58 protein-coding genes, 4 tRNA genes and 1 pseudogene (2 of these 63 only partly in view) are annotated in these 57,467 nt (G+C 38.0%); 14 read left to right on the top strand and 49 right to left on the bottom strand.

Annotated features, from left to right (window positions below; all coding sequences use genetic code 11):
• The 3 genes from N0B48_RS16950 to N0B48_RS16940 all read left to right on the top strand — a co-directional run.
• Window positions 1-953, top strand: the 3' portion of a protein-coding gene (locus N0B48_RS16950) for a TIGR03364 family FAD-dependent oxidoreductase (protein ID WP_259840083.1). It extends 202 nt beyond the left edge of the window; the window shows 953 of its 1,155 coding nt (coding positions 203-1,155); its start codon lies beyond the left edge, outside the window; its stop codon occupies window positions 951-953.
• A 6-nt stretch (window positions 954-959) separates the two neighbouring features.
• Window positions 960-1,628: an HAD-IA family hydrolase gene (locus tag N0B48_RS16945; RefSeq protein WP_259840081.1), complete on the top strand. Its 669-nt coding sequence runs from the start codon at window positions 960-962 to the stop codon at window positions 1,626-1,628.
• A 271-nt stretch (window positions 1,629-1,899) separates the two neighbouring features.
• Window positions 1,900-3,753 (top strand): LamG-like jellyroll fold domain-containing protein, encoded by a 1,854-nt coding sequence (locus N0B48_RS16940; RefSeq protein ID WP_259840080.1) that lies wholly within the window; start codon window positions 1,900-1,902, stop codon window positions 3,751-3,753.
• 224 nt (window positions 3,754-3,977) lie between these two features.
• Here N0B48_RS16940 and N0B48_RS16935 read toward each other — a convergent pair whose 3' ends face one another.
• The 7 genes from N0B48_RS16935 to N0B48_RS16905 all read right to left on the bottom strand — a co-directional run bounded on the left by N0B48_RS16935 (window position 3,978) and on the right by N0B48_RS16905 (window position 7,459).
• Window positions 3,978-4,463 carry a GNAT family N-acetyltransferase gene (locus tag N0B48_RS16935; protein WP_259840079.1) on the bottom strand — a complete coding sequence of 162 codons (486 nt, stop codon included), beginning with the start codon at window positions 4,461-4,463 and terminating at the stop codon, window positions 3,978-3,980.
• 483 nt (window positions 4,464-4,946) lie between these two features.
• Entirely contained in the window at window positions 4,947-6,365 is a 1,419-nt protein-coding gene (locus N0B48_RS16930; RefSeq protein ID WP_259840077.1) for an aminotransferase-like domain-containing protein, read from the bottom strand.
• A 42-nt stretch (window positions 6,366-6,407) separates the two neighbouring features.
• The gene (locus N0B48_RS16925) at window positions 6,408-6,773 is read right to left on the bottom strand and encodes a hypothetical protein (RefSeq protein WP_259840076.1); all 366 of its coding nucleotides are present in this window, start codon (window positions 6,771-6,773) and stop codon (window positions 6,408-6,410) included.
• A gap of 172 nt (window positions 6,774-6,945) precedes the next feature.
• Window positions 6,946-7,030 (bottom strand) — tRNA-Leu (locus N0B48_RS16920).
• 178 nt (window positions 7,031-7,208) lie between these two features.
• Window positions 7,209-7,292: transfer RNA gene (locus N0B48_RS16915), tRNA-Leu, on the bottom strand.
• Window positions 7,293-7,297: 5 nt separating this feature from the next.
• Window positions 7,298-7,373: transfer RNA gene (locus N0B48_RS16910), tRNA-Gly, on the bottom strand.
• A 4-nt stretch (window positions 7,374-7,377) separates the two neighbouring features.
• A tRNA-Leu gene (locus N0B48_RS16905) sits at window positions 7,378-7,459 on the bottom strand.
• A gap of 170 nt (window positions 7,460-7,629) precedes the next feature.
• Between N0B48_RS16905 and N0B48_RS16900 the strand changes: the two genes are divergently transcribed.
• The 3 genes from N0B48_RS16900 to N0B48_RS16890 all read left to right on the top strand — a co-directional run bounded on the left by N0B48_RS16900 (window position 7,630) and on the right by N0B48_RS16890 (window position 9,599).
• On the top strand, window positions 7,630-8,007 hold the full coding sequence (locus N0B48_RS16900; protein ID WP_034724756.1) for a DUF3127 domain-containing protein: 378 nt from the start codon (window positions 7,630-7,632) through the stop codon (window positions 8,005-8,007).
• A 61-nt stretch (window positions 8,008-8,068) separates the two neighbouring features.
• Window positions 8,069-8,722 carry a leucyl/phenylalanyl-tRNA--protein transferase gene (gene aat / locus N0B48_RS16895; protein ID WP_259840075.1) on the top strand — a complete coding sequence of 218 codons (654 nt, stop codon included), beginning with the start codon at window positions 8,069-8,071 and terminating at the stop codon, window positions 8,720-8,722.
• Window positions 8,709-9,599: a DMT family transporter gene (locus tag N0B48_RS16890; protein ID WP_259840073.1), complete on the top strand. Its 891-nt coding sequence runs from the start codon at window positions 8,709-8,711 to the stop codon at window positions 9,597-9,599. Before aat ends, N0B48_RS16890 begins: the two co-directional genes overlap by 14 nt.
• A 723-nt stretch (window positions 9,600-10,322) precedes the next feature.
• Here N0B48_RS16890 and N0B48_RS16885 read toward each other — a convergent pair.
• The 8 genes from N0B48_RS16885 to N0B48_RS16850 all read right to left on the bottom strand — a co-directional run bounded on the left by N0B48_RS16885 (window position 10,323) and on the right by N0B48_RS16850 (window position 19,623).
• Window positions 10,323-11,705, bottom strand: a complete 1,383-nt coding sequence (locus N0B48_RS16885; protein ID WP_259840071.1) for a tetratricopeptide repeat protein — start codon at window positions 11,703-11,705, stop codon at window positions 10,323-10,325.
• 208 nt (window positions 11,706-11,913) lie between these two features.
• Entirely contained in the window at window positions 11,914-12,885 is a 972-nt protein-coding gene (locus N0B48_RS16880; RefSeq protein WP_259840069.1) for a quinone oxidoreductase family protein, read from the bottom strand.
• Window positions 12,886-12,962: 77 nt separating this feature from the next.
• Window positions 12,963-13,550: a Crp/Fnr family transcriptional regulator gene (locus N0B48_RS16875; RefSeq protein WP_259840067.1), complete on the bottom strand. Its 588-nt coding sequence runs from the start codon at window positions 13,548-13,550 to the stop codon at window positions 12,963-12,965.
• A gap of 48 nt (window positions 13,551-13,598) precedes the next feature.
• Window positions 13,599-14,981 carry a phosphoglucosamine mutase gene (glmM, locus tag N0B48_RS16870; RefSeq protein WP_259840065.1) on the bottom strand — a complete coding sequence of 461 codons (1,383 nt, stop codon included), beginning with the start codon at window positions 14,979-14,981 and terminating at the stop codon, window positions 13,599-13,601.
• Between the two features lie 61 nt (window positions 14,982-15,042).
• Complete coding sequence (locus N0B48_RS16865) at window positions 15,043-16,071, bottom strand: DUF4421 family protein (protein ID WP_259840062.1); 1,029 nt, start codon at window positions 16,069-16,071, stop codon at window positions 15,043-15,045.
• A 220-nt stretch (window positions 16,072-16,291) separates the two neighbouring features.
• Window positions 16,292-18,325, bottom strand: coding sequence for a ferrous iron transport protein B (gene feoB, locus N0B48_RS16860; RefSeq protein WP_259840060.1), 2,034 nt, complete (start codon window positions 18,323-18,325; stop codon window positions 16,292-16,294).
• Window positions 18,325-18,579 carry a FeoA family protein gene (locus tag N0B48_RS16855; RefSeq protein WP_034724538.1) on the bottom strand — a complete coding sequence of 85 codons (255 nt, stop codon included), beginning with the start codon at window positions 18,577-18,579 and terminating at the stop codon, window positions 18,325-18,327. Before N0B48_RS16855 ends, feoB begins: the two co-directional genes overlap by 1 nt.
• Window positions 18,580-18,714: 135 nt before the next feature.
• Window positions 18,715-19,623 (bottom strand): GLPGLI family protein, encoded by a 909-nt coding sequence (locus N0B48_RS16850; RefSeq protein WP_259840057.1) that lies wholly within the window; start codon window positions 19,621-19,623, stop codon window positions 18,715-18,717.
• Between the two features lie 247 nt (window positions 19,624-19,870).
• Between N0B48_RS16850 and N0B48_RS16845 the strand changes: the two genes are divergently transcribed.
• A complete protein-coding gene (locus N0B48_RS16845) occupies window positions 19,871-20,368 on the top strand; it encodes a DinB family protein (protein WP_259840056.1) in 498 nt (165 codons plus the stop codon).
• A 76-nt stretch (window positions 20,369-20,444) separates the two neighbouring features.
• Here N0B48_RS16845 and N0B48_RS16840 read toward each other — a convergent pair whose 3' ends face one another.
• Window positions 20,445-23,123: a carboxypeptidase-like regulatory domain-containing protein gene (locus N0B48_RS16840; protein WP_259840054.1), complete on the bottom strand. Its 2,679-nt coding sequence runs from the start codon at window positions 23,121-23,123 to the stop codon at window positions 20,445-20,447.
• 494 nt (window positions 23,124-23,617) lie between these two features.
• On the opposite strand from N0B48_RS16840, the gene N0B48_RS16835 reads away from it, so the two are divergent.
• Window positions 23,618-24,499, top strand: a complete 882-nt coding sequence (locus tag N0B48_RS16835) for a cupin-like domain-containing protein (RefSeq protein ID WP_259840052.1) — start codon at window positions 23,618-23,620, stop codon at window positions 24,497-24,499.
• 34 nt (window positions 24,500-24,533) lie between these two features.
• On the opposite strand, the gene N0B48_RS16830 is transcribed toward N0B48_RS16835, so the two are convergent.
• From N0B48_RS16830 to N0B48_RS16745, 18 genes are all read right to left on the bottom strand, one after another.
• Window positions 24,534-24,944 carry a hypothetical protein gene (locus N0B48_RS16830; RefSeq protein ID WP_259840050.1) on the bottom strand — a complete coding sequence of 137 codons (411 nt, stop codon included), beginning with the start codon at window positions 24,942-24,944 and terminating at the stop codon, window positions 24,534-24,536.
• Window positions 24,934-25,215, bottom strand: coding sequence for a hypothetical protein (locus tag N0B48_RS16825; protein WP_047455914.1), 282 nt, complete (start codon window positions 25,213-25,215; stop codon window positions 24,934-24,936). The genes N0B48_RS16830 and N0B48_RS16825 overlap by 11 nt, the downstream gene beginning before the upstream one ends.
• Before the next feature lie 533 nt (window positions 25,216-25,748).
• Window positions 25,749-27,473, bottom strand: a complete 1,725-nt coding sequence (locus N0B48_RS16820; protein ID WP_259840048.1) for a M14 family metallopeptidase — start codon at window positions 27,471-27,473, stop codon at window positions 25,749-25,751.
• Window positions 27,474-27,629: 156 nt separating this feature from the next.
• Window positions 27,630-28,385 (bottom strand): metallophosphoesterase family protein, encoded by a 756-nt coding sequence (locus N0B48_RS16815; protein WP_259840046.1) that lies wholly within the window; start codon window positions 28,383-28,385, stop codon window positions 27,630-27,632.
• Complete coding sequence (locus N0B48_RS16810; protein ID WP_259840045.1) at window positions 28,386-28,928, bottom strand: RNA 2'-phosphotransferase; 543 nt, start codon at window positions 28,926-28,928, stop codon at window positions 28,386-28,388. It lies immediately after the preceding gene.
• An 11-nt stretch (window positions 28,929-28,939) separates the two neighbouring features.
• Window positions 28,940-29,905: an ADP-ribosylglycohydrolase family protein gene (locus N0B48_RS16805; protein WP_259840044.1), complete on the bottom strand. Its 966-nt coding sequence runs from the start codon at window positions 29,903-29,905 to the stop codon at window positions 28,940-28,942.
• Entirely contained in the window at window positions 29,905-30,591 is a 687-nt protein-coding gene (locus N0B48_RS16800; RefSeq protein WP_259840043.1) for an SIR2 family NAD-dependent protein deacylase, read from the bottom strand. Before N0B48_RS16800 ends, N0B48_RS16805 begins: the two co-directional genes overlap by 1 nt.
• A gap of 4 nt (window positions 30,592-30,595) precedes the next feature.
• On the bottom strand, window positions 30,596-31,102 hold the full coding sequence (locus tag N0B48_RS16795) for an O-acetyl-ADP-ribose deacetylase (protein ID WP_259840042.1): 507 nt from the start codon (window positions 31,100-31,102) through the stop codon (window positions 30,596-30,598).
• A gap of 5 nt (window positions 31,103-31,107) precedes the next feature.
• Window positions 31,108-31,749, bottom strand: a complete 642-nt coding sequence (locus N0B48_RS16790; protein ID WP_259840041.1) for a DUF4291 domain-containing protein — start codon at window positions 31,747-31,749, stop codon at window positions 31,108-31,110.
• A gap of 79 nt (window positions 31,750-31,828) precedes the next feature.
• Window positions 31,829-32,302, bottom strand: coding sequence for a macro domain-containing protein (locus N0B48_RS16785; RefSeq protein ID WP_259840040.1), 474 nt, complete (start codon window positions 32,300-32,302; stop codon window positions 31,829-31,831).
• A complete protein-coding gene (locus N0B48_RS16780) occupies window positions 32,299-32,715 on the bottom strand; it encodes an ADP-ribosylation/crystallin J1 (protein WP_259840039.1) in 417 nt (138 codons plus the stop codon). The genes N0B48_RS16785 and N0B48_RS16780 overlap by 4 nt, the downstream gene beginning before the upstream one ends.
• A gap of 11 nt (window positions 32,716-32,726) precedes the next feature.
• Window positions 32,727-33,323, bottom strand: a complete 597-nt coding sequence (locus N0B48_RS16775; protein ID WP_259840038.1) for a DUF4291 domain-containing protein — start codon at window positions 33,321-33,323, stop codon at window positions 32,727-32,729.
• Between the two features lie 52 nt (window positions 33,324-33,375).
• On the bottom strand, window positions 33,376-34,446 hold the full coding sequence (locus N0B48_RS16770) for an adenylosuccinate synthetase (RefSeq protein WP_259840037.1): 1,071 nt from the start codon (window positions 34,444-34,446) through the stop codon (window positions 33,376-33,378).
• Window positions 34,447-34,449: 3 nt separating this feature from the next.
• On the bottom strand, window positions 34,450-35,304 hold the full coding sequence (locus N0B48_RS16765) for a hypothetical protein (protein WP_259840036.1): 855 nt from the start codon (window positions 35,302-35,304) through the stop codon (window positions 34,450-34,452).
• A 2-nt stretch (window positions 35,305-35,306) separates the two neighbouring features.
• Window positions 35,307-35,642: a hypothetical protein gene (locus N0B48_RS16760; RefSeq protein ID WP_047455903.1), complete on the bottom strand. Its 336-nt coding sequence runs from the start codon at window positions 35,640-35,642 to the stop codon at window positions 35,307-35,309.
• Window positions 35,643-35,713: 71 nt separating this feature from the next.
• Window positions 35,714-36,262: a prolyl hydroxylase family protein gene (locus N0B48_RS16755; protein WP_259840033.1), complete on the bottom strand. Its 549-nt coding sequence runs from the start codon at window positions 36,260-36,262 to the stop codon at window positions 35,714-35,716.
• Between the two features lie 30 nt (window positions 36,263-36,292).
• Entirely contained in the window at window positions 36,293-36,835 is a 543-nt protein-coding gene (gene ybiA, locus N0B48_RS16750) for a riboflavin biosynthesis intermediates N-glycosidase (RefSeq protein WP_259840032.1), read from the bottom strand.
• 265 nt (window positions 36,836-37,100) lie between these two features.
• Window positions 37,101-37,778 carry an NUDIX hydrolase gene (locus tag N0B48_RS16745; protein ID WP_259840030.1) on the bottom strand — a complete coding sequence of 226 codons (678 nt, stop codon included), beginning with the start codon at window positions 37,776-37,778 and terminating at the stop codon, window positions 37,101-37,103.
• Window positions 37,779-37,899: 121 nt separating this feature from the next.
• Between N0B48_RS16745 and N0B48_RS16740 the strand changes: the two genes are divergently transcribed.
• Together N0B48_RS16740 and N0B48_RS16735 are read left to right on the top strand one after the other, a co-directional pair.
• On the top strand, window positions 37,900-38,532 hold the full coding sequence (locus tag N0B48_RS16740) for a DUF1579 domain-containing protein (protein WP_259840028.1): 633 nt from the start codon (window positions 37,900-37,902) through the stop codon (window positions 38,530-38,532).
• 98 nt (window positions 38,533-38,630) lie between these two features.
• Window positions 38,631-38,840: a hypothetical protein gene (locus tag N0B48_RS16735; RefSeq protein WP_034724485.1), complete on the top strand. Its 210-nt coding sequence runs from the start codon at window positions 38,631-38,633 to the stop codon at window positions 38,838-38,840.
• 39 nt (window positions 38,841-38,879) lie between these two features.
• Here the strand turns inward: N0B48_RS16735 and lepA are convergent, their stop codons facing one another.
• The 5 genes from lepA to N0B48_RS16710 form a co-directional block, all read right to left on the bottom strand.
• A complete protein-coding gene (lepA, locus tag N0B48_RS16730; RefSeq protein ID WP_259840027.1) occupies window positions 38,880-40,676 on the bottom strand; it encodes a translation elongation factor 4 in 1,797 nt (598 codons plus the stop codon).
• A 79-nt stretch (window positions 40,677-40,755) separates the two neighbouring features.
• Window positions 40,756-41,772 (bottom strand): hypothetical protein, encoded by a 1,017-nt coding sequence (locus N0B48_RS16725; RefSeq protein WP_259840025.1) that lies wholly within the window; start codon window positions 41,770-41,772, stop codon window positions 40,756-40,758.
• 100 nt (window positions 41,773-41,872) lie between these two features.
• Window positions 41,873-42,394, bottom strand: coding sequence for a hypothetical protein (locus N0B48_RS16720; protein WP_259840023.1), 522 nt, complete (start codon window positions 42,392-42,394; stop codon window positions 41,873-41,875).
• A 5-nt stretch (window positions 42,395-42,399) separates the two neighbouring features.
• On the bottom strand, window positions 42,400-42,933 hold the full coding sequence (locus N0B48_RS16715; RefSeq protein ID WP_259840022.1) for a hypothetical protein: 534 nt from the start codon (window positions 42,931-42,933) through the stop codon (window positions 42,400-42,402).
• Between the two features lie 19 nt (window positions 42,934-42,952).
• Window positions 42,953-43,504 carry an RNA polymerase sigma factor gene (locus N0B48_RS16710; RefSeq protein ID WP_034724476.1) on the bottom strand — a complete coding sequence of 184 codons (552 nt, stop codon included), beginning with the start codon at window positions 43,502-43,504 and terminating at the stop codon, window positions 42,953-42,955.
• A gap of 555 nt (window positions 43,505-44,059) precedes the next feature.
• Between N0B48_RS16710 and N0B48_RS16705 the strand changes: the two genes are divergently transcribed.
• The 4 genes from N0B48_RS16705 to porW all read left to right on the top strand — a co-directional run bounded on the left by N0B48_RS16705 (window position 44,060) and on the right by porW (window position 48,548).
• Window positions 44,060-44,809 (top strand): Rossmann-like and DUF2520 domain-containing protein, encoded by a 750-nt coding sequence (locus N0B48_RS16705; protein ID WP_259840020.1) that lies wholly within the window; start codon window positions 44,060-44,062, stop codon window positions 44,807-44,809.
• On the top strand, window positions 44,799-45,317 hold the full coding sequence (locus N0B48_RS16700) for a KdsC family phosphatase (RefSeq protein ID WP_259840019.1): 519 nt from the start codon (window positions 44,799-44,801) through the stop codon (window positions 45,315-45,317). The genes N0B48_RS16705 and N0B48_RS16700 overlap by 11 nt, the downstream gene beginning before the upstream one ends.
• A gap of 8 nt (window positions 45,318-45,325) precedes the next feature.
• The gene (locus N0B48_RS16695; protein ID WP_259840018.1) at window positions 45,326-45,880 is read left to right on the top strand and encodes a Maf family protein; all 555 of its coding nucleotides are present in this window, start codon (window positions 45,326-45,328) and stop codon (window positions 45,878-45,880) included.
• 85 nt (window positions 45,881-45,965) lie between these two features.
• The gene (porW, locus tag N0B48_RS16690; RefSeq protein WP_259840017.1) at window positions 45,966-48,548 is read left to right on the top strand and encodes a type IX secretion system periplasmic lipoprotein PorW/SprE; all 2,583 of its coding nucleotides are present in this window, start codon (window positions 45,966-45,968) and stop codon (window positions 48,546-48,548) included.
• Between the two features lie 239 nt (window positions 48,549-48,787).
• On the opposite strand, the gene tsaB is transcribed toward porW, so the two are convergent.
• The 10 genes and pseudogenes from tsaB to rpiB form a co-directional block, all read right to left on the bottom strand.
• A complete protein-coding gene (gene tsaB, locus N0B48_RS16685; RefSeq protein WP_259840016.1) occupies window positions 48,788-49,468 on the bottom strand; it encodes a tRNA (adenosine(37)-N6)-threonylcarbamoyltransferase complex dimerization subunit type 1 TsaB in 681 nt (226 codons plus the stop codon).
• 66 nt (window positions 49,469-49,534) lie between these two features.
• Window positions 49,535-49,975, bottom strand: a complete 441-nt coding sequence (locus N0B48_RS16680) for a nuclear transport factor 2 family protein (RefSeq protein ID WP_259840015.1) — start codon at window positions 49,973-49,975, stop codon at window positions 49,535-49,537.
• 1 nt (window position 49,976) lies between these two features.
• Complete coding sequence (locus N0B48_RS16675; protein ID WP_259840014.1) at window positions 49,977-50,726, bottom strand: SDR family NAD(P)-dependent oxidoreductase; 750 nt, start codon at window positions 50,724-50,726, stop codon at window positions 49,977-49,979.
• A gap of 138 nt (window positions 50,727-50,864) precedes the next feature.
• Window positions 50,865-51,236: a YraN family protein gene (locus N0B48_RS16670; protein ID WP_259840013.1), complete on the bottom strand. Its 372-nt coding sequence runs from the start codon at window positions 51,234-51,236 to the stop codon at window positions 50,865-50,867.
• 51 nt (window positions 51,237-51,287) lie between these two features.
• A complete protein-coding gene (locus N0B48_RS16665; protein WP_259840012.1) occupies window positions 51,288-52,217 on the bottom strand; it encodes a S66 peptidase family protein in 930 nt (309 codons plus the stop codon).
• Window positions 52,214-52,912 (bottom strand): LysE family translocator, encoded by a 699-nt coding sequence (locus N0B48_RS16660; RefSeq protein ID WP_259840011.1) that lies wholly within the window; start codon window positions 52,910-52,912, stop codon window positions 52,214-52,216. Before N0B48_RS16660 ends, N0B48_RS16665 begins: the two co-directional genes overlap by 4 nt.
• Window positions 52,913-52,977: 65 nt before the next feature.
• Window positions 52,978-55,131, bottom strand: coding sequence for a ribonuclease R (rnr, locus tag N0B48_RS16655; RefSeq protein WP_259840010.1), 2,154 nt, complete (start codon window positions 55,129-55,131; stop codon window positions 52,978-52,980).
• 22 nt (window positions 55,132-55,153) lie between these two features.
• Window positions 55,154-56,128: a thrombospondin type 3 repeat-containing protein gene (locus N0B48_RS22940; RefSeq protein ID WP_371830622.1), complete on the bottom strand. Its 975-nt coding sequence runs from the start codon at window positions 56,126-56,128 to the stop codon at window positions 55,154-55,156.
• Window positions 56,129-56,759: 631 nt separating this feature from the next.
• Window positions 56,760-56,924 (bottom strand): annotated as a pseudogene (locus N0B48_RS22935) (thrombospondin type 3 repeat-containing protein); the annotation flags it as partial.
• Between the two features lie 303 nt (window positions 56,925-57,227).
• Window positions 57,228-57,467 carry the 3' portion of a ribose 5-phosphate isomerase B gene (rpiB, locus tag N0B48_RS16640; RefSeq protein ID WP_034724458.1) on the bottom strand. The gene runs 195 nt beyond the window's last position, so the window shows 240 of its 435 coding nt (coding positions 196-435); its start codon lies beyond the right edge, outside the window; its stop codon occupies window positions 57,228-57,230.

The following is a 57,467-nucleotide window of genomic DNA, read 5'->3' as shown; positions in this document are numbered from 1 at the left end:
CTATTTATAATGAACTTCACACCCAGGCAGATCTTACCATAAGAAAAAACGGTTCTGTATATATCGCTTCGAATGATGAAGAAATTCAGCTCATCGAAGAACTGTATGAGATCAACAAGAACAATGATTATGAATCTGTTCTGTTATCAAAAAACGACTGTATCAAGAAATTTGACGGTCTCCGTTCGGATTACTGTAAAGGGGGACTCTTTTTCCCGCAGGAACTGTCGGTGGATTCTGCCGATATGATCGTTAAACTTCACAAACTATTACAGGAAAAACTGGGACTTCAGATCTTCTATAATACTATGGTTATTGAAACTGGAGAAAACGGACAGAACTGCACGGCAATAACGTCAGACAGAACGGAATTCACAGCATCAAAAATTATCATTTGTAGTGGACATGAATTTAAAACATTATATCCTAAGTTATTCGATGAAAGCGACATTGAAGTAAGCAAGCTACAGATGCTGCAGACAAAACCTCAGGGTATTTATTCTCTTCCCGGAAATATCTTGACGGGACTTTCCATCAGAAGGTACGAATCCTTCAGCGAATGCGCTTCTTATCAGAAAATCAAATCGTTAGAAGATCCAAAATCTTTTGAAAAAAAGTTTGGTGTTCATATTTTATTCAAACAGGCACTGGACGGATCTATCATTCTGGGAGACTCTCATGAATATGCTGATGCTAAAAACGCTGATGATCTTGGGTATGATCTGAATATGGAAATTGACGAGTTCATGATTCACGAAGCTAAAAAAATTATTGACCTTCCTACCTATGAAATTCAGAGGAGATGGTTTGGGGTGTATGCCCAGTGCAAAACAAAAGATATTTTCGAGCACAACCCTTCTCCGAATGTTCACATTGTGACCGCTATCGGAGGAAAAGGAATGACAGGAAGCGGGGGCTTTTCCAAATTTAATATAGATAAAATTTACGCATAAATTTCAATGAAGAATATAGAATTACTGGTTCTGGATATGGCCGGAACAACGATTGACGAAGACAATGTAGTGTACAAAACTTTAACGCAGGCTGTGAATAATCACGGTTATCATGTGACTTTAGAAAAGGTGCTTTCAAGCTGCGCCGGCATGGAAAAGCTGGAAGCGATCACCAGTTTACTGAAGGAAATCGAGGGCAATGAAGAAGATGCTGCCGTTATTTTCCAGAACTTTTCAGAACAGTTAAAAGAAGCTTACCACAAACTTGAAGTGAAGCCTATCAACGGGACCGAAAACTTTCTTTTAAAGATGAAAGCTCAGCATAAAAAAGTGGTTCTCAACACCGGTTATACTTCCGAGATTGCCCATCAGCTTTTGGATAAATTACAATGGAAAGAAAATATCCATTTCGATGCACTGATCACTGCTGACGATGTTTCAGAAAGCCGCCCAAGCCCTGACATGATCAATCTTGCGATGAAAAAATTCAATATCACTGAACCGGAAAAGGTTTTAAAAGCTGGTGATTCTGTGATTGATATTGAAGAAGGGAAAAATGCAGGCTGCGGACTGACTATCGCTGTTCTTTCAGGAGCACAAAGCAGAACAGAGCTGGAAAAGGCACATCCTGATTATATTTTTAATACGATTTCTGAGGCTGAAGATATACTTTAAACTCTTCTTTCAAATCATACTTACTTTTTTCAGCCTCATTTTTAAGACTTAAACACTAATGGCACTAATAGATTCACTAATGTTCACAGATAAACTCATTGTGTCATTCGTGAAAAAGATGGGTGCCATTTGTGTTTAAAAACATAATCGTTTAGTTATCAATTTATTAACTTTAAATTTACACATGTTTACAAATAGTAAATTAATTTTACAATAGTTAAAAATAAAATTACTATTTGTAAACATTTCTTTTTCAAAACCCTTTATCCCCATGAAAACAAAACTATTCTCAATGGCCGTTCTTATGAGCTGTTTCTTTCAAGCTCAGACCAAGAAAGTTCTATTTATCGGTATTGACGGATGCCGTGCAGACGTGATGATGTCCAGCAACATTCCGAACATCCAAAACCTTGTCAATCAATCCATTTACTCCCTTGATGGTCTGTGCGCCGCCATAACCTTGAGCGGAAATGGCTGGAGCACCATGCTTACCGGTGTATGGCATACGAAGCACAACGTTCAGGACAACAATTTCACCAGCCCGAACTATGCAAACTATCATGATTTTTTAACAAGAGCAGAAACTTATAACCCTAATTTAAGAACAATGTCTCTGGTTAACTGGGCGCCTATCAATGATAAGATCGTACAAAATGCCGATGTACAAAGCAATTTAGGTTCAGATCTTGCGGTAAAAAATGCAGCCGTGAATGCTATGCAGAATGATAATCCCGATATTCTTTTTGTAGATTTTGACGATGTAGACCATGCCGGACATTCTTATGGATTCGCTGGTACAGTTCCTCAGTATGTTTCTTCAATTCAAACTACCGATGCTTATATCGGAGAGATCGTCAATGCTATGAAAAACAGACCAACCTACAACAATGAAGAATGGCTGGTGGTATTAACGACAGATCATGGGGCTGTACAAAGCGGCCATGGTGGTGGAAACCTTTCGGAACGAAATATCTTTAATATCTATTCCAATCCTGGATTTACTCCTCAGCAGATCAGTAAAACGATTCTGGAGTCCAATAAAACTTTTAATCAGCTTAGCTTTCCGGCTGGTACGTATGCAAAACCGGCTAACCAGACTCCTTTTAATTTCGGAGCCACTCAGGATTTTACGATTGAATTCTGGGTAAAACCAAATGCAGCCTATTCAAGCGATCCCGTGATGGTCAGTAATAAAAACTGGGCGAATGGAAAGAATAAAGGTTTTGTCATCTCCGGAAGCTCAGGACAAAATTTCAAAATGAATATCGGTGACGGAACCAACAGAATTGACATGACTGGAGGAAAAGTAGAAACAGGAAAATGGAAACATATTGCCGTAAGTTTCGACAGAGATGGACTTGTAACGATGTATGAAGATGGTGTTCCTGTGACTTTTGCTAAAATGAATACCATTGGAAATATAGATTCAGGTCTTCCATTTACCATCAATCAAGACGGGACAAATGTATATGGTGAGAATCTTGCAGCATCCTATAAAGACATCAGAATCTGGAAATCTGCTCTTCCGAATGATGTGATCGTCAATTGGGCGAATCAGGATATTACGTCTTCGCATCCTTATTATGCTCAACTACTGGCAGACTGGAAATGCAACGGAACTTCAGGAAACACGCTGACCGATTCAAGTCCGAATGCCAACCATCTTGCAGTAACAGGATCTCCTGCTTATGCTGCAGGGACTACCAATATATTTAAAATTCATGATTACTCCTCAACAACAAGAGAAACGGATCATTTCCCTACCGTTCTGAACTGGATGTGTATTCCGGTACAGCCATCATGGGGAATCGATGGGGTGAATCGTATTCCGGTATGTGCTAACGGTGCTTTGGCTGTGAAGGATACCAAAACAAAAACTGATGATTTCAAGCTTTATCCAAATCCTGCTTCAGAAAGCATCAGTATCCAGTATCAGTCTGAAGATAAAGAGATTAAATCAGAAATCATTGACGCCAAAGGATCCGTGATTTCAACAAAAAATTTAAAGCCTTCGAACGGTTTGTTTAACGAAACATTAAACATCCAGAGCCTATCTGCGGGAGTGTATTTCATCAAGATCACGGGAAGTACAAAGTCGCTGACGAAGACTTTCATTAAGAAATAAGAGGAGATTGGAAGCTGGAAGAGGAGGATGGAAGTTACCGTTGGACATTCAATTTCAACAGTTTCCATAAAAAGTGATTAAAATCCACTGCAATTTTGGCTTTAGGCTAAGATAACTTCCATCTTCGAACTTCAGGCTTCCTAACTATAACAACGCATTAGATTTAATTTTTTTGATATTAGAACAAGGATATTCCAATCCGAGTTCTAATATCTTTTTTTTGCTTAATCATTGATTTCCAGCAGCATTTGGGTATCACACCGGTCATAGGCAGAATCTGAAATCGGCATATGTTTGAAGCCTAACTTTTCATACAGTTTGATCGCAGGAACCAACACGGAATTCGTTTCCAGAAAAATGCTTTGTGCTTTCAATTCTCTTGCTTTATCCACTAAAGCCCGTCCTACCAGATAACCTATTTTCTTGCCTTGTGCTTTAGGGCTTACTGCCATCTTGGAAAGTTCAAATCGAAGCGGCTCATCGGAAAGTTTCACCAATGCACAGGTTCCTACAGCTTCATTATCCAAAAGCGCAAAGACGATATGTCCTCCTTTTTCTATAATATGTTCTACCGGATTGTCCAGCAGTTTATAATCGCCAGCTTCCATGGTAAAAAATGTTTTGATCCATTCTTCATTTAATGTTTTAAAAGCTTCTTTGTATTGAGGTTCGTAGTTGATAATGGTTACTTCATTATTCATTTCATTCATCGCTATAGGGTTTAATTGATATTACTATTTATATTTCCAAGGTTTCACTCAGAATCAGAGTCTCACTAAAAATCGCTGATTTTTTAAACTTAAGTCCACTTTTTATGCTCAGTACATTGAATTTAAAAAATAACTAAAGTGTTTAAAATCTTTTTTGCCTTTTGTGGTTTATATTTTTTTTCACCACAGATTTTCACAGAGATTATGGATCTTTTTTTGAAACATTAAGATCTGTGAAGGAGGTAAGAAGAATTAAGAAAAAATCTAAAGATTTTTTTAAGCTGCAATCCTCAAAACGAAGCTCCCTTAATGATCTTAAAAACTTAATTCCACTTAATGGTTTAAATCATATCAATAAAAATCTCTGATTTTTTTAAATCTTAAGTGTTCTTTTTATGCTCAATATATTGAACTTAAAAAATAACTAAAGTGTTTAAAATCTTTTGTGACTTTTGTGGTTTATAATGACCCAGTTACCGAAAATTAAATTCTTTTTTTTACCATTTTTGCTAATTTCTCCAGATCGCTTTCTACTCTGTCTGTCCATTCCAGGGCATAGTTCAGACGCATACAATTCTGGTATTGATTGTACTGCGAAAACATTCTTCCCGGAGCAAAATTGATTTTCTGACTCATCGCTTCATCAAATAAATCTTCCGTACATATTTTTTTGTCCAGCTCCAGCCATAGCATAAAGCCTCCTTTTGGTTCTGAGATTTTGGTGTTATCGGGAAAATATTCTGTTACCGACTTCTGAATCTGGAGATAATTTGCGTATAATTTTTTTCTGAAGGTTCTCAAATGATGGTCATACCTTCCGTGTTCCAGGAAATCTGCAATCACATCCGGATATATGGACGGGCTGCATACCGTCTGCACCAGTTTCTGCCGGATCACCTGTTCTTTAAATTTTCCGGGAGCCACCCAACCTACCCGATACCCGGGAGCAAGCGTCTTGGAAACCGATCCTATCCACATCACAAGCCCTGATTCATCATAGAATTTACACGGTTTTGGTCTCTCTGCTCCAAAATACAGGTTTCCGTAAATATCGTCCTCAATAAGGGGAACATTATAGTATGTGATCAGCTTTACCAGCTCTTTTTTGTTCTCATCCGGCATCTGAAAGCCTAACGGATTGTTGAAATTCGTCACAAAACAACATGCGGAAAGTGTAGGCAGTACTTTTTTCAAAGCATCAAGATCAACTCCGTAAATAGGATGAGTAGGAATTTCTACCACTTTCAGTCCCAGTTGCTGGATGGCCTGAAGAACGCCGAAATAAACAGGACTTTCCACGGCTACAGAATCTCCCGGTTTCGTTACCGCCATCAGACAGGTGTAGACCGCATTCATCGCTCCTGAGGTGATCACCAGGTCATCTTCCGAGATCTTCCCTTCCAGCACCAGAGCCCATTTGGCAGATTCGCGACGAAGATATTCGTTTCCCTGAACCGGTTCGTAATCTGTTCCGCTGTCAGTCTTTCTGTTGATCACATTGATCATCGATTTCTTCAGCTTGGCTAATGGAAGGAAGCTTTTACCCGGAATACCTAACGCAAACTGGGTAACATCATCGGATCCATCAATGGTTCCGAATACCTTATCGATAAGAACTTCAGCTGTATTTTCTCTTTCCGCTACTTTCATAGGCGCTACTGATGGTAGCGCAAGCTTTCTTTGGGAACTCTGGCTCACAAAATAGCCGTATTTCGGACGTGATTCTACCAACGAACGGCTTTCCAGTTCCATGTAGGCCTGTTTCACCGTATTCAGACTGACATTATAAAGTTTCTGAGCACTTCTGAGTGAAGGGAGTCTATCGCCGAATTGCAGGGTATCACTTTTGATCTGCTCAGTGACAGATTTTGCTATTTTAAGGTAGAGAACGTCTTTGGACATGTGATCTGGGTTTTATAGTAAATGTACAAATTTCCTTCAGTTTTATCCAATGTTCAACCAGCCAACCATTCTGCTGATGCTGCTTTTCAGCTGCTCAGGATTACGGAAATTGGCGGTATTGTTTTTTCTAAAATAGCTTTCTGCGAGCAGGGTGAAATTTCTTTTCTCAACATCGGAAAGGCTATCTTCATAGATCTTAAAAGCAATCTCTCCTTTTTCGTTGATCACCAGACTTGCAAATGCCACTACTCGATCTTTCTTTTTGACCAAAAGAAAAGGGACACCGAAATTCTGATTGAGTTTTTTTAGCGTCTGGGTCTGTAGAAAAATATTTTTCAGGGACAGCATATCTGAAATATAGACTTCAGCATAAAGAAGCTGATCGCGGGATTGTCGTAAGGTTTCCATAGTGTTCTGATTTACTTAAGCAAAGTTATGGAGTATACGATTCTGGATACAGATACAGAAGTTACTATTATATTGGATACAGATTGTAAAGATGGAAGATGGAGGGAGGAAGTTATTATTTGGTATAAAACAAAAAACTCTCTGTACATACTATACAGAGAGTTTTTTTGTGTGGTGCGGATGAAGGGACTCGAACCCCCACGCCTCACAGCACCAGATCCTAAGTCTGGCGTGGCTACCAATTACACCACATCCGCTGATTTTTCTTTGTTTAAAGAACCTTTTCCTCTTACGAGACTACAAATATAAAACATTTTGTCTTAAAATAAGAACTAAAAAATATAAATACTAACAAAAAATGAATAAATATATTTCTTACAAACCCTTCTTAAAACTAAAAAACTCTCTGTCGAAAAAATCTACAGAGAGTTTTAGTACCCCGGGCGGGACTTGAACCCGCACGTTCTTACGAACACAGGATTTTAAGTCCTGCGTGTCTACCAGTTCCACCACCAGGGCAGGTGTGGAGCGAAAAACGGGACTCGAACCCGCGACCCCAACCTTGGCAAGGTTGTGCTCTACCAGCTGAGCTATTTTCGCATAGTGCGGATGAAGGGACTCGAACCCCCACGCCTCACGGCACCAGATCCTAAGTCTGGCATGGCTACCAATTACACCACATCCGCTGGTTTGTTTATTTTAAAGAGCTTGCTTCGTTTTTGTGAGTGCAAATATAGGACATTTTCCTTTACCTCCAAACTTTTCAGAAAAAAAAATTAAAATTCTCATATTTTTTTTCTGCCTCACCTATTATTACATTTCATTTTCTTACTTTTACAACGTTAATAATTACAATATGGAATTACAAGGAACGGTAAAGAAACTTTTTGATGCTCAGACATTTGCAAGTGGTTTTCAAAAGAGAGAAATGGTTATTTTAACTCAGGAACAGTATCCACAGCCGATAAACATAGAATTTTTGTCTGATAAGATCAGTTTATTAGATAACCTTAAAGAAGGTGAAACTGTAAAGGTGGGAATCAACATCAGAGGAAGAGAATGGGTTTCTCCTCAGGGCGAAACTAAATATTTCAATTCTATCACAGGATGGAAAATTGAAAAAGTGATGGACAACGGATCTGAGCCAACTCAGGCGTCTCCTTCCCAATCTGCATCTCCTGTTTCCAACGAAAACCCTTTCGCTGGCGACGATGACGACGATTTACCTTTTTAATTAAAAGAAAAAGATCAAATATAAATCCTGCTTGCTCAAGTGGGATTTTTTTTCCAAAATAATGGTCCGACTAGACGAAAATGAGATTTCATTCCCCGATCCTGAACTTTATGACGGTCATGAAGGCCTGATTGCTTTTGGTGGCGATCTGTCCATAGAGCGTATCTGGTTCGCTTATCAGCTGGGAATTTTTCCGTGGTACAATCCCGGGGAGGAAATATTATGGTGGAGTCCCGATCCCAGATTTGTCCTGTATCCTGAGGAACTGAAAGTGTCCAAATCGATGCGAAAGATCCTGAACAGGGATGTTTTTACCTATTCAGAGAATAAAAGCTTCAGGGAAGTCATCCGAAACTGCCAGCAGACGAGCAGAAAAGGGCAATCGGGAACCTGGCTTTCCGACGAACTGATGGAGTCTTTTATCAAGCTCCACGATTATGGTCTTGCCAAAAGTATTGAAGTATGGCAGGATGAAGAATTGGTTGGTGGATTTTACGGCCTTCAGATTGGAAGTGTTTTCTGTGGTGAGAGTATGTTTGCAAAGGTGAGCAATGCCTCTAAAGCCGGCTTTATACATTTTGTAGAAAGCAATAAAGAAATCCTCGATCTCATTGACTGCCAATCTCATACTGAGCACCTGGAAAGCTTAGGTGCGAAAATGATTCCTAAAAAAGAATTTTTAAAAACCTTACACAAAAATAATGAACGCAGATAAAGAAAAATGGATTCTTCTGATTATATTAACTGTTATCTGGGGATCCTCATTTATTTTGATCAAAAAATCGCTTGAACATTTCAGCCCCTATCAGGTAGGTGCGCTTAGGGTTTTGATCGCAGGAATTATTCTGATGCCTATTGCGATTTCCAAGTATAAACTGTTTCCGAAAAAGCATTTAAAATGGCTTATTCTGGCTGCATTCACGGGAAATTTTATCCCTATGTTCCTGTTTCCGATTGCAGAAACGGAAGTGAGTAGCAGTATTGCAGGAATCATCAATTCTATGATGCCGATATTTGTGATCATTGTAGGAGCGCTGGTCTGGAAATTTGAAACCACCAAAAGGCAGATTGTAGGAACGATGATCAGTTTCGCCGGGGTCTGTTTGCTGGCATTCGGTGGGGATGGTGAAGGCGGAAAATTTAAACTGATCCCGATCCTGCTGTTATTACTGGCCACTTTATGTTACGCTTTAAGCACAACAACGGTAAAATCTAAGCTTATGGATGTTTCTTCCACGATTTTATCCGCATTTGTTTTTTCCTTCGTTTTATTTTTCCCTTCTCTTATTGCTTTAACATTCACGGGATTCTTTTCGACATTCAGTTTTAGTGAAGATAATATGCTGGGTCTGATGTTTGTGTGCCTTTTATCCATTTTCGGAACGGGATTGGCCATGACGCTGAATTATCGGTTGCTGAAAGTTTCTACTCCTCTTTTTGCTTCAACAGTAACGCTGCTAATGCCGATCGTTGCTATTGTCTGGGGCTTTCTGGATGGCGAAAAACTGAGTGTATTACAGTTTGTGGGAGCGGGAATCATTATTGGCGGGCTGATCTTCTTAAGGTCTAAATCTGGCGTTGTCAAAAAGTAAATTCGCTTCTATACCGACAAAATATTTGCTTTTAATTCATTTTGACGCAAAGGTTCATTTATGAAGCACTTGATTTTTGAGCAAGGCAAAGACTTCGACTGCGTCGATGATGTAGCTGACGGATATGACACACGCTTAATTGAACAATGAATTGATTCCTTCTTTGCTCTCCTTATACTGGACGGCGTTATAATCGAACTTTGGGTGAAAAAATAATCATTTCAACTTCTATTTCAATTACTTTTAAAAATCTCTCGCAGATCATGCAGATTGCACAGATGTTTGAGTATACTTTTTAATGATTTTAAAATTGATCTCAATTAAAATATAATCTGCGTAATTTGCCTAATTTGAGAGAAAAAATTCAAACCATTAAGACTCTGTTAAGCTTTTAAGAATATTAAGTTTTAGCTTCGCTTAAGACACAATCATTTGACTTTTTCTTAACTCATCTTACCGTCTTCATTGATCTTAATGTTTTAAAAAGCTCCCATTAAAATCTGTTTTATCTGAGAAATCTGTGAGAGATAAAAAAATATAAAGCTTTGAAACTAAAGTGCCCTAAAGAGTTTAAAGAATTAAAAACAAAAATCCCGCATTGCTGCAGGATTTATTTATTTGGATTGTTTTAAAATCTTTAAGAATCTTAAGTATAAGTGAGGCAGATCATTGATCCAAAGACTTTCAGAAACTTCTTTCTTCCATCTCTCCTCTTCCATCTTCCTAAGAATTCTTCTTTTTCACTTTTGCTTTGACCTTCTTCACCTCATCTTTAATGAAAGGATATTTTTTCTGCATATCCGTAGCCAGTGATGAATCTTTGCTCAATGCCTTCTGAAGTGATTCTGTTCCGATTTCCGGCCTTTTCAGGTTGAAATAACAGTTGCTTAGCTGATAATACAGCTCTGCTCTGTCATGTACCTTAATCGCTTTGTCCAGGATAGTCACTGCTTCTTCATATTCTCCAAGAAGCATCAAAACTTCTGAATAGGCATACCAGTTATAAAATCTTGAAGGTTCAGCATCTACCAGCCTTTTCAGGCAGCTAAGGCTTTCTTCAAATTTTCCGGAATCAATGAACAGGAACGCCAGTCTTTTCTGATAGTCAAGATTGGTGTCGTTCAGGTGAGTAGCTTCCTGTGCAAAATGCAACGCTTCTTTCATTCCTCCCATTTCTTCGTACAAATAAGACTGCTCCATCATCGCAAGATAAAACTGCGGGTCTTCTCTCAATGATTTCTGGAACGCATTAAGAGCCATAATCGACTGTTTCTGCGCTTTATAGCATAATCCTATTTTATAAAAAGTAAATGCTTTGGTATATTCGAGCTCAAGCATTTCCTCATATACTGCCACCGCTTTCTGATATTGTCCTAAAGCTTCATAACATGCTGCTTTATTGGCATATACTCCTACAGAGCTTGAATTGATCGCCAACAGGTAGTCATACCCTTTAATGGCTTCTTCAAAATTCTTTCTGTTGAAGTAAAACTGTCCGTATTCAAACCATGCAGTTTCGGAATAAGCAAATTCATCTAAGTATTCATTAAGAAAGGCAATAGCCTCCTCGCTCTTATTCAGGTCGCTGAAGCAGATCATACAGTTTTCAAGCGAATACTCGTCCGTAGGATCTTCTTTCAGGGCTTTTCTGTAGTGCTTAAGAGCGTTAAAGGGATCTCCCAAATTTACATATTCGTCTGCAATAAAGTTGTGAAGGAAGTTCTCTTCTTCCTGCAGTTCTAAGGCTTTTTTGCAGATGTCAATGGCTTTTCTGGGGTTTCCCAGGTTCGAATAATACTTCGCATAGCAGACCATAAAGTCTGTGTTTTCCATCGATGACCCTTTCAGTTCGTCGATGAGTTCTTTTGCGGTATTATAATCTTCCCATTCCAAGAGAATTTCAAGTCTTTTGATCTTGATATCTAATGAATTCGGGTGAAGCTTAAGGCCATAATTAACAGCATTGTCTGCGTAATTAAAATCTCCCAGCTCCAAATAATAAACAATGATATCTTCCAACTCTTCGGTATCGAAGTAGAATTCATCATTATTTTCCATCATTTCCTCGAACTTTTTAACAAGTTCATTTCCAAAATACTCTTCCAATAGTGTCGTCTTTGTCAGTCCGATGTCTGAATATGCTTACAAACCTCGGCAAACTTTATTAATTAATAATAACTTCTGAAACTGAAATTCAAATGTTTATGCAAAGTTGCAACTTTTTTTTGAATTAATTTTTCATAAATTTCTATTTTAAAGATAGGAAAAAAAGAAAACAGATAAAAGGATTGTGGATAAAAAACGCAAATTGTGGTTAAATAGTAAGAACAAGTCTTTTTCCAGCCGGAATTTCAGTGTTCCAGACTGATTCTATATCCTTTATTTCTGCTGTCTGTGTGTCTATTTTAATTTTACCATCTACAGCTGCCTGAAACATTTCAGGAATGATTTCCGTAAACAGCAGATGAGTCTCTTCTTTTGTCCAGCTTCCCAATCCTGATCCTGAAATCTGAATATCTGTTCCCCTCAGAATCTGCGAAGACAACTGAATGGTATCGCCACTCATTCCTCCTACAGAAACCAATCTGGTCTTGTGAGAAAATGTTCCGTTTCCTTTAAGAGCGTACAGCAGCATCTCTATAGAATGCCCCCAGAGATAATCTAAGATAATATCAATGGGTGTTTCGCTGTGAATTGCTTTAATTTTTGCATTAAAATCTTCGTCAGGCTGTTTTAAAGAAATCACTTCATCTGCTCCCAGCGTAAGAAGTGACTGTAAAGATTCTTCATTTCTGCCTGTAGCAATGATTTTTTTGGCTCCGTATAATTTGGCCACCTGAACTGCAATTTTTCCTGTAACACCAGTTGCTCCATTGATCAGAACGGTGTCGCCGGGTTTCATCTCTGCTTTAAACTTAAGTCCCATCGCAGATCCCATTACGGCATTGGGCAGTGCAGCGGCGATAGTGAAGTCCAGTTCTTCCGGTACGGGAATGACAAATCCTTTTTCAGCATTGACTTTCTCAGCTGTTGTTCCTTTTTTACTGAAAAAATATACTTTTTGACCATTGTCAAGATATCCGGCCCCATCTGTTCCGATAATTCTTGGCTGATGTACTTCGCTGCTGACGGAATAATGACTTCCACCCGCGATAGCTCTGTCAAGATTTTTGATCGATGCTGCTTTCACCGATATCTGCACTTCATTTTCCTTAGAGGTTTCCGGATCCGGAAAATCTGCATATTGAGGAATACTTCCTTTTTCAAATACGACTGCTGCTTTCATTATATTAAATTTTTACGCAAAATTAGGATGAGAGCAGTCTGCAGTGCAATAACATTTGTTATCAGTTGTCCTGTTGGTTATTTTTTTAAAGCATCTTCTTTTAAGATCGCGCTTTTGATCCTGCTCAGATGCACGGTAGTAATTCCCAGATAGGAAGCGATATAGTGCTGAGGAATTCTTCTGATGATTTCCGGACGTTCTTTGGCAAGACTGAGATACCGTTGTTTCGGGGTGTCTTTTATGAATGAGAAAAAATGTTTCATGTAATCGAAGATCCTTTCAAAAAGAGAATCCATGAATTGAGTCCTCAGCTCGGGATCTTCGTATACCTCAGCCAAAACAGCATCTGCATCGGTTTTACGGATCTTCCATAGAGTGCAGGCCTCTATGGTTTCAAAAGAGACCATACTTGGCAGGCCTTTCCTGAAACTTTCAAGGGATGAGAACATGGTGTTTTCCATAAAGAACTGGAAGGTCACATCTTTCCCGTCATTGTTGTACCAAGCCCTTACGACTCCTTTTTCAATATAGTAAGCGCTGTCTGAAACCTCATTTTCCTTTAAAAGCAAAGTTTTAGCGGGAACTTCCATGCGCTCAAAGCAGCTTAGAAATTTCCGCCATTTTCCTTTCGGGAAGAGAAATCTGTTTTGTATATGCTCAAACATTTGACAAGAAAAAAGAACGGAGCATTTCTGTTCCGTTCCTGATTTATTTTAAATTAAACTTTTAATTTTAGCGATGATGTCATCTCCAAGTTTATCGGCTTCTTCTTGAGTGTAAGCTTCAGTGTAGATTCTGATAATCGGTTCTGTATTGGATTTTCTAAGGTGTACCCAATTGTTTTCAAAGTCAATTTTAACACCATCTACCGTAGAAACTTCTTCATTCTGATATTCTTTTTCCATTTTGGCTAAAATATCATCTACATTGATCTCCGGAGTCAGTTCTATTTTCTTTTTCCCCATAAAGTAGCTTGGATAGCCTGCTCTTAATTCGGAAACTTTTTTACCTTCTTTAGCCAGATGCGTTAAAAACAATGCAGCTCCAACCAAAGAGTCTCTTCCGTAATGAAGATCAGGATAGATAATTCCTCCATTTCCTTCTCCTCCGATCACGGCATTTTTCTCTTTCATTAAGTTCACGACGTTCACCTCTCCTACAGCACTAGCAAAGTATTCTGAATCGTGGCTTCTGGCAACATCCCTCAAAGCACGGCTTGAAGAAAGGTTTGAAATAGCAGCGCCTTTTTTATGTTTCAATAAATAATCTGCTACGGCAACCAGAGTATATTCTTCTCCGAACATTTCCCCTTTTTCATCAATTAATGCTAATCGGTCAACGTCCGGATCTACAACAATTCCAAGGTCTGCGTTTTCTTTTTTTACCAGTTCGCAGATGTCTCCCAAATGTTCTTTTAGAGGCTCTGGATTGTGTGGAAACTGTCCGTTTGGTTCACAGTATAATTTTACCGTCTCACAGCCTAGTTTGTCCAATAGCATTGGAATAGCAATTCCTCCTGTAGAGTTTACGGCATCAAGAACGATTTTGAATTTCTTCGCTTTAATAGCCTCAACATCTACCATCGGAAGATCTAAAATCTGCTGGATATGAATGTCAAAAGCATCATTTCTTGTTTCATATTTCCCAAGATCATCTACTTCAGCGTAGTTGAAATCTTCATTTTCAGCCAGGGCAAGTACTTTTGCCCCATCGTCTCCGCTGATGAATTCTCCTTTGCCATTTAAGAGCTTAAGAGCGTTCCATTGTTTTGGATTATGAGAAGCAGTAAGGATGATTCCTCCGTCTGCATTGAGTTCAGGGACCATAATTTCCACGGTTGGCGTTGTGGAAAGTCCTAAATCTACTACATTGATTCCTAATCCCTGAAGGGTAGCGGTTACCAGTGAAGAAACCATTTCTCCTGAAATTCTGGCGTCTCTTCCTATCACAAGGGTTAAATTCTTTTTATTCTGCGTATTCTGAAGCCAGGTCCCGAATGCAGAGGCAAATTTCACCACGTCCAGAGGAGTCAGGTTATCATTTACTTTTCCACCGATGGTTCCGCGGATCCCTGAAATAGATTTTATTAACGACATTCTGTTTTTATTTTTTAAGTTGTTTTTTATTCCGGACAAAGATACTTAAAAGACCTTTAAGTTATAAAACAGGAATCTTTTTCTGGATCTTATCATAATTTCTTTCCACCACTTTCGGAGGAGGGAAACGGTACCCTATATAAAGCAGTCCGTACAGGTTATTGTTCTGCACAGCCTGATCACTTTTTTCATTATAGGCAGAGGCATTGACATTGAATTTTCCTCCGAACAGGATCCGGTCTGTATTGTATCCGATATGAAGCCCTGTAGCAAACCTGATGGTTAGGTACTGCGTATTTTCTTTATTAAACTTTGTCCCATCACCACGGATATCCCAACTGCTGGAAAACATGCCGCCTAGTCCCAGTGAGACATTGGGTGAGATATTGACTCTTTTTTTAGCGCCCAGTACCCAGTTATAGAAATAGCCCATATTGGCCCCGAAACTGTATTGAGTCTCCTTACTTTTCTGTTCATTTAAAATATCCCTGAATATAGATAGATCATAATCTACAAAAGGAACCCAGCTTCCCCGGCTTTCCTTCTGCCATTCACCCTGGGTATAAATGCTTTTCAGGGAAAAATCATTCTTCATGACATAGGCTGTAGATCCTCCAAAACTCTGGATTCTAAGATCGGGAAACTGAAGATAGGGGTCTTTTCCTTCTCTCCATTCCGGAAAGAAGTCTTTCATATTCTCCATATAAAAGCCTTTTACATTCTTATAGTAAACGGTCTGGATAAATTTTTTCGGGAAAAAGCGGAATCTGAAGTCCGCATAGGAACTGCTACCTTTAAGATCATTATCATTGTTACCCGGAAGAAAATTCGGTGTAAATGATACGGTGGCACTTATAATCCTGTAATCGATAGAAAAAGAAGCTCTTGTTTTGTTATTGATTGTATAGCTTGTTTCTATAGCCTTATCTTCCGGACCTTCCGTGTAAACATATTTTTCAATATTGGTATCAAGGTTAATCCGGACCATCACCTGATCTGCGTAAGATTTGATTTTGGTCGTATCGATCTGGGCTTTTGCCATAACCGTTATAAGGAAAAATAGAAGGATTGTTGCTGATTTCGGGCTCAAATCGAAAAGGTTTTAGTTTCAGAAAATGAAATTACTACAATTTTTTCAATTATAAGCTTAAAACAGGACTATGAACAGCCGCAATCTTTGTCGCAGCCGGTTCTTTTGGAACTGAACTTTTTCGGCGCAAAATTCTTTCTGAGCACTTTAAATAAAGAGTAGCAGGCAAATGCAACGATCAATACGATAATAACGTACTGAAAAATCAATGAAGTATCCATTATTTTAAAATCTGATATGCTATCAACGACACAAAATATGCCAAACCTGTCATCATCGCTACCTGAAAGCCGGTCCATTTCCAGCTTTTGGTTTCTCTGTAGACTACTGCCAGTGTAGAAACACACTGCATTGCAAACGCGTAGAATAAAAGTACGGAAATTCCGGTTGCAAAACTGAAGACTTTTCCGCCATCAGGTTTTACATCTCTTCTCATTTTATCAATTACTTTTACTTCGGGAGCATCATCTTCAAGGCTGTACAGCGTAGACATGGTTCCCACGAAAACTTCTCTCGCTACAAAACTTGTCAGAATTCCCACACCCATTTTCCAGTCGTAGCCAAGAGGTTCGATAAGAGGTTCAATTCCTTTCCCCATTTTAGCCAGATAAGAATGATCCAGTTCAACGTTTGTCGCTACAAACTGATCAGGCTTCTGTTTGGGGCCGAAATAACTCAGGAACCAGATGATGATACTTACAATAAATATGATTTTTCCTGCTCCTGTAATGAATTCCCAGACCTTTCCCAAAACCATTTTAAAATCGTATCCGAAAAGTGGTTTTTTATAGGTTGGAAGATCCATGACAAGATAGGTTTTCCCTTCATTCTTGATAAATCCTTTAAGAATAGCTGCAGAAAGTAAAGCAACAGCGAACCCTAAAAGGTACATTCCCATCAGCACGAGTGCTTTATATTTAATTCCAAGGAAAGAGCCTTCTGAAATAATCAGCCCGATAATGATACTGTACACGGGAAGCCTTGCGGAACAGGTCATGAAAGGGGTAACCAATATAGTCAATAACCTTTCTCTTACATTCTCAATATTTCTTGTGGAGATCACGGCAGGAATAGCACAGGCTGTCCCTGATACCAATGGAACAATACTTTTTCCATTCAATCCGAACGGTCGTAAAAGCCGGTCCATCAGAAAGACCACTCTCGCCATATATCCTGAGTCTTCCAACAAATAAAGAAAGTATAATAAAATTCCGATCTGAGGGGCAAATACTACAATGCCTCCGATTCCGGGAACAATTCCGTTTGAAATTAATGAGTTGATGGGTCCTGCCGGCAGATGTTCTCCTGTAAAGGCAGCCAGCCATGAGAAGAAACTCTCAATCCAGTTCATTGGATACTCGGCCAGGAAGAATACACTTTGGAAAATAATTAACAGGATCATGAGGAACACGACATAGCCCCAGAATTTGTGAACCAGTACTTTATCCAGTTTTTCGGTTAGAAGCTCCTTGAACTGAGCTTTTTTAGAGATCACATCTGCTAATATTTTATCAACATTCTGATATCTTCTTACGGTTTCCTGCACCTGAAGTCTTTTTGGAACCAGACTTTTAGAATCAGGTTCGTTCATCTGGTCTTTGATGGATCCAATTCTTCCAAGGTCAGTGCCTAAGGAAAGGCTCATCCATGCTTTATATTCGTTGTCGATGCCTTTGTGGGCTGCTAATTTTTGAATAAAGTCTTTATGTTCGTTTGGTGTTTCGAAAGAATTTTTTTCTGCTTTTACAAAACCATCGTTGAGAACAGCTTGTCTGATCTCATCTATTCCCAGCTGCTCTTTGGCATTGGTCTGGATGATTTTGATGCCCAAAGCATCTGAAAATTTTTGAATATCAATGCTGATTCCTCTTCTTTCCGCCTGGTCGATTTGGTTCACCACTAGAATCATCGGAATACCGAGGTCCTGTATCTGCTGAAACAGAAGCAATCCTCTTTTCAGGCTTAGTGCTTCAAGAATATAGATAACGCCTGCATAATTTTTTTGCTCGTCAATAAGAAATTTGGAAAAAATAGCTTCATCTTCGGAGCTTGGATAAACACTGTATGAACCCGGCAGGTCGATCACCTCAACTTCCTCGTTTTTATAGGTGTATTTTCCTGAATGGCTCGCTACGGTAACTCCTGCATAATTTCCGGTTTTCTGCTTTTTGTTGCACAGAGCATTGAAAACCGTAGACTTTCCTACATTGGGATTCCCGACTAAAAGGACCTGCTTTTTCTTATTTTCCTGCATTAATTCAATTCTTCAACAATGATATAATTTCCCTCTTCTTCACGTAGAGCGATTCGGCTTTTTTCCTCTCCAAATTCTACATACATAGGACCATTGAACGGCGCCTGGTACAATATTCTGAAAATTGTTTCCGGCAGAAGCCCCATTTCTATAATCTTGTTAGGCATTTTCAGGTGATCGTTATCATAGCCCAAAATCTTCCCCATTTTGTTTTTAGGGAATGTGCTTAATTTATGTAAGTCCTTCTCTTTCAAAACCTGCTTTTTTGTAAGGGCAAATATACGCTATTTAAATTTAATCTAAATAACGACAGGCATGAAAGAAATCAACCCAAATACATGACTGTATCTGGGTTGATTCAAAAATATAATTTAGTTGATATGAATGTTCTATTTTTTCTTTTTCTCGGGAGTTTGAGAAGAGATTTCTATTGGATTATCATTTGATTTAAAAAAATCTTTAGCAATTTTTTCCTGCTTCTTCATCATCTCGCCAATTGTCACATCTGATCCTGGCATTTTCATACTCATCATTTCCGGTGTAACTCTCTGACGTGTTTCTGCCAGTGGATCCTGTTTAAAGCTTGCATAAGCCTTTTCAAATTTCTCTTTTGTAGTTGGCGTTACATTATGAGATACTCCATATTTTGAATTTATTTTATCTGAATATGTCATTTCCTCATAATTTGCCATCTTTTTATTACCACTTAGTTTCCAGGAATAGTTCTTCTCTGAGTCTTCAATTTTAACAATTAAGCCTGGAAGTCCATAAAATTTGTAAGGTCCATCCTGAAAAGGAATATCCGTACTAAACCACGCGGTCCACTTTCTTCCTCCAAATTCGGTAGTCGCTTTTTGCGTATTATATTCTCCTACTTTTTCTTTTTCTGATAAAATATTCCAGTTGAATTTGACATCATCATCATATCCAAATAGATTCATACCCACTCTGTCGAGATATTGCTCCTTCATTTCCGGATAAGTCTTAACGATTTTATAAGCAAACTTAGGCATCTTGATCAATTTTGTTACATCTTTCCAGCTTTTTGTTTTTTCCATTTCTTCAACTGCAATTTTAATAATTGAGTCCTGAGCCGGAATCGTATAATCCTGATAAATAGATTTCTTACCTGTAATATCCAAAATAGCAACTACTTTATCAAGCTTTGCAGAATCTTTCTTCGGCTTAAAAGTAAGTTCGTAAAAGAAACGGTTTGCTGTTTCTTTTGATTCTTTTGAATCCTGCGCAGATGCCAGGGCAAAAAGAGCAATAAAGAATACAGAAAATAGATTTTTCATTGTGATAATGTTTACTAATTAGTTATCATTTGATGAAATATGTTACAGTTTTTTTTCAAAAATTCATCCGGCGCTTTGTAAATCACTGAATATCAACACCGTACCGGGACTAATTTATTCAGGTTCAATTTTAATGTTCCTGTGATTATAATACTCCACTCACTGAGTCCGTCTTAAAATTATCATTCCGTTAAAACATTTTACGCCCCAAAAGACTTATCTTTAAGTACTTAAAAAACAAAACAGTATGGACACTTTATCACAATTTAAAGACGAGTTTGAAACCGAGTATCAGACGACCAGAAAGTTCTTAGAGGCTTATCCTGAAGGAAAAAACGACTATGCTCCTCATGACAAAAGCATGAAACTAATGCCTCTGGCCACTCACATTTCTGAGATTTTCGGATGGCCGGACACGATACTGAAAACTTCGGAGGTTGATTTTGCCAATGGAGATTTTCAGCCTAAAAATCTTTCTACCAAAGAAGATCTTTTGCAGACACTTGATGAGAATTTTAAATCGGCACAGGAGTCTCTTGGTAATGCTAAAGAAGAAGACCTCAACGAATACTGGGCTTTAAAAAATAACGGTCATGAAGTGGCCAAATGGACGAAGTATGGCTCCATTCGTCACTCGTTGAACCAGATCACGCATCACAGGGCACAGTTGGGTGTTTATTACAGGCTGAACGACATCGCTCTTCCAGGAAGCTACGGTCCTACAGCTGATCAGCAAAGCTTTTAGAAAACAGAATATATCTCAAACAAAAAACCAATCTCGTGCAGAGATTGGTTTTTCTATTTTATGGTTTTCTTTATTATTACTTAAAGTTGAATTTTACGGTAAACATCACCTGGCTTGGACGTAGCTGATATCTTGTAAACGTAATATTTGTGGTATTGATATCATAGGTTTCGAATACTTTTTTGTTCGCAATATTCATCCATTTAAGCTCGAAATCAATTTTCTTTTTAGACCATGTAAACTGATAAGAAACATCGTAGAATCCATTGCGGTATTTCTGATCAGCGGCATTGGTATTGATCTGATCCCAATTAAACCCAATCGTATGATTTTCAACAGGGTAGAAAAACACTCCAAGATTATGTGTAAATCCTGTTCTGATAGCGCTTGAGTTGATCCTTCCTGTACTGGTTTGTTTTGTTCTGGAAATACTTGCATTATAATCTACGCTCATCCAGCTGAAATAGGTATTGTTGAATTTAACACCATAAGACTGGCCATTGTTGTTATTCGTATAAGATTCATTATTTAAAAAAGCATCAGACTTTGCCGTATTGTTGCTGTAGCTTAATGAAGCATTGGTCTTAAATTTCGGAAAATATTTTCCTACTTCGGCATTGTATCCATTATTTAAAATATGGTTATCCTGCTCTATATATTGCATAATGCTGTATCCCGCTTCATTGATTATAGGGTTAGAGATCAGGTTTCTTTTGGCATCAGAAAATCTATAACTCACATTAAAGAATAAATTATTCAATGGATTTCTGTACTCTATTCTTGTTCCTGCGGATTTATTGTTATTCTGAGGAATTGGATTATTGATGTCCATCGCGTTAATTCCGCTTGGTGAAGTCATCAGAAATCCTGAGTAAGCTGTGTTTATTTCTCCAAAATTATTATTGATATTAGCACTCACCGACGCTTTCCAGAAAGAAGCAAAAGAGTACTGTGCAAAGATATTGGGTTCAAAAGTAACTTTATTTACTGTTTTTGAAACATTTCTTAACGGGTCTTCTGCTTTAATGTTATTAGAATTTACAGGAACGTTGGCATACAACATCCAGGATTCGCTCTTATAGTTTAACCCTAAGCTTCCATAAGGTGTTGCCGTGGTATATTTCAGATCATTACTATATTGTGATGGAAGCACTCCTGTTGTTGTAATATTTGACAGGTCTGAAACCAGATCTGTTGTTTTAAAATTAAACCCGACTTCCGGAGTAAATGTCCATCCTTTCGCTGAAAAACTAATATTTGCAGAATGATTGGCTTCTAAAGTTTTAAGTCTTAGATTCTGACGAACAAAATCACTACTTGCTGAAGGTGTAAATCCCGGAATTCCTAAATAAGAAGAAGGGGAAACTTCCAGATTTTGTTTGTCTGTCTGATAACTCACATAAGATAATACATTCACCATCTTTTCTTTCCACGGGATGATCGTACTCAATGAGTTTTGAAATGATGTGGTAGGAGATTCTACCGCCTCATCCGCTTGTCTCAGTTTGCCATTTTTCACGTCTGTTCTGTCAACAATCCCCCGGTCTGCATTCCAATACTGAGAGAAACTTGTTGTATTTTTAAAGAATCCCTTCTTGGCATTTTTTGTAAATATCAATTCTCCTTTTGCTTTATCGGTATAAAAATTATTAAGAATATTGATGTAATTAGAGCTTCCTCCGAAATAATCAGTCTGGCTGTAAGATTCTCTCTCCACTGCATTATTGGTGTAGTTTGCATTGGCTTTAAGCTCCCATTCTTTCTTTTTATCAATGTTGGTCAGATAGTTTGCAGACAGATAATGCACGTTGTTCATTAAATATCTTTTTACCGGAAGACTTGGTGTGCTTGCATTTTCTACATTCAGCCAGTCATTTTGAGAAGCATTAATTCTTCGTCCTTCGAATCTGTTTCCAAAAGCAAGAATATTTCCTTCATTTTCCACCTGTTCACCCATATTATTGGTCTTGTAGTTCACCACCCACTGGCTTTTCTGTCCGAAAAACATTGGAGTAAGCTTAACATTCCATAGCCATGGATCTCCAAAACCGGTTCCCACTTCACCTCTTCCGGTCATGGTAACGGAATTTTTCAGTTTGATATTGATGGCTGCCTGATCAGAAGGTACTTTATCCTGTAATATTTTTACCGGTTGGTGGTTTTCAAGAACCTCCACTTTCTGCACCGCATCTTTTGGAAGCGAGTTATTGATCGTTCCGTAGCCGCCTTCCATAAGGTCTTTCCCATTCACATAGAATTTGTTGATGGCATTTCCCTGATAAAGAATGGTTCCGTCTTTATTGACTTCGATGCCCGGAATTTTTCGCATTACATCGGCAAGTGTCCGGTCATTTTTGTGGTCAAAAGCCTTCAGATCATAGGAAATGGTATCTCCTCTTGCGGTGATCATCTTGGTTTTCAGCTGTACTTCCTTTATTTCTGTAGCTTCAGACTGCATTTTGAAAGTCAGGCTCTGATCGCTGTTGCTGATCTGTTTTGTCAGGGGTTTTTGGTTGAAAGCCTTTACTTTCAGATCTACATTAGATTCTGCGGAAGTAAAGGTAACTTTATATTCCCCTTTAGAATTGGTGATTCCATAAGCCAGAATAGCATCTTTACCCGGTTCTTCTATGGTAACGCTGGCGCTTGCAACAGGGGATCCGTCTTCATCGGTTATTTTTCCTGAAACTGTTTTCTGTGCAAAAGTGAGCACTGTAAAAAAAAGCATCAGAAATAAAGATATCTTTCTTTTCATAATTTATTATTTGCCTAATTAGTTCGTAGCTTATGTTTTTTGTTACACTTTTTATAAAGATGTATTTTAAAGATAAAAGTTAAACGCTTTATCACTACAAACATAGTTATATTTTTCATATCGCCAATCTTTTGGTGGAAATTTTAAAAAAATAGTGTAGACAGAAGGTTATTGAATTAAAGATCAGGGCCCATGCGTTTTAAAAAGAAGTCTGTGAATTTTATTCTTAAAATTCGTTTGGTATATCAATTCTTTAAAATCTTATCATTAAATTTATATCGAATCAATTCATTTTATTTTACTTCTGCGTAACATTTTCCGAAAAAAGATTGTCTTATAATAGGGAATAAGCAAGGAGTTTCAACAAAAGAATAATTTTTAATATTTTTATTTAGTCTAAATAGTTAAAAGTGATTTGAATCATAGATTAAAAAAAACTTAAACACTGATTCATATATATTTATTTAATAATTTTGTAACATAAAATTTATAGAATGGGAATTATTTTAAAGCCTATAGATGTTGTAGATGATATTACTCAGGAAGAGTTTATGGAAAAATATCTAAAGCCCAGAAGGCCCGTTGTCATTAAAAATATGGCAAGAAAATGGCCTGCTTATCAGAAGTGGACTATGGATTATGTAAAGGAAGTGGTAGGTGATGTAGAAGTTCCTCTTTACAATTCTAAAAAAGCCGATCCTGGTGCTCCCATTAATACGCCCACTACAAAAATGATGTTCGGAGATTATATAGATCTTATTCAGAGAGAGCCTACCGATCTTAGAATTTTCTTTTTTGACCCGATCAAACACGCCAATAAATTGATGGACGATTTTATTGCGCCAAAAGAACTTATGGGTGGTTTCTTGGATAAATATCCATCTATGTTTTTTGGTGGGAAAAGCTCAGTAACATTCCTTCATTTCGATATTGATATGGCGCATATATTTCACACGCACTTTAATGGAAGAAAGCACGTGAAACTGTTTGAACATAAATGGAAAGAAAGACTATACAGACTTCCATACGCCACCTATGCACTGGAAGATTATGATATCGACAATCCTGATTTTGAGAAATATCCTGCCTTAGATGGTATAGAGGGAATTGAATGTTTCCTGGAACATGGTGATACGCTTTTTATGCCTACGGGATGGTGGCACTGGATGAAGTATCTGGACGGAAGTTTCTCTATTTCTTTAAGGGCATGGGACAAGTCCTGGGCCGTGAAAGTTCACTCCATCTGGAATCTGACCGTACAGCGTAAGTTTGATGATATTATGAAGTCCAATTTTAAAAATACATACATGGACTGGAAAGAAAAAGCAGCCGTCAAAATCGCAGAATCGGCCCTGAAAAGAGGCTTACCAAAATAAAACAAAAAGACGTTTCAATGAGAAGCGTCTTTTTTTATTGTTGTGTATTGACCAGCAGTTCCTCCATATTTCTCGTGACTTCGTTGCATGAAAAACAGGCTTCTTTTCCGTCCTGTGAAAACCATCTGCACTGAGACCGGATCGGGCAGAAGAACAGCTCCTTTTCTTTATGTGTATCCAGATTCTGAACTTTCTGAGATAAAGAACATTTGGATTCTTCGGCGTTCCATTGGCCGCAGCCTTTTTCAACGCATTTTCCTGTAAACCGGAATCTCTGTTCGAGACTGTTTTGATCCTTATTCAGCTCCAGGAACTCTTCTGTGACGGTGAGCGGTGTTATGAAGTGTACCTTCCCGTCTTTGTCAACCACTCCAAAAAGCTGTGCCCCAACTTTTCCTACATAACTGGGACACCTCTTTTTTGAAGAATTGGAATTAGCCTCCATAGCTTTTTATTTGAACCTGGATGTCTTTCAACTGGCTCTGAATATCAATTCCCGGTTTGAAAATAATGATTCCCCATGGAAACCAGTCTTTAATTTTCAAGGGTCGAACCAATCCTTTGAAGTCTCTGTGAGCTCCGAAAGCCTGGGTATTGTCAATCTTCGAAAGTTCGGAAAGAACTACACTCTGAATTCCTCTGTCGATGTTTTTCAACTGCTCATCTGTAAGATCTACGCCTTCCAGTGAAACGAAAAATTGCTTTTTAGTGGCCATAACTATAGTTTTTATTGGTTTTATAAAGCAAATTTCGGCAGAGTATGTATTAAATTTACAAGGAAAAACACCCTTTATGCACGCGTGAAAAACCTGGAAATTAATCACTGATTGTCAATATATTAATCATATTTTTTTGTTACAAAATCGCAAGGACGCTATTCTTTTTCATCCAATGCGTTGTTAAGGCGCGAGGATTTTACCTGCGATAAAATTTAAAGCTGCTGATATAATACAAAGTTTGGGGAGAATCGATTTTACAACCGTTACAATTTGACATAGGAAAGTGGAGCGTTAAGAAAATAAATGCTGTGAACGTTAAGAAAATTCTACTGTCCGAAGCGCGGGACCGTCCCCGAAACGAAGCAGAAATAGTAACTCCGCGCAAGTTTTAGAATTTTTAGAGAACAGTATTTATTTTTAGCGGAAGTTTCCAGGTCTTGAATTTTTGATTCTTTTGTTTCAAGACAAAAGAATATGATAGGACATGTGGAGTATCATGTTGAATCCAACAGATTTCATCTATAAAAATTTTATAATATTCTGTAAACCGGATACTGTCTGAATGTTTTTTCTTCGAAGTAAGGAGAATTTCTGTAGATCCAGTCCAGCTGGGCTGTTCCGTCATCAGCAAATTTTTTATCTGATGCTTTTTTCGCCTCAAAAGCGTCTTTTAATTTTTTATCGGTCTTCAATAATTCTGAAGCGGTATCTTCAAAAATATAGGCTGAATAATATTCTTTTTGAGCCAGAATTCCATCAAATAAATTCCAGTTAAAAAATGAGTCTAAAGCTTCAGGTTCAAGTGTTTCAATAATATATTTAACACCAGGCTGATCGGTTGGAATTAAATAATCTCCGGCCAAGAAAGTCTGGTTTCTTTTGGCTACTTCCACACTTGTATCGTAATGAAGATAATGTCCTTCGTATGGGTTTTTCACCGTTTTGAAATCTTTGATCTTATAAGACTCAACCGCTGTTGTGCTGTCCTTTTTAAGAGCAGTCATCAGAATTTTATTTCTTTTCAGCTCTTCAATCACACGGTACTGGGATTGTGGAACAACATAATATCTAGGAATCGTGATGTATCCTGTAGGAACGGCTGTCATGAAGAGTTTGATCTTCTTGGTAAAAGGTTTATTTATATCGTAATACAGCCTCGGTTTATCGGAAATTTCACTTGGTTTATAACTTCCCTCGTAGCCTTTGAAATCCATGGTAGAAAACTGTGTAGAATCTATTTTCCAACGGATTCCATATTGCATTCCGGCTTTGTACTGTTTCAAATTGTCGATGCGAAGCTGCTTTACTTTTTTGTAATCATTGTCCAGATTCTGGAGGTTCACCAGCATGTATTTGTACGTTGCATCTACCCTTTTGTCATAAGGCTTCAGCATATGCGTTTCAGGAACCGTTCCCAAAGAATTAAACAGAGAAGTATATCCTGTAGAATATCGCGGAGAATCTTCAAAAGCAGCAAATCCTTCATCAGGGATATCACCATGGATATTTACATAAGGCGTGCTTTCGTAGCCCAACTTCTTCATCGCATCAAGGTTTTTGACCTGATAATCATTGTAAAAGTAAGCGCCCAATGTATTTCCAAGACGTTCTTTAAAGGTAGAAATGTAGGTGAAAGTATATTGGTAATCAGCTCCATTGCTCACATGATTATCTATAAAAACATCCGGCTGCAGCCACTGATAAATACTCTGAAAACTTCTGGCGTTTTTTGAATCTGCTTTAATGAAATCTCTGTTCAGGTCATAGTTCCTGGCATTTCCTCTGAAACCATACTGTTCCGGACCATTTTGATTGGCTCTGGAGAAAGACCCTCTATTCAGCATTCCGCTCACATTATAGGCAGAAATAGCGGCAACAATAAAATTCTGAGGTGTTTTTACCTTTCCGGTAGCAAGATCCCGCATGAGCATCATCGTAGCATCTATTCCATCCGGTTCGCCGGGATGAATTCCGTTGTTCACGAATAAAACAGCTTTATTTTTTCTCAGTTTATCGAGATCTTTTTCAGGGAAAGGATTGTAAATAACAACGTAAATGGGTTTTCCATTGTCATCTTCTCCTTTTTTAAGGTACTGAATGGTGTTGAAATGCTGAGCCAGATCCTGATAATAGGCATTCATTTCATCGTAGGTCACTGTTTGGTTTCCGTTTCCTTTTTCAAAAGGGGTCTGAAATGAGTTTTGAGCTAAAAATAAGGATGTGCTTAGGAAAATTAAGAAGTATTTCAGTTTCATTGAAGCAGTTTTTGAACTTCAAAATTACTTAATATGATTTGGGTGGGAAAGGGAAATGGTGGATTTATTGGGTTGTCCTTTGTGAGGTTGGACGAGGGTTTGGTTATGGATAGAAACCTATAAGGTTGGGGTATGTTGATAAGTTCTGATCTATTTTCATAAGGTTTTATTTCCTATGATATCATTATTTCTGCCCTTTTCATCGGGATATAGGGACGGTAGCGGGTCGCTCTGCCAGAATTCTTTAGTGTTGACATCCATCATTGATAAAGCTCCGGTAAAAGCTGCTCCGGTATCCATATTCCAGATGTTGGCTTTATGGGCAGGATGCTTAATTCCTATGTCTATTGTTGGGGTGTGTCCAATAAATATTTCGTTGTATAAAAGCAGTCTTTTCGGGTAGAGCTCTGAGTTTCTTTCCAATTTTGTATCCATGGCAACTGCTGTTTCCCAAAGAGTTCTGTCCCAACGGTAATTGCTGGAATAGACTTCTTTTTCAGGGCCATGCATAGATGAATATCCTGCATGAATAAACAGACGGTTTTCATCATCCACATAATAACTTTTCATCCTTTGGAAAAACTCAAGATGGCGTTCCAGATCTTCCAGTGAATAGTCATTGTAGCTTTCTACCGTACTTTTACCGCCATTGAACAGCCATACATCAGGGCCTTCTCCCAGTGACAGCCAGTCTTCACACCAGGTATCATGGTTCCCTTTGATGAAGATGCATTCATGCTTTTCTGAAAGCTCTATCAAGAACTGTATGACCTCTGAAGATTCGCTCCAGCCATCAACATAATCCCCGAGAAAAATAAACTGATCTTCTACTGTAACTTCTGCCCGTTCAAAAACCTGTTGTAAGGCTTTAAAACCTCCGTGAATGTCACCGATTACTAATGTTCTTCCCATCTACTTTGAAATATATTTTGCATCCACAAAGTCTGTCAACCAGACCTTATTTGCCGAAAGATAGAAAAGAATTCCGTCTTCATGCATTTCTTTAGTTCTAATCGTCAGAATAACAGGTTTCCCGTGACGCATTCCCACTTTTGTCGCAGTTTCTTTGTCCGCACTTAGATGAACATGCTGTCGGGCTCTTTTTTCAATTCCGTTGTCCAGGATTGAAGAAATATTCGATTCTGCTGTTCCGTGATACAGGAAATCAGGTGGCTGCACCGCTTTCAAGGCCAGATCTACATCAATGGAATGTCCCTGACTGGCTCTGATCCTGGTTTTGTCTTCATTAAAAGCGAAGCGTTTTTTATTATTGGTTTCTACGACTTCTTCCAGCTCTTCAAAACTGAAATGCATTCTGCCTTTTGCTGATTTTGTAATGAGTTCATCCACTTCTGCCCACCCGTTTTCATCCAGCCTCAGCTGAATGGTCTCGGGTTGATGTCTCAGAATAAGGCTCAGAAATTTGCTTATTCTTTTGGTTTGTATTTCGTTCATGGTTTTTGTCTTTAATTCATTAATTTTTTCTGAAGTTTTTCACATAAAACTTCAATATCGCTTTTCCTCACAAGTTCGGTTATCCATTCTTCCGGAATATTTTCAAATCCGTAGTAGATGCCTGCAATTCCACCTGTGATAGCTCCGGTTGTATCTGTATCTTCTCCTAAATTCACTGCTTTTAATACTGCTTCGGCATAGGTTTGAGAGTTGAGAAAACACCAAAGGGAGGCTTCTAAGCTGTGGAGGACATAGCCGGAAGAGCTTATTTCCTCTTCCTGTAATTTATATAGTTGGACCAGATCATATTCTCCTACTTTTAATTCTAAAATCCGATGGAATTTATCCATCTCATTTTGGGAACAAATAGGATTGTGATCTAAAAAATTTCTAACATTTTCCTGCATTGTTCTACACGCATCCCATTTATCTTTTCCTTTCAGAATTTCTAAGGCCAATTCCAAATAAATAAAACAAGCTAAAGCAGAGCGGATGTGTCCATGAGTGATAGAGGAAACATCCTTTATAATATCAAACCGTTTCTCAATAGGGAAATCCGTGATATAAAATAATAATGGCATGATCCGCATTAAAGAACCGTTTCCATTATCAAACTCTGAATTTCCACCACATAAAGTAGGCGACATGCCTTTACTAATTCTGTGAATGGCTTGTGAGGTAGCAATACCAATGTCAAAAACCCTTCCATGAGGAGTCCAGATTTCAGCATTGTACCATTGAAGGAATTTCAGAGCCATATCTTCCAAATTATATCCGCTGCAAAGGCTTTCTGCAAGACACAAAGTTAGAGAACCATCATCACTCCAAGTTCCTGCAGGTTGGTGATGGGTTCCTAATGCTCTCATTTTTGTTACAGGTGAACGTTTCAGCTGTTCACGGCTCCTAAATTCCACCGGAACTCCAAGCGCATCACCGATACACACACCAAAAATTCCGGCTTTGACTGCGTTTTCCATTATGCTAAATTGACAAGTTTATCAAACAGCAATTTCATTCCTTTGGTGGCGGATTCTTTCATCACTACGGCTCTTTGTCCGTATCCGAATCCTGTTTCGTTGGGATTGATGACTACCAGAAGACAATCGTCTTTGATCTCATGGATCAGTCCTGCCGCAGGATATACCTGCAGGGAAGTTCCGATCACCACAAGAATATCTGCTTCTTTTACCTTTTCCTGCGCCGTTTTGTACAAAGGAACATCTTCACCAAACCACACGATAAATGGTCTTAACTGAGCGCCATCTTCTGCTTTATCTCCGATCTTGATGTCTCCTTTTTCCTCATAAACCAGGTTTTTATTGTTGCAGGAGCATGACTTGAACAATTCTCCGTGAATATGAAGAATATTAGTAGATCCCGCTCTTTCATGCAGGTCATCTATATTTTGGGTAATGATCTGAACGTCAAAATGTTTTTCCAGTTCTGCGACCAATTGATGGGCTTCATTGGGTTCAACTTCATGAAGCTGTCTTCTTCTCTGGTTGTAAAACTCCAGCACAAGCTCTCTGTCTTTTCTCCATCCTTCCGGACTTGCTACATCGGTTATATTATGGTTTTCCCAGAGACCATCTCCGTCCCTGAATGTTTTTATTCCACTTTCGGCGCTGATTCCTGCACCGCTTAATATGGTTAGTTTTTTCATTGTTTTAATCTAATAATTTTTTGTAAATCTTTTCATTGTCATCATCAAAGCAGACAAAAATAACTTTCTCAATGCTATCTGACTGAAAATTCTGTACTGTTTCTACGGCAATTTTTCCGGCCAGTTCTTTTGGAAACTTATAAATTCCCGTACTGATATCTGGAAAAGCAATGGTTTTAATCCCCAAACTTTCCGCCAATTGTAAGGAATTTTTATAACAGTCTTCCAGAAGCTTTGAGCTTTTATCTTCTTCTCCATTCCAAACGGGTCCTACGGTATGAATCACATATTTTGCAGGAAGATTTCCCGCTGATGTTACCACAGCCTGTCCGGTCTTACATTTTCCCTGTCTGTTCCGGATCTGGATACATTCTTCAAGGATCTGCTTCCCCCCAGCACGATGAATAGCTCCATCTACTCCACCACCTCCAAGCAGTGATGAATTGGCAGCGTTTATGATAGCGTCTGCGGGTATTTTTGTGATGTCTCCTTTTATTAATTCAGTTTTCATGGTAATTAGTTAAGATCTAGTCTTAACTTTTTATTTAAACTTTCCTGATCGAATAACAGAGGTTTTTCTTCCGGAATAATCAGATTATCCAAATCATCCTTCAATACAAACCGATACTGCTCTTTTACAAAATCTGAGATATCTTCAATTAAAAGGATATCTTCCTGAGCAAAAGAACGGGTAAATCCATTTCTTAAACCAATCTGGATTGCTCTTCTTTCCAGCTTATTCCCAAAAGGATCATGATCCGGGTCCCATTGTAATCGCACAGAGGATTCTTTCACCTGATCCTGCCATTCTTCACGAGAAATTCCTAATCTATCATGATAAGTGGAATAGACTGCATTTTCCAGGTAATTTTTAAAAGCAGACATTTTTAGATGAATCGCCAAAACATATTCTTGGCCCTCTTTAGTTCCCCAGCCGTTTCGATACATCATCCAAAGGAAATTAGGTTTTATCCATGTCATTCTTTCCAGACTAAATTTTCCTCCAAAATATTGATTTTCAAAAGCAAAATCTCCAATTTCCTTTCGGTAAGACTGATAGACAATGATTTTATCTTCATCATATTGAGCCATGATGTGATAGCCTTTTTGAGGCCAATCCTGTAGTTGTTCTTTATATTTTTTTAATTTAAGTTTCATGATATTGTTTCGAACAGCTTTAGCATCTCTTCATTTTTAGTCAAGACCGCAAGAACTACTCTTATAATTTGTTTTTATATTATTCAAAGTCATAAACATATACCTCGATATTATTTCTGACTAATGTTTTTTCAATAATGGGTTCTATCTCGTCCCATTTTCCTCCTGCCAGGCCACATCCAATTCTCGGCATATGTACTTCTGCATTAAGTTTTAAAGCTTCAAAAGTTAGTTTTTCTAAACATTTTTCTACAGCTTCGTATCTGATTGGTGGGATTCCAGTGGAATTGGTTATAATTTTATGCTGACCAATCATATTGCAAACCCAAATATCCTTTTCAACTTGGACCATCTGGATTTCTCCAAGATTAAACTCTTGGCCACTTTTAAACCATTCCCGATACCCTTTCTCTGGCTGTTTCCACCTTTTAGAAATCGCCATTACAAAACCTTTTCCCCAACCTCCTATATCATTACAGATATGAATGATAATCTTATTTCCTTTGTATTGAGGGTTTGTCGCATCTCCTTTTAAATAGTTTATCTCTTTCATTCGTTCTTCAGCTTTGAAACAAGATTATTAATTCCAGTATTTCCAGATCCTTTGAATTCATTTCCCACAAAAACTTTGATCACCTCAACACCTCCAATAATCGCATCATTAAAACCTTCCAGCTCTTCCGACGGAACCCACAATTCATTATGATTTCCGGCACCTACATTCTGCGTTGGGTATTGATTCAAAACTTCTTCAGGGACTTCAAATTTGGTTACAAAGCCGAGATAATTTCCGGCTTCGTCTCTTGTATTCCATTTTTCTGCAATTTCTGAGGCATAGCTTTCATTCAGTACCGGATAGAAAATGGGCTGCCACTCCAATCTTGGGGGAAATTTTTTGTATCTGCTCTCTAAGATCAGAATCATTTCTTTTTCTCCAACCGGTCTGTAAAGAGGTATTGTTTTCATAGTTTCTATTTTTAAATAATCGCTCCTATTTTGTGAGCCAATTCAGCCGATAATGGATACAATTTTTCAATGGGTAATAATTTTTTTGCTTTATCATATGCTCCTGATTTGGTAAAATTTAAGATCTTTTTGACCAAAGGTGTATAATCTTCAATTTTAACGATCCATTCATTATTAAATTCTTCAATCAGATACCGGCTGATGCCTACCTGAATGGAACGGCACTCCAATTTATTCCCTTTAATATTCCTTTCGGGATCCCACTGTACATAAACCTCAGCATTCTCAAAGTCTTTTTCCCAGGTTCCCGGATTAGGATATACCCTTTTTTCAGGAGAAGTTAAAATGGCTTTGTTGAGCGCCCTTTCCCACGCTTCTCTTTTGATATGGATGGCCAGCGTACATTCCTGTCCGGATTTTTGTCCGTAATTACTCCGTTCCATCATCCAGAGAAAAGAAGGCTTGATCCACGTCATCCTGTTGAATGAAAAAGGAGCAGAAAACTTCTGGTTCATCACGGCAGATTTTGCAATCTGCTCATTGTATGACTGGTATATCACAATCGTATCTCTGCTGTAATCTGCTCTTATTTCAAATTCTTTCATCATTGTATTGGTATTCGGCTCCTTTCTGCCATTAAATATAAAACCATTATTTGATTTAAAAAATTGGTTTAAAGTCTTTTGAAAACGGAGAATAGGATCCGTAGACTGTATCAAATTTTGTTTTTAAATTTTCTATTTTAAATTGCGCTTCGGTCTGATCAAGACACGTAATAATCAGGTTCTTTTGAGTTGCTGAAACATAGGCGCCATCCAAAAGAAGGGCATAATTCAGTAGATCATAATCCAGTTCTCCAAAACGCAGTTCCTTCTGATAATCATTAAAAACACAGGTTTCCTCTTCATTGTTTTTCAATAGTAATTCCTTTTCATTGCTCATCCAGCCACTTCCATGACGGGTTGAGTAATTTCTGGTCACATAATACATCTCAATATCCTTTATTTCCAAAAACCGGCAGATCTCAAAAGCATTTTTTGAAGTCGTATTCGCGTAGGTTACATTCGGAAATACGCCGTGATCCATATCCAGAAGAATTCCCTGGCTGCCTTCAAAAATGAGGTTTTCAAATGAATTCAGAAAGGTATAATCATCTATTTTCCACTCTATCTGGTCTACCGCATTCAAAAAATAACGCATCGCTTCTTCCAATTGATCTCCATCTATAAAGCCGTAGTAATAGGCTATTCCTTTTAATTTTTCTATCAACATTGATCTTGGAGCCACTAAATCGGCCGCAAATAGTTTGTACGGGCTTTCGTGTCTTTTCATCGTCGCTCCGATTCCTTTTCCACAGGTTCCGTGTTCCAGATTTTTCGCATTGGTCCTGTTTTGCCAGACATCAAACGGAGTGGTGACTTTCGCCAGCGGATGAATATGCAGTTCTATATTTCCGTTTTTCTCCATTAATTCCTTTCTTTCATTGAATAAAAATACAGGATGAATGGTACAGTGCTCCGTAAAATAAGACGGCAATCCACGCAATGCTCCACTCGCAAAACTAGAATGAATATGCTTTTTACCATCAATCATTACCGTATGCGCTGCCTGCTGCCCTCCTGAAAACCTGATGACAACAGACTCCGGGTTTTGCTGCGCAAGAAAATCTGTAGTGATTCCCTTTCCTTCATCACCAAAACCCAGGCCTATTACTATTTGTGCCTTTTTCATGACTTAAAACATTTGAATATGATCAAATTCTCCTCCTTCTGTTGGTCTGAACGTTTCATTTTTAAACCTGTCGCAGATGACCCCTTTTATAACATTCGGAATGTCTCTGTGATCAGCTATTGATAAACAGTTTTGTCCTAATAATTCCTTCCAGCCAATATCTGCTCTCATTGCCTGATCAGAATGCAGAACATTGATGTGATACACCTCGTATCGTTTTTTCGCTTCTTCCAGTAACTCAAAATGTGTGTAAGTATGCTGTCCCGCTCCCATAATTTCTCTAATGGCGAATGCCGGAAGTGTTTTTAAACAGGGCTCATCACCTACCGTAAACAAAATTCCTTTCTGATTTCTCTTTTCAAATGCATCCGTTCTGGTATGAAAAGCGGCAAAATACCATGCCAACAGATAACTTTCTCCTGCATTTCCACCACCACCGGATTCAATATAAGTACGGGTCAGCCACATATCCAATTCCTCATCGCCTGATTCAAACTGCCCTACCTGTAAAGGAAAAGCATCACATTCATGGTCCCCGATTCCTAAAAATAAAAGCGCCGGATCCGGAACGCCTCCCTGGATAATTCCTCCCATTAACTTCGGAAGCCCTTCTTTGATAAGTTCGTGCGGAATATGTCCCATACTTCCCGTCACATCCAATCCTAAAATGATAGGAACAGAGTTCGGGTGTACGGAAGAATCTCTCGATTCTCTGAAAGAAATTCCTTTAGGGTTCATAGATTCATGAGCTCTTCTTTCTGCATTCTGAGTGAAAATTTCACCTGCGGATTTAGATCCGTAACCTGCTTTTCTTGCTCTGTCAAAACGAGCATCCATATCGTATCTTGTACTTCCCATAATTAAAATGTTTTACCGAATAAATATTCAAATCTCTTAACAGCGACTTCTAATTGAATATTTAAATTTCTGATGGTTAATGAATATTCTATATCTTTCTGAACAAATGCTTCCGGCTGAAAATCAGCAAATGTCAAGCTGTTTCTGTCTAAAGGACTGATATCAATGAGCCCTTCCTGCTCTCGCTCCAGTCGCTTTATTTTCAGTTCAATGTCTTCCACCCTGCGCCTGTAGATCAATTCGGAATCTGCTCCGATGGTGCGTGCACGGTCTTCTCTGATCTGGTCATTGTTTCTCTGTAATGACTCGATGAATCTTGGTTTTAGTTCGTCTTCCATCTTTTTATTTTTTTGTGTTGTTTTTACGCTAATTAAAAAGAGCATAAAAATGCTTATCTTTTTACAGATGATTACTTATTGGAATACATCACGTCGGTTCTCAAAACGTATTTCTTTCCGCTTATCAGGATTTTCCCTTCGTGTCTTACCGGATGATAGAAAACCAATGCAGATCCTTTTTTCGGAGCGACGGTGAACAGGTTTTCAAATTCGGTTTCTCCGCCTTCAAAATCATCATTCAGATAGATCAGGAATGTGTAGAAACTTTTTTCATTTTCATTCCGGATATAGCTTCCGTCCCTGTGCATTTTGAACTGCTGTCCGGGAGAATATTTATACACTCTGAACATTTCATTAAAATTCTGAAGCTTATAGTTCTCATGTTCCTGAGGAAGAAATTCTGCGGCTTTTCTAAAAAGATCTTCTGCTAAATCGTTATCAAAAACCATCAGTCGATCATTATTCCTAATTCCTTTGCTCATCATCTGGCGCCCATTCATATTGATCTTTGCTTCTTCAAACACTTTTTTCTGGGCCATTGCAATATATTCATCACAGGCAGCAGAAGTCAGGAAATCTTCTATCAGAAATATCTGTGAGTGAAGTTCTGTCTTTTCCATAGTATTATTTTGTGTTTAGTGATTGTGTTTTTACCTTCTTAATTCGTCTCTTACCTCCATCAAAGCAAACCCCAGCAGGTTTTCCCCATCCCAAAGTTTTGGATCATTGGCTCTGGCATCTGTTTCCAGCATTCCGATTCCCCAGATTTTGTCATAAGGACTGGCTTCTACTAAAATTTTATCGTCAGTTGCCAACAGAAAATTCTGAAACTTTAGGTTTTGGGAGAATTTCAAAAGATTGGCTCTCTTTACGATTTCATATTTATGCTCGTCCCAGAGTTTCGGATCAAAATTCTTCACTTTTCTTCCTAAGCTTTTGGCTTCATTAGGTGTTTCGGATTTTAAAACTTCCTGTAGGATTTCCTGATCATTAAACAGTCTAGCTTTTCCGGCCATCATATAATGTTCAGCAGTTTTATAAACGATTCCGTTTTCTTCAAACTGAATGGGAAACCATTGGCTGAAGCATGATTTGGTGATCTCATCTTTTACCGTGTGTCCCCAGAAGAACAGAAATTCAAGTCTCTCTTTTCTCTGAAATTTATCAATAATATGTTGTAATGTATAATCCATGATTGTGTTATTCTTACACAAATGTAAAACAATATCATTTTATAGCCAAAATATATTTGCGTTATTTTAACACTAACTAATTAACTTATTGATTATCAATATAAAAAATTGAATATTTTGAAATGTATTTGAAACACAAATGACACAAATGTTTTCACAAATAGCACTAACACATAATAAACTAAAGTTTTAGTTTATTTGTTTTAAATGATAAAATTAAGAGATTTTTGAGGTAAATGTAAACTGAATAAGTCTGGAACACGGGTTATTTGATTTCGAAATAGAAGCCTTCTTTTTCGAATTCTTCATACTTCTCCTGATTGAATGTAAACAATTTTCCGGGTCTGCCGCTGCCTTCTTTTTTAACGTTGTTGGTTTCGTTAAGCAGGCCATAGCTCATGATTTTTTTACGGAAGTTTCTACGGTCAATTTCACGTCCGACGATGGTTCTGTATAGATTTTCAAGGTCTGAAAAAGGAAATTCTTCATTGAGAAGATTAAAACCGATCGGCTGGTACTGGATCTTGGTACGAAGTCTTTTTAACGCAATATCAATGATGCTCTGGTGGTCAAAAGCCAATTTGGGAAGTTTATTCACACTGAACCACTGTGCATCTTCCGCATCAGAATCGGCAAAGAGTTCATGATAAGATGGGTTCACAAGGCCCAAATAAGCCACTGAAACCACCCTATTCCTTGGGTCGCGGCCTACGTTGCCAAAAGTATAGAGTTGTTCCAGAAAATCGGGCTTTATGCCTGCTTCTTCGTGTAATTCTCTTTTAACCGCATCATCCAGGTTTTCATCATCCAGCACGAGACCTCCTGGAAGCGCCCAGCCACCTTTGAATGGCTCGATCTTTCTTTTGATTAATAGGAGCTGAAGATCCTGCTTATCAAAGTACCCGAAAATGACGGCGTCTACCGCAACTTTTATTGCCTGCATAGTTAATTTGCGTTATGAATACACAAAGGTACAATTTATAAATGACATCAAAAAAACAATTGACTGCATAATAAAATTAACTAACTTTATTTCACATTAACCCACTTAAAATTAACTAATTATGAAAAATCTATTGTTATTATTTTCAGTCACTTTTCTTCTGACCGCCTGTGAGAAAGGGAAACCCGTGACAGAAAAAAGTTCATCCAAAACGGATTCTACGGAATGGAAACCTGTAGATTCTGTAACCGCTATGAAGGCCTGGATGGACTATGCTACACCTGGAGAGCTTCACAAAATGCTGGCAAAATACGACGGAAACTGGACAGGAGCTTCAACCATGTGGATGGAAGCCGGTGGAAAACCTATTACGAGCCAGGCTGAATCTACCAATAAAATGATTTTTGGAGGACGTTATCAGCAAAGCAATTACAAAGGAAGCTTTATGGGAATGCCATTTGAAGGGATGAGCCTGATGGGCTATGACAATGCAAAGAAAAAATTTGTAAGCACCTGGATAGATAATATGGGAACAGGTATTATGCACGCAGAGGGTGAATGGGATGCTGCTAAAAAATCCCTTGAATTCAAAGGAAAAATGGCTGATCCTGCAAGACCCGGAAAAGAATGTGATTTCAGAGAAGTATATATATTTACTGACGATAATAACCACACCATGGAAATGTACGGCCCTGACTCTAAAACAGGAAAAGAACACAAAAGCATGGAAATAAAATTCACCAGAAAGAAATAAAAACCGGAGAAACCTCTTCCATGAAACAGTGATTTCCCTTGTAGATTTCAAGGCAGATATGCTCAACTTTGGTATAGAAAATAAAAATTTATACCATCATGAAAACATTATTAAGAGCCTTTATCGTGGTCATTATTATCATAGGAGGAGTTTTGATCATCGTTGTGGGGAAAAAGCCTTTCCCGGAACCTGAATGTCTCGTATGCGGGATCAATCTTATCAGAACATTAGGCATTGCCGAAGTGATTCTTGGTCTCGGAGCATTGGTGATACAAGCCAATCTTACAGAGAAACAACGAACTTTCTAAAAAATAAAAGACCGGTAATTTCTTACCGGTCTTTTTATATTAATCGTTTAGTTTTAATACTGCCATGAACGCTGATTGCGGTACTTCTACTCTACCAATCTGCTTCATTTTCTTTTTACCTTCTTTCTGCTTTTCAAGAAGTTTACGTTTTCTGGAGATATCTCCTCCGTAACATTTTGCGGTAACGTCTTTTCTTAATGCTTTGATGGTTTCTCTGGCGATCACTTTCGCTCCCAATGCTGCCTGAACTGCAATATCAAACTGCTGTCTAGGAATCAGTTCACGAAGTTTTTCACACATCTTTTTACCAATATAATAGGCATTACTGTCGTGAATCAGTGAAGAAAGGGCATCTACCATATCTCCATTGATCAGAATATCCATTTTAACCAATTTAGAAGAACGCATTCCGATTGGAGAATAATCGAATGATGCATATCCTTTAGAAATAGATTTCAGACGGTCATAAAAGTCGAAAACAACTTCTGCCAAAGGCATATTAAATGTTAATTCTACTCTATCCGCCGTTAAATAACTCTGGTTAACGATCTCCCCTCTTTTTTCAATACAAAGCGTCATTACAGCACCAACGAAGTCGGATTTAGTAATAATAGAAGCTTTAATATAAGGTTCTTCAACTCTATCCAGAAGATTGGGATCAATCATTTCCGACGGGTTGTTGATCAGAATTGTAATTTCAGGTTCTTTTTTAGAATATCCGTGGTATGAAACGTTGGGAACCGTAGTAATAACGTTCATATCAAATTCTCTTTCAAGACGTTCCTGTACGATTTCCATGTGAAGCATTCCTAAGAATCCGCAACGGAAACCAAAACCAAGTGCTGCAGAACTTTCCGGTTCGAAAACCAGAGAAGCATCATTCAGTCTTAATTTTTCCAATGAGAATCTCAATTCTTCAAAATCTTCAGATTCAATAGGATAAATTCCGGCAAAAACCATTGGTTTTACTTCTTCAAAACCGTCAATCGCAGCAGCGGCAGGATTCACAAAAGAGGTAATGGTATCACCCACTTTTACTTCTCTTGCATCTTTAATCCCTGAAATAATATAGCCTACATCACCACATTCGATCGTCTTTTTCGGCACCTGCTTTAGTTTCAAAGTTCCTACTTCATCAGCGCCATACTCTTTTCCTGTCGCGAAAAATTTAATTTTCTCGTTTTTAGAAATACTTCCGTTTACCACTTTGAAATATGCTTCAATCCCTCTGAACGGGTTGTAAACAGAGTCAAAGATCAATGCCTGTAACGGAGCATCCGGATCTCCAACCGGCGCAGGAATTCGGTGTACAATCTGCTCAAGCAAATCATGAACGCCCTCACCTGTTTTCCCTGAAACTCTAAGAACATCTTCGTATTTACATCCTAAAAGTCCCATAATTTCGTCGGTAACTTCTTCAGGGTTTGCGGATGGAAGATCTATTTTATTCAGAATTGGAATAATTTCCAAATCATTTTCTAATGCCAGATAAAGATTACTGATGGTCTGCGCCTGGATACTCTGTGCCGCATCTACAATAAGAAGAGCACCTTCACAGGCAGCGATAGAACGGGAAACTTCGTAAGAAAAGTCTACGTGTCCCGGGGTATCAATAAGGTTTAAGATATATTTTTCTCCTTTAAACTCATAATCCATCTGGATCGCGTGAGACTTGATGGTGATCCCACGTTCTTTCTCCAAATCCATATCATCCAGGGTCTGAGACTGCAGTTCTCTCTGAGTAACTGTATTGGTATACTCCAAAAGACGGTCTGCCAAAGTACTTTTACCGTGGTCAATATGAGCGATTATGCAAAAATTTCGTATGTTTTTCATTTAAGAACGTTGTAATTTGCAAAGATAAAAAAAAGCGAGACATTTTATCTCTCTTATATTCATTGTATTAAATAATTTACTATTCTTCGGAAAAGTCGTATTCTCCGGTCAATGGATCAATGTAAATTTTCTGCACATCGCCGCTCTTCATTTTCTTCTGTCTTGCTCTCTGCTCAATAGCACCGGCAACTCCTCCAATGAGGCCAAACATCCCATAAGCACTGTTGGATTGTACAGGAAAAATATGGCCACGATTGCCTAAAACATAAAATCCGTTTTCGTCCTGATCAAGATCCATAAATCCCGAGAAGGTGCTTTTGCGGACCTTCCCTTTCTCCACGTATGCAAACATTTTATAAGCGGAAATCTTAGTCTTTTTTCCATTTTCCTCCTTGACTGCTTTTGTGATGTCTCCTTTACTGTTGCTCTCCAAAACATAATCTCCCGGTTCCGGAGTCTGATTAAAGAAAGAAATATAATCCAGATAAATTCCGTCTTTTAATGGTTTCCCTTTTAAAGCAGCATAATTATTTTTCACAAGTGTACTGTAATCTTCGAGACCGTTTAACCCCACTTTATTTCCTGCAGGATTTAATGAATATGCTTTTTTGATGAAAGCAGAAAAAACCGCCGGAATATTTTTCACCATTAATTCGGAGACCTCTTTATCATAAAAAGTAAACACGGTATCTTTTTTATACAGGAATTGGTATTTATCTCCCGTTTTAGCAAAGGTCTGGGCAGAAAAATCCATCTTCCCTTCTGTCTTCTTACCGTCGGACTCTCCTGTTGAAAGTTTCAGTTTTTTTAAAACCAAAAAAAAATCAGTTAATTTACCGGGTTGATTGCTTTTTAAATACCAGGCGGAAAAATCAGCATCTGGTGTTGAAGGAAAAACAACCTCCTTCATTTCTTTCTGCTCTCCGAAAGGCAACGTACCGATCTGCTTATCCTCTCTCTGATCAATCACCTTGAAAAATGCATAAGGATTTTCGGTATAATTCAAAATGTTCCCTCTGAATTTTATGACTTCTTTCGTTTGCGCAAAAGCGATAATAGCTCCAAAAATAAATGCCAGCTGCATCAGTTTTCTCATTAGATATATTTTTTTTGCGCAAAAATAGCAATTCGTAAACACTAAACGGCTCTCACAAAAAAATTTTGTGAGAGCCGTCCAACATTAAAAAAATAAACTATTATGGGTTTTGTTTGGGCCTTGCCGTATTGTCATGCCCGCTGTGAGGTTTTCTTTCATTCATTTTATCTCTCATCATGCCCTCAGACTGGAATAGTTTCAATACTTTTTGACAAGGAATCACCTGCTGCATTTTATCAGCATATTTCTTTCTGTTATCCAGTAACTTCTGCCCTACTTCGAAACTCTGCTGAAGTTTTGCTTTGGCTTCATCATCAGATAAAGTTTCGGGGTTAAAATTAGGATTAAACTGACCTTTTATCTGTTTCTGATTCTCAAGATACTCATTATAAAGCTGAGTAAATTCTGTTTTATCGCCGGCATCAATCTCCAGATTTTCCAGCACCATATTATTTCTGAACTTCTTGAGCAGTTCTTTTCTTTCTTCCGGAGAAAGATTGTTTATTACCTCCTTTCTTTGTTTAGGATCCATCTTTTTCCAGTCATAATCTGTAGTCTGTGCATTTTGTGCATTCAGACCAAAACCATACATAATAAAAAGTGTAAATAATATCTTTTTCATCTTTCTTAATTATATAGATCTAAATAAACGTCCTGAGTAGAATTGCTTGCCAGTTCTGAAATTTCGGAATTGGAAAAAGAATCCAGGTATTCATTCATTTTAGTTTCTTCTTTTTTTGCGGTAGCTTTTACAGGTTGAACAGTCCTTACATGGTCAGCTCCTTCTTTTGCAGTATATGAAACTGTTTTATTTCCCTGATTGCTAACTGTTTGATTATTATTTTCAACAGAAGTTAAATCTGCCTCCAGCGTTTCATAAGCACGCTCGCCTTCTGTTTTAGGCGCTTGTTTGTTTACGGCATATGCATTTGAATTCAACACATCTTTTGCCGGATCGTTGTCAGAATTGAAAACATACGTTACCCCGAATATCAAAGCCACTGATGCCGCTGCGGCATACATCCAGTTCAGTTTAAAAACCGGTGCTTTCTTATTCGCTTTCACTTCGTTCATTACACTGTTCTGGATATTTTGAAACAAATCATCCGGAACTTTGTAAATATTCTTGCGTTCTAGTTTTTCTATGTCGAACTCTTTCATCTTTGTTGGGGTCAAAAAATTATCTCTCGTAATTTTCTTTAATAAATTCTTCTATTTTTTGTTTGGCATAATGATAATTCGTTTTTAAAGTCCCTACAGACATATCTACAATTTTAGATATCTCTTCATAGGGCAAATCATCATAATACCGCATCATAAATACCAGTTTCTGCTTTTCGGGCAGGCTTTGTATAGCGTTCTGGAGCAGCAGCTGGATTTCTTCAGCATCTCCTTCCGTATTATCGGCCACCAGGTTCTGCATATAATACTCCGGATCTTCATCCGTCTTCTGCATTTTCTTCATCTTATTGACCTGCTGTAGCGCCTCGTTGGTGGCAATCCTGTACAACCAGGTATACAACTGGCTGTCATTTTTGAACTGGTGAAAATTCTGATAGGCTTTAATAAAAGTCTCCTGCAGCGTATCCTGAGCCAGGTCACCATCCACAATAATTCTTCTGATGTGCCAGTACAATCTGCTTTGATAAGCATCCATCAAGGCCCGGACACCTTTCTCCTGGGTCCGTGGATTCTGCATCAACGAAATAATTTCCGCGTCCTTAATCTTCATAAGATGCTTTCACTGTTTTGGATTACAAAAATAGCCGAAAGTTAAATTACTTATTCAATTTTCAGTCCAAATATTTAAAATAATTTGAGTTTGGGTTTGAGCGAGTTATGAGTTATAAGTTTTGAATTATAAGTTTCAAGGGTAAGACCCACGGAATTTTGGATCACCTCCAAAACTTGAGTAAAAAATATTTTTTTAACGCAAAAGTTTATTTAGGAAGCGTTGAGTTTTGAGGAAGGCAAAGGCTTCGACTAGGTCGCTGATTAAGCGTCTGAATAAAAACGTCCGCTTCATCGAATCAATGAAATTGATTCCTTCTTTGCTCAACTTATACTATACAGCATTAAAATCCAACTTTGCGTGAAAAAAAACGTATCTGCTTCCTAAGTTTTAAAATTGATCCAGAAGTATATACATATAAAGATAGCTCCTGATTTGACCCTCGAAACCCGCATCCCGAAACACTCTGAGCTTTAGGCAACGGGCAATCCGGAGATTCATGATAAACTTACGGCGGCCCGCATTCATCTTCCTTTAAAATCTTATCTTTGTTAGATGCAAATTGTAATCATAGGTTCCGGAAATGTGGCCTACCACATGGCAAAAGCTTTCAGGCTGAAAAAAATTCCATTACTGCAGATTTTTGGAAGAAATGGGGAAGAACTGAAGAAAATCTCTGAAGAACTGGATGTCCCATATTCTACGGAACATCTGGAGGATGCAGATCTGTATATCATCTGTGTGAGTGACAATTCCGTGGAAAATGTTTCTAAGATCATCACTAAAAAAGATGTTCTGGTGGCCCATACTTCAGGATCTCTTCCTAAAGAAATTCTGGCAGGGGAGTACAGAAAATCAAGCTTTTATCCATTGCAGACTTTTTCAAAATCAAAAGAACTGGAGTATGAAAAGATCCCGTTTTTCATTGAAACAGAAACTGAAGAGGATAAGCAGCTACTTTTTGACCTTGCTTCCCAGATTTCAGAAAATGTAATGGAAAGCAGTCATGAAAAGAGAAAATACATTCATCTTACGGCAGTGTTTGCCTGTAATTTTGTGAATCATCTTTTCGCAAGAGCAAAAGAAGTTTCAGATTCGCAGGACATTCCGTTTGATTATTTTCTGCCGCTTATTGACGAAACAGTGAAGAAGATCCATGAAATTGAACCTAAAGCAGCCCAGACTGGACCTGCAGTACGAAATGATGTAAGGGTATTGGAATTACATGAGCAGTTATTAAAAGACGAAAGTCTTGCAATTTATAAGACAATGAATCATTCTATTCAGAAAATGTATGAGTTATAAAGAGAAATTAAAAGATATTAAGGCATTTGTATTTGATGTAGACGGAGTTTTTACCGATGGAAGCGTTTATCTGATGCCAGGTGGAAATATGTGCAGGGTCATGAATGTCCTGGACGGATATGCAGTCGTTAAAGCATTAAAAAACAATTATTTAATAGGCGTTATTACAGGTGGAAACGATGATATGGTCAAGCACAGGATCAACTATCTTGGAATAGACGACTATTATCCGAAATCACATGATAAAATGGTTGATTTTGAAGATTTTAAAAAGAAATACAATCTTAAAAACGAAGAGATCCTGACGATGGGAGATGACCTGCCGGATATCCACATCATGGAAAATTCTGCGATTGCGGCATGCCCTGAAAATGCGGTTCCTGAAGTGAAAGGAATATCTGACTATATTTCCACAAAAAAGGGAGGAAGCGGTGCTGTACGCGATGTGATAGAGCAGGTAATGAAGGTCCAGGGAAACTGGCATGATGATAATACCCAATCTGTTTAAATCTCACTATGAAATTACTTTTAGCATCCCAGTCACCCAGAAGAAAAGAACTGCTTTCAAGCCTTGGATTTGATTTCGAAGTGGTGAAAATAGACTGTGAAGAAATTCTTCCTGAATCTATTGAAATAGGAGAGGCCGCAGCCTATCTGTCTGAATTAAAAGCAAAAGCGTTCCGAAATTTAACAGATGATGAAGTCTTACTGACCGCAGACACTGTAGTTGCCGCAGAAGGACAGATCCTTGGAAAACCAAAGGATGAAAATGATGCCCGACAGATGCTCCGTATGCTTTCCGGAAAAACGCACCAGGTTTATACGGGAATTACCATAAAATCTGCGAACAAAACATGTACAGAAACCGACGTGGCTGACGTAGAGCTTGATGAAATGACAGATGATGAAATAAACTATTACATTCAGAATTATAAACCTTTCGATAAAGCAGGGAGTTATGGCATCCAGGAATGGCTGGGTATGGCCAAAATAACAAGGCTAAACGGAAGTTTTTATACCATTATGGGACTTCCTACTCATTTGGTTTACAAAATTTTGAATGAAATATAAATATTATTCATTATAAAATTTTATTATTTTTACAAAATCACCAGCTGCTTATAATAAAAAGCAGATAAGAGAGTTATATTGAATAATGAAAAAGAATATTTTATTCCTTTTGATCATGTGTATCGTTGCCTCCTGTGCTACCAAGTCCAAAAAGCCGGAGCAGCGTTCAAAATTCATGAAAGGATTTAACACATATTATAATACCCTTTTTAATGCTAAAGACGCATTGAACAGCGAATTTACGAGCAGGGACAAGGGGCATAAGGACAATTTCTATGCGCCTTATATTCCTATTCTTACCTTCGAAGACCAACCGTTGGGAAGTGATCTCGGGCAGTCCGCTGCATTCGCTGAAAACTCCATGAAAATGGCGGAAGTGAACAGACCTTCTTCTGAAAGAGGAGCTCCGGGGATGCCTCCGGGAATGCCGGGCGCGCAGGGAACAACACCCGGTAAGCCTGATGAGCTGCAAAATAAGGGTGCAACTACTTTAGAAATTGCTGAAGCAAAGGCTCAGAAAGCCATCACCAAATATTCCGTGATCAGAAGCGGGGAAGAAAAAAACAAGAAAATTTTTGATGCTTATATGATCCTTGTACAGTCAAGAATCTACCAGAATAAGGCTGTACAGGCCCTGGATGCCCTCAACTATGTTTTTACGCATATGAAGGATGATAAAAGGCTTCCTCTGGCAAGAATTTATCAGGGTGTAGCGTATGCAAAGATCAAAGATTATCACAGAGCCAATGAAACTTTTGCTAAGCTGAAAGGAGAGGACATCAATAAAAGCTATGCAAAACTGATGAGCATCTATTATTCTGAAGCTTTGCTGGATGCCGGAAAAACAGAAGAAGCATCTGTTGAATTAGACAGAGCTTTTGAACTGAATTCAAACAGAAAATTAAAAAGCAGAATAGCCTATCTGAGAGGACAGGTTGCTGAAAATCTTGGGCAGAATGATAAAGCACGTGAAAGCTTTACTCAGGCTTATAAATATGCCAATGACTTTGAGTTTGAAGTGAAGTCCCAAATTGCTATTGCCAAGACTTTCAATGGAAAAGGGGATTACAATGGTGCTAAAAACTATCTGGAAGGGATCAGTAAAAAAGGAACTTACGGTTCCAGAAAGAACGAATTCTACTATGCTTTAGGTTTAATGGCCAACAAGGCAGGGAAGAAAGATGAAGCGCAGCAGTTCTTCAAAAAATCTTTGTTTGAAAAGGTTTCCGACCCGCAGGTAAGAGGTCTTACGTATTATGAAATAGGGAAGAGTTATCTTGAAAAGAATGACTATATCGGTGCCGGAACGTACTATGATTCAGCGCTTACAGTGATGACTTACGAGCCTTCCAGGATTCTTTTAAAGGACCAATCCGAATATATCAAGAAGATTTCCAAAAACTATTATCTGATCAAAAAGAATGACAGTATTCTTTCTTTAGCTAAGATGAGTGATGCACAGAAATCTGATTTTTTCACCAAGTATATCGCTAAACTTAAGGCTAAAGAGGAAAAAGAAGAACAGGAAAGAATACGTGCTGAAAGGAGCAAAGGTTTTGACGGGGGAGACTACAGTGCCAACTCTATATTTGCTAAAAACTCCAATTCTTTTGAGGATTTCGGAGTAACGACCAAAGGTTTTTATTTCAGTAATATAGGAACCATAAGCAAAGGAACATCGTCGTTTAAGCAGGTTTGGGGTGAAAGAGCATTGTCCGATAACTGGCGTTATTCTAAAAAAATGGCATCTATTGAAGATATGAAGAATGATGCGCTTGGAGTAACTTCAGCACCAAATCCGAGACGTTTTGAAACAACCTACTATATCGAACAGATCCCTACGGATCAAGGAAAATTAGGCCAATTAAAGAAAGACAGGGACACTGCTTCTTTAGGCCTGGGTGTGATGTATCAGAATTATTTTACCAACACGCCTTTAGCAACCAAGACGTTATATGATCTTGTAGACGTAAAACCTGAAGAAAAAGTAATGCTACAGGCCCTTTACGAAATCTTTGCCATGAATTACCTGAAAAATCCTCAGGCTTCAGAGAGAGCAAAACAGATCCTATTGACCGATTATCCGTATACTTCTTACGCGGAATTCGCAAGAAATCCTAAAAACATTTCGTTTGTAAAATCTTCAGAAGAGGTTGAAAATGAATACAAAAAAGCATATGCTCTTTATGAATCGGAGAAATTCGTGGAAAGTAAGGAGGTTATAGACCAGACGATCCAGAAATTTCCGAAAGATGCCCTTATTCCTAAATTTCATCTTTTGAATGCGTTCAACTCGGGAAAAACAAGTGGAAAGGAAGTCATGATTCTTCAATTGGAACAGATCGCACTCAATTATTCCAAAACACCGGAAGGTATAAAAGCTAAGGAAATGCTGAACTATCTGAAAAGTGAACTTTCCTTCCAGGCGACTGATAACAAAGGAAATGCGCTTCCCCAGCAGCCGGGTACATCTCCGCAGCCTGTACAGAATCAAAATATCCCTCAGAATCCTGATAACACCTTAATGATGCAGCCATCTGTACAAGGTCCTGAATCTGGGAAATCTGACAACAAAAAGAAACCGAAGAAACAGGAACAGAAAGAACAAAAGGAGAAACAAGAGAAGAAAGATAGTGTTCCGAATGATATTCCGGCCATGCCTAAATAGGGTGGAAAGTTTGAGGGGTCGGAGAGTTTTGGGGTGTGATGAGTTATAAATGATGAGTTATGAGTTGTATAATGTGGGTCTTAGATTTGGAGCCTTTTCACCATTGACTCGCAAAGCAAAATTGACCATTGACCATTCTCAATCTTAGCCTTAGCCTCAACCTAAAGATCTGAAATCTCGTGTCTGAAATCTGATATCTAAAAGAATATTATTACAAATACACAAAAAAAAGCGAAGAACTAATCTTCGCTTTTCTTTTTCTTTACGCCGTGGAAATCTTTAAGATAGAAGGGTTCAAAGTAGGCAATATCTTCAAATTCCTTATTTTCTATTTTCTCCAGCGTTCTTTTAATCAGGTATTGCGCAGAAGGGTAGATGTCATCTCTGAATTCCGCATCGGGAAGATTCAGAATGTCTTTGGCTTTCTTTGCGCCATCCCCTACAAAAATGACTTTTTTATCTTTAAATTCATCAAAAGAAGTTTCATCTAAAATTTTCGCTTCGGTAGGAGATAATTCTTTTCCGGTTTTGCCATCATAAACGGCCGTATAAACCTCCATTCTCCTCGCATCGATCAATGGCACTATATAATCATAGTTCTTGCCTAAAAAAGGCTCTATCATGCTTTCTAAAGAATTCACAGCGGTAAGCGGTATTTTCAGTCCGTAGCAGAATCCTTTTGCAGACGATGCCCCGATCCTTAATCCGGTATAAGAACCCGGTCCTTTACCCAATGATACCGCCTCAATATCTTTCATGCTGAGACCCGCGCCTTCCAATGCCCATTCTACATACGTGTGAAGGCTTTCAGACTGTTTATAGTTTTCCGAAACTTCTTCACATAGACATAGGAGCTTTTCATCATCTGAAATAGCTACAGAACAGTTTTTGGAAGAGGTTTCCAGATATAGAATTTTCATCTTTTTAATTTTAATCTAGGTGGCAAAATCGCAAAAAGGGCAAAATTGCTTCAAATTCGTGCAAATTTATGGCTTTATTTCGACACTCTGCCGACTCCAGAGTTTCCATACCGTATTCTTTTTTATCCAGATCTCCAGCAAAGCCAGTTTCATTTCAAAATCCTGGTTTTTATACGTTCCTGAAACTTTTATTTTTCTTCTGATGCTTGCAGTATTTTTATACCTCTTGATCTCAGAAAGTTCTGTCTGCTGAATATCTTTATACATCACTTTTTTTGACGAAAAATCTTTCTTGAAATCTTCAAAGTTCTGTATCCAGCCGTTGGAATGACCAAAAGACACATCCTGACGCAAAATATCAATGATCTTCGCATCATTATTCTGCAAATAGGTATCCAGCAGTTTTATATGTTCAATGAGCGTCTCATCTTTCTGGGAGATGTTCACATTCTGGCAGTTCCAAAAAGCAAATGAAAAGAGCAGAATAAAAAGAAATCTACTTTTCACCTTATTTTCTGTAAATCGTTCTAGGTTCACTCTGTGCACTCGGATAGATGGTCATATCTGAAACCATCACGTGTTTTGGAGCATTGACACAATAAGCAATAGCGTCAGCAATATCTTCAGCTTTCAGCGCTTCATAGCCCGCGTATACCGTCGCTGCTTTTTCACTGTCTCCTTTGAATCTTATCAGAGAGAAATCAGTTTCCACAGCACCTGGCTGAATATTGGTCACCTTGATTCCAAATTCCGTCAGTTCCAGACGCATTCCTTCAGAAATTACGTCAACTGCTTTTTTAGTTGCACAGTATACTGTTCCATTGCCATAAGTTTGTCTTGCTGCCACTGAACTAATGTTTACAATATGCCCTGAATTACGGTCTTTCATAGAAGGGATGATTGTTTTGGAAACGTATAAAAGTCCTTTTACATTACCATCAATCATAGAATCCCAATCATCTGTCTTTCCGGCAGAAAGAGGATCCAAACCGTGCGCATTTCCTGCATTATTGATCAATACATCAATGTTTTTCCATTCTTCAGGAAGAGAATTGATTGCTTTTTCAACTTCTTCCAGATTTCTTACGTCAAACATTAAACTAAATATTTCGGTAAATTGAGAAAGCTCAGCATTTAAAGATTCTAAGACTTCTTTTCTCCTTCCACAGATAATGATTCTGTTTTCCTGTCTGGCAAGAAGCTCTGCAGTAGATTTTCCTATTCCGGAAGTAGCTCCGGTGATGAGTATTGTTTTCATAATTTCTTTTTTAATGTAGCAATGTATAAGTATATCAATGTAACAATGTATCAGTCTACCAATGTAACAATAAACACGCTCCTGTATTCAACATTGTTACACTGGTACATTGTTAGATTGTTAGATTAATTATTATAATCAGTTGGCATCAAATGCTTCAAAAGCGTCGGTTATATGCTCGATTGTGAGTTTCTTTTTTTCATCCGGAAGGACAGAAATAATATCAAATCTCACTTCATTATTCCTCTTAAATTCTTCAAGATAATGATTCGCGGCAGTAACAATAGACTTGATCTTTGTTTTGGTAACAGCCTCCTGAGGGAGCATAAAAGCATCTGTAGAACGTGCCTTTACTTCTATGATAATAATTAAATCTTCTTTTTCAGCAATGATATCGATCTCAGCTTTCTGAAACCTGAAATTCCTCGCAAGAACTTTATAGCCGTTCTTCTGCAGATATTCAGCTGCAAGATCTTCTACTATTTTACCGAAATCATTATGAGTTGCCATCTTTCAAGTTTGAGGGTTTGAGGGTAGAAGCGTTATTGAGACTGGTATTTCTTAAAACTCAATCTTAACCTTATCTCCAATCTTCATGGTAACCTTTCCACCAATAATTAAAGGTCTGTTATCTTTAATATGTCCATTCGGGAATCCGAAAACAGTTGGGAATTTATACTTTGAAATCCTGTCTGAAATCAGTTTATAGGCAAATTCATCAAAGCTTTCTTCATAGCTTTTATTCTCTTTTTCATCGCCCATATTGGTCATTCCGCCAATGATCAGTCCTTTTATTTTTTTGAAAACACCGGCTAATTCCAGGCTCATGATCATTCGGTCAAGGGCATAAAAATTTTCCCCGATATCTTCAATGAATAGAATTTTATCTTTGAAATCAAAAGAAAATGGAGTTCCCAGAAGGGCATAGATCAAGGCTAAATTACCTCCAATCAATTCACCTTCAATATTCCCCAGTTTATTAAATTGATTTGGTTGTAAAGCATATTTAAGGGTTTTCCCTTTTAAAATATCAAAAATCAGGTCGTAGCTTTCATCGGTCACTCCAAAACTGGATGTTTTCATGGTCTGTCCGTGAATAGATGCAAAACCTTTCTTTAATAAATAGCTTTGAATAACGGTATTATCCGAGTACCCGATATACCATTTCGGATTTTCTGTAAAGTTTTTAAGCTTTAAATGCTGAACCAGATGCTGGCATCCGTAGCCGCCTCTTGAAGCCCAGACTGCTGAAATTTCTTTATCGTTTAAAGCCCAGTTGATATCGCTTAACCTTTCCTTTTCTGTTCCTGCGTAATTGTATCCGTTTGCAAATTTAGTGTAGAGATGTTCTCCCAATACAGGTTCAAAACCTCTGCTTTTAATTAATTCTATTCCCTTTTCAAGTTGGGAAACATCTACAGCTCCGGCAGGGGAGATTACAGCTATTTTAGCGCCTTTTTTAAGGGCTTTTGGAAAGATTATTTTTTTCATTCTGTCTTTTGTTCTGTTTTTTGGTATTTGATTTCTTTTTTCTCAGCTTCTTCTAAACGCCTGTCGAACTGATTGAATTTCTTAAAACTCTGAAGAAAGATAAAGAAACTGAAAACAATAAGAATCCCGCCCACGATCCTTCTGATCTGGTTGGCGAGTTTCTGGGTAAGTTTATCGTGAAATTGTTTTGCTAAGAATATTTTGGCCAGGTCAATGCACAAATAGGTGCCAATGACGATGCCCACGTAGAGAATAAAACTACTGGTATCAGGATACTGGTTTCTTACGGAGATCACCGTAACCAGCCAGAAAAGAATAACCCCTACATTCAAAAGATTGAAGAAAAAACCATTGAAAAACGTTTTAAAATAGTTTTGGCCAATGATCCTTTCTTCACCGGGCATATGCATTTTGGTCTTGGTGACCATCATGACGATCCCGTATACAAAAATAAGTATAGATGTGATCCTGTAAAAACCGGGATGTTTATCTATTAAAGTGACAATATCTGCACTTGCATAATAAGCAGCAACAATGCATAATATATCTGCCGTAATAACTCCGAGATCCAGTGCCAGAGCATGTCTTGGTCCTCTGGAAAAACTGGTTTCAATTAAAAGGAAAAAAATAGGTCCTATAAAAACCAGGCTCAGCATAAATCCTAAGACAACGGCAGAAAGTACAAGTTCAAACATTCAATAGTATTTTAAATGAAAAAAAATTTCATCCCATTAATACAAAGTTATACTTTATGATTTAATTAATCAACAATCTTAAAGTCTAACTGCTTTTGAATAAGGTTGGCTTTTACTAGCTGGATCTGAACTTCGTCTCCTAACTGATGCCTTTTACCGGTTTTGTTACCATAAACAGCGTGGGTTTTCGCATCGTAAGAATAGGAATCATCTACCAGATCTCTCAATTTGATTAAACCTTCGGCACCGTTTTCAGGGATTTCTACCCAGAAACCGAATTCCGCAACACCGGAAATAACACCTGTAAAGGTTTCTCCAAGGTGTTTTTCCATAAATTTCACCTGCATGAACTTGATAGAATCTCTTTCTGCATCGGCAGCCAGTCTTTCCATAGAACTGCAGTGTTTTGCTTTGTCTTCCAGCTCCTGCTTGCTTGGCGATTTACCTCCATCAAGATAATGCTGTAAAAGACGGTGGGCCAAAAGGTCAGGATAACGACGGATAGGAGAGGTGAAGTGGCTGTAGTACTCGAAACCTAAACCGTAGTGTCCGATAGGTTCTGTAGAATATACCGCTTTGCTCATACTTCTCATGGCCAGCGTTTCGATCATATTTTCTTCTCCTTTTCCTTTGACATCGAAAAGAAGTTTATTCAGTGATTCTGCTACCTTTTTGGTATTGTCAAGATTCATTTTATATCCGAAAGTAGAGACGAAATCTCTCAATGCTTCCAGTTTTGCCGGATTCGGATCATCATGGACTCTGTAGATAAAGGTATTATTCGTTACACCTCCTTTAGTGTTCAGTGATACAAATTCGGACACTTTTTTATTCGCTAAAAGCATGAATTCTTCGATCAGGTGATTGGAATCCTTGCTTACTTTAAAGTACACTCCAATCGGCGAGTTATTTTCATCCAGATTGAATCTTACTTCACTTCTGTCAAATGTGATCGCTCCATTTCTCACACGTTCATCACGCATGATTTTAGCAAGTCTGTCCAGTGTATTGATTTCTTCTGCAAGATCTCCCTGGCCCGTTTCTATACGTTCCTGAGCTTCTTCATAGGTAAACCTTCTGTCTGAGTGAATCACCGTTCTTCCAAACCACTGTTTTTGAATTTCTGCGTTATCATTAAGTTCAAAAACTGCTGAGAAAGTATATTTATCTTCATTTGGACGAAGCGAGCATACATCGTTACTCAAAACCTCTGGAAGCATAGGAACTACACGGTCTACAAGATATACCGAAGTCGCTCTTTTGTAAGCTTCATCATCCAGCATGGTTCCAGGAACTACATAATGAGAAACGTCTGCAATGTGCACCCCGATCTCCCAGTTTCCGTTTTCCAGTTTTCTTATGGAAAGGGCATCATCAAAATCTTTTGCATCCTTAGGGTCAATCGTGAAGGTACAGATATTACGCATATCCCAACGCTTCGCAGCTTCTTCATCGGTAATTGTTCTGTCGATTTTATCAGCATCGAGCTCAACTTCTTGCGGAAATTCATACGGAAGACCGTATTCTGCAAGGATAGAGTGGATCTCAGTTTCATGCTCACCCGGAGCACCCAATACCTGAGTGATTTCTCCCTGAGGATTTTTGTCGCCCGGTCTCCATTCTGTCATTTTTACAACGACCTTATCACCGTTTTCAGCGCCTCCGAATTTTGCTCTTGGAATAAAAATATCGGTATTGATTGTTTTTTTATCACACACGACAAAACCAAAGTCTTTATGAGCGACCATCTGGAATGTTCCTACAAATTCAGTTCTTGTTCTTTCCAGAACTTCCAGTACGGAGCCTTCCAGCTTTTTACCTTTGAAATGATAGGTCACGATCAGAACTTTATCGCCCTGCAATGCATCTTTCACATTTTTAGAATGGATAAAGACATCATCTTCCATTCCTTCTACGCTTACATACGCGTTTCCGGACTGGTTGAAATCAATAGTCCCACTCAAAGTTCCCGCAATCTTCAGATTAACGATGTACTTTCCTTTTTCCACTTCTTTGACCTTCTCAGAACCCTGAAGTTTGTGAAGGGCCTGAATGACCAGCTCTCTCTGGCGTGGATTTTTATAATCTATTCCGTCTGAGATCTGCTTATAATTATAGATCTTCGTGGAATTGGTATTCATGAAACGCAGGATCAGTCTTCCGATCTCTATGAGTTTCTGTTCGTTTTTATGGCTTATATATTTACCTTTTCTTGGCATTTTTAATTTTATTTAATTGTTATTATTGGTAATAATCCGACTTTGAAATTTCTTTTACTTCAGAATTTTTAAATTCAAAATAATAAATAAGATCACCCATCAGGATTTCTGCTTTATTATTTTTTTCCTCCATATTAAGAGATATCTGAATAAAATCACTTTCAGGGATTATTACTTCTTTGCTTTTTACTGTTTTTACAAAATTACCCTTAGCGTTAAAAACCGTTCTGTAATCAAGTTTTGATTTTGGAATCCCTTTAAAATCGATATGTTCCAAAAAAGATTTGTACGCATAATCTGAACCTCGCGATACTGGAATAATAGTTTTTTCCGGGAAAATATTCACAAACTTTTTGAAATTTCTGTCATCCCAAAATGATTTGTACTTTAACCTGTTTACTACATTATCTGCTGAATAGTCGGTTCTATCCATTCCACACCCGGCTGAGAAAACATCCAAAACAGAGATGTACAGTATTTTATGCTTATAATATTTTTTTCCTATCTTTTTAAAAATCTGATCGGCCAGCGCGTGGTAATTATAATTCTTCGTTCGCGCTACAAAATCGTCTTCCACTTTTTTTAATGCTTCCACTGAATACTGATGTCTTATAATAGGAGGGCATCCATTCAATTCAACTTTTCCCGCTATCGTAGGGCATGCATCATCTTTATCCCAGATACCGTCACCATCCATATCTTGCCACGGACATCCATTATTTTCTACAGGTCCGTTTACTGTGGGACAGGCATCATCTTTATCAAGTATACCATCATTGTCTGTATCGGGCCAAGGACATCCATTATTTTCTAAAATCCCAGTCTCATCAGGACACTGGTCAAGATAAAACAAAGTCCCGTCCTTATCATTATCAGATAAACAGACTTTTCGGCTGTTTTCCTTTCTGCATTTTTCAAAAGCAACCTTATCCGATATTTCCTGAGCATGAAAATAACTTAATATAAAAAATAATACTCCAGATATCTTAATCTTCATGTACTTTTCTTTTTTCTTCCTTTGTTTCTATAACTTTCCAGTCATTACTAATATACTGATAAGTGACATCAATTTCTTTTTTACTAAAGGGTTTACCAGCCTGCAGATTCGTATACGTATATTCAGCTTTTACAATGTTCCCAAAATCATTAGTAAACCTAATCATCAGCATTCCATAATTATCTACAGGATTCTCACCAAGCTTTCTTTTGTTCAAAGTTTCAAGATGTTTAATCTTCTTTTTATAAGCAAATTTTGATACATTTTTTAAACCGAAGTCAGGATTATATTCAATATCTATATCCGGTGAAGAAAAACTTTGGTAGGCTGAGCCTACTGAGATATCTTTTTTTAAGAGAACTGAAATTTGGTTTATGGTGCCAATTGTCCAAAAATTTTTATCATTATAAATGAGCGCCGGATTTTCACGTCTGCAGTCTCCAACTCTAGATTCAATAGCCAGAACATGACTAGTAAGAACGATAAGTTTTTTATCCGGGTAAAAACCTTTATCTATCCCCGAAACAATCTTATTGGTGAGCTTATCAAAATTGACATCTTTAGATTCAATTTTAAAATTCTCAAGTTTCTGTTGTTCCTTTTTATAAACTTCCGAGCAATTATTATCATAGCAACCATTGGTATTTCCCATAGGGCATGCATCATCTTTATCCCAGATACCATCACCATCCGTATCCGGCCATGGGCAGCCATTATTTTCTACAGGTCCGTTTACTGTGGGACAGGCATCATCTTTATTTGTCGTCCCGTCACCATCTGTATCCGTTATTTCCTGGGCATGGAAACAACTTATTACAAAAAAGAGTACCGCAGATGCTTTGATCTTCATTCAGTTTTAAATTTTTTTATTAGTCCAACAGCATCAATTTTCCTTCCAAATTTTTTACAATGGAAACTTTAGTTTGTATAAAATTACTACAAATATGGAGAAGAGGGGAGAAAAACCTTTGATTAATATCTTTTAAATATGTAAGGTTCGGTATGGAAATAATAGACGGGTAATTTCTATTAGCTGTTGCAAATGTACAAAATAAATAATAAATAAGGCCTGCAATTTGATTTACAGGCCTTTATATTTTTAGCAAACAGCAATTTTGTCAACTCTGTTTTGATGTCTTCCACCTTCAAAGTCTGTGGATAGAAACTTCTCTGCAATTTCTATCGCCACTTCCTTAGAGATAAATCTCGCAGGCATTGAGATCATATTCGCATCATTATGCTGTCTGGCAAGCACTGCAATCTCCGGCATCCAGCAAAGCGCACATCTGATCTTCTGATGTTTGTTTGCCGTGATCTGTACTCCGTTTCCGCTTCCGCA

The sequence above is a fragment of the Chryseobacterium herbae genome (assembly GCF_025154075.1).
Taxonomy (GTDB): domain Bacteria; phylum Bacteroidota; class Bacteroidia; order Flavobacteriales; family Weeksellaceae; genus Chryseobacterium; species Chryseobacterium herbae.
Note: the sequence above shows the minus strand (reverse complement) of the source record. Positions and strands in the feature narration are given on the sequence as shown.

Excerpts from the sequence above, each read along its gene's own strand:
- N0B48_RS16945 (WP_259840081.1), top strand. The coding sequence starts at position 960 with ATGAAGAATATAGAATTACTGGTTCTGGATATGGCCGGAACAACGATT.
- N0B48_RS16940 (WP_259840080.1), top strand. The coding sequence starts at position 1,900 with ATGAAAACAAAACTATTCTCAATGGCCGTTCTTATGAGCTGTTTCTTT.
- N0B48_RS16935 (WP_259840079.1), bottom strand. The coding sequence starts at position 4,463 with ATGAATGAAATGAATAATGAAGTAACCATTATCAACTACGAACCTCAA.
- N0B48_RS16930 (WP_259840077.1), bottom strand. The coding sequence starts at position 6,365 with ATGTCCAAAGACGTTCTCTACCTTAAAATAGCAAAATCTGTCACTGAG.
- N0B48_RS16925 (WP_259840076.1), bottom strand. The coding sequence starts at position 6,773 with ATGGAAACCTTACGACAATCCCGCGATCAGCTTCTTTATGCTGAAGTC.
- N0B48_RS16900 (WP_034724756.1), top strand. The coding sequence starts at position 7,630 with ATGGAATTACAAGGAACGGTAAAGAAACTTTTTGATGCTCAGACATTT.
- aat (WP_259840075.1), top strand. The coding sequence starts at position 8,069 with ATGGTCCGACTAGACGAAAATGAGATTTCATTCCCCGATCCTGAACTT.
- N0B48_RS16890 (WP_259840073.1), top strand. The coding sequence starts at position 8,709 with ATGAACGCAGATAAAGAAAAATGGATTCTTCTGATTATATTAACTGTT.
- N0B48_RS16880 (WP_259840069.1), bottom strand. The coding sequence starts at position 12,885 with ATGAAAGCAGCAGTCGTATTTGAAAAAGGAAGTATTCCTCAATATGCA.
- N0B48_RS16875 (WP_259840067.1), bottom strand. The coding sequence starts at position 13,550 with ATGTTTGAGCATATACAAAACAGATTTCTCTTCCCGAAAGGAAAATGG.
- glmM (WP_259840065.1), bottom strand. The coding sequence starts at position 14,981 with ATGTCGTTAATAAAATCTATTTCAGGGATCCGCGGAACCATCGGTGGA.
- feoB (WP_259840060.1), bottom strand. The coding sequence starts at position 18,325 with ATGCAGGAAAATAAGAAAAAGCAGGTCCTTTTAGTCGGGAATCCCAAT.
- N0B48_RS16850 (WP_259840057.1), bottom strand. The coding sequence starts at position 19,623 with ATGAAAAATCTATTTTCTGTATTCTTTATTGCTCTTTTTGCCCTGGCA.
- N0B48_RS16845 (WP_259840056.1), top strand. The coding sequence starts at position 19,871 with ATGGACACTTTATCACAATTTAAAGACGAGTTTGAAACCGAGTATCAG.
- N0B48_RS16840 (WP_259840054.1), bottom strand. The coding sequence starts at position 23,123 with ATGAAAAGAAAGATATCTTTATTTCTGATGCTTTTTTTTACAGTGCTC.
- N0B48_RS16835 (WP_259840052.1), top strand. The coding sequence starts at position 23,618 with ATGGGAATTATTTTAAAGCCTATAGATGTTGTAGATGATATTACTCAG.
- N0B48_RS16830 (WP_259840050.1), bottom strand. The coding sequence starts at position 24,944 with ATGGAGGCTAATTCCAATTCTTCAAAAAAGAGGTGTCCCAGTTATGTA.
- N0B48_RS16825 (WP_047455914.1), bottom strand. The coding sequence starts at position 25,215 with ATGGCCACTAAAAAGCAATTTTTCGTTTCACTGGAAGGCGTAGATCTT.
- N0B48_RS16820 (WP_259840048.1), bottom strand. The coding sequence starts at position 27,473 with ATGAAACTGAAATACTTCTTAATTTTCCTAAGCACATCCTTATTTTTA.
- N0B48_RS16815 (WP_259840046.1), bottom strand. The coding sequence starts at position 28,385 with ATGGGAAGAACATTAGTAATCGGTGACATTCACGGAGGTTTTAAAGCC.
- N0B48_RS16810 (WP_259840045.1), bottom strand. The coding sequence starts at position 28,928 with ATGAACGAAATACAAACCAAAAGAATAAGCAAATTTCTGAGCCTTATT.
- N0B48_RS16805 (WP_259840044.1), bottom strand. The coding sequence starts at position 29,905 with ATGGAAAACGCAGTCAAAGCCGGAATTTTTGGTGTGTGTATCGGTGAT.
- N0B48_RS16800 (WP_259840043.1), bottom strand. The coding sequence starts at position 30,591 with ATGAAAAAACTAACCATATTAAGCGGTGCAGGAATCAGCGCCGAAAGT.
- N0B48_RS16795 (WP_259840042.1), bottom strand. The coding sequence starts at position 31,102 with ATGAAAACTGAATTAATAAAAGGAGACATCACAAAAATACCCGCAGAC.
- N0B48_RS16790 (WP_259840041.1), bottom strand. The coding sequence starts at position 31,749 with ATGAAACTTAAATTAAAAAAATATAAAGAACAACTACAGGATTGGCCT.
- N0B48_RS16785 (WP_259840040.1), bottom strand. The coding sequence starts at position 32,302 with ATGAAAGAGATAAACTATTTAAAAGGAGATGCGACAAACCCTCAATAC.
- N0B48_RS16780 (WP_259840039.1), bottom strand. The coding sequence starts at position 32,715 with ATGAAAACAATACCTCTTTACAGACCGGTTGGAGAAAAAGAAATGATT.
- N0B48_RS16775 (WP_259840038.1), bottom strand. The coding sequence starts at position 33,323 with ATGATGAAAGAATTTGAAATAAGAGCAGATTACAGCAGAGATACGATT.
- N0B48_RS16770 (WP_259840037.1), bottom strand. The coding sequence starts at position 34,446 with ATGAAAAAGGCACAAATAGTAATAGGCCTGGGTTTTGGTGATGAAGGA.
- N0B48_RS16765 (WP_259840036.1), bottom strand. The coding sequence starts at position 35,304 with ATGGGAAGTACAAGATACGATATGGATGCTCGTTTTGACAGAGCAAGA.
- N0B48_RS16760 (WP_047455903.1), bottom strand. The coding sequence starts at position 35,642 with ATGGAAGACGAACTAAAACCAAGATTCATCGAGTCATTACAGAGAAAC.
- N0B48_RS16755 (WP_259840033.1), bottom strand. The coding sequence starts at position 36,262 with ATGGAAAAGACAGAACTTCACTCACAGATATTTCTGATAGAAGATTTC.
- ybiA (WP_259840032.1), bottom strand. The coding sequence starts at position 36,835 with ATGGATTATACATTACAACATATTATTGATAAATTTCAGAGAAAAGAG.
- N0B48_RS16745 (WP_259840030.1), bottom strand. The coding sequence starts at position 37,778 with ATGCAGGCAATAAAAGTTGCGGTAGACGCCGTCATTTTCGGGTACTTT.
- N0B48_RS16740 (WP_259840028.1), top strand. The coding sequence starts at position 37,900 with ATGAAAAATCTATTGTTATTATTTTCAGTCACTTTTCTTCTGACCGCC.
- N0B48_RS16735 (WP_034724485.1), top strand. The coding sequence starts at position 38,631 with ATGAAAACATTATTAAGAGCCTTTATCGTGGTCATTATTATCATAGGA.
- lepA (WP_259840027.1), bottom strand. The coding sequence starts at position 40,676 with ATGAAAAACATACGAAATTTTTGCATAATCGCTCATATTGACCACGGT.
- N0B48_RS16725 (WP_259840025.1), bottom strand. The coding sequence starts at position 41,772 with ATGAGAAAACTGATGCAGCTGGCATTTATTTTTGGAGCTATTATCGCT.
- N0B48_RS16720 (WP_259840023.1), bottom strand. The coding sequence starts at position 42,394 with ATGAAAAAGATATTATTTACACTTTTTATTATGTATGGTTTTGGTCTG.
- N0B48_RS16715 (WP_259840022.1), bottom strand. The coding sequence starts at position 42,933 with ATGAAAGAGTTCGACATAGAAAAACTAGAACGCAAGAATATTTACAAA.
- N0B48_RS16710 (WP_034724476.1), bottom strand. The coding sequence starts at position 43,504 with ATGAAGATTAAGGACGCGGAAATTATTTCGTTGATGCAGAATCCACGG.
- N0B48_RS16705 (WP_259840020.1), top strand. The coding sequence starts at position 44,060 with ATGCAAATTGTAATCATAGGTTCCGGAAATGTGGCCTACCACATGGCA.
- N0B48_RS16700 (WP_259840019.1), top strand. The coding sequence starts at position 44,799 with ATGAGTTATAAAGAGAAATTAAAAGATATTAAGGCATTTGTATTTGAT.
- N0B48_RS16695 (WP_259840018.1), top strand. The coding sequence starts at position 45,326 with ATGAAATTACTTTTAGCATCCCAGTCACCCAGAAGAAAAGAACTGCTT.
- porW (WP_259840017.1), top strand. The coding sequence starts at position 45,966 with ATGAAAAAGAATATTTTATTCCTTTTGATCATGTGTATCGTTGCCTCC.
- tsaB (WP_259840016.1), bottom strand. The coding sequence starts at position 49,468 with ATGAAAATTCTATATCTGGAAACCTCTTCCAAAAACTGTTCTGTAGCT.
- N0B48_RS16675 (WP_259840014.1), bottom strand. The coding sequence starts at position 50,726 with ATGAAAACAATACTCATCACCGGAGCTACTTCCGGAATAGGAAAATCT.
- N0B48_RS16670 (WP_259840013.1), bottom strand. The coding sequence starts at position 51,236 with ATGGCAACTCATAATGATTTCGGTAAAATAGTAGAAGATCTTGCAGCT.
- N0B48_RS16665 (WP_259840012.1), bottom strand. The coding sequence starts at position 52,217 with ATGAAAAAAATAATCTTTCCAAAAGCCCTTAAAAAAGGCGCTAAAATA.
- N0B48_RS16660 (WP_259840011.1), bottom strand. The coding sequence starts at position 52,912 with ATGTTTGAACTTGTACTTTCTGCCGTTGTCTTAGGATTTATGCTGAGC.
- rnr (WP_259840010.1), bottom strand. The coding sequence starts at position 55,131 with ATGCCAAGAAAAGGTAAATATATAAGCCATAAAAACGAACAGAAACTC.
- N0B48_RS22940 (WP_371830622.1), bottom strand. The coding sequence starts at position 56,128 with ATGAAGATTAAGATATCTGGAGTATTATTTTTTATATTAAGTTATTTT.